The 55,948-nt window shown below is 72.0% G+C and carries 51 protein-coding genes, 1 pseudogene and 1 riboswitch (1 of these 53 cut by a window edge); of the genes and pseudogenes, 24 read left to right on the forward strand and 28 right to left on the reverse strand.

The window, feature by feature from the left end:
• Nucleotides 1-419 (forward strand): annotated as a pseudogene (locus tag ABZX22_RS37575) (TetR/AcrR family transcriptional regulator); the annotation flags it as partial.
• On the opposite strand, the gene ABZX22_RS37580 reads toward ABZX22_RS37575, so the two are convergent.
• On the reverse strand, nt 401-1,498 hold the full coding sequence (locus ABZX22_RS37580; protein WP_354919311.1) for an alkaline phosphatase PhoX: 1,098 nt from the start codon (nt 1,496-1,498) through the stop codon (nt 401-403). The pseudogene ABZX22_RS37575 and the gene ABZX22_RS37580 overlap by 19 nt on opposite strands.
• Nucleotides 1,499-1,640: 142 nt before the next feature.
• Here ABZX22_RS37580 and ABZX22_RS37585 point away from each other — a divergent pair, with 142 nt between their 5' ends.
• Nucleotides 1,641-4,340, forward strand: a complete 2,700-nt coding sequence (locus ABZX22_RS37585; RefSeq protein WP_354919313.1) for a P-loop NTPase fold protein — start codon at nt 1,641-1,643, stop codon at nt 4,338-4,340.
• A 102-nt stretch (nt 4,341-4,442) separates the two neighbouring features.
• Here ABZX22_RS37585 and ABZX22_RS37590 read toward each other — a convergent pair whose 3' ends face one another.
• On the reverse strand, nt 4,443-4,910 hold the full coding sequence (locus ABZX22_RS37590) for a DNA starvation/stationary phase protection protein (protein ID WP_354919314.1): 468 nt from the start codon (nt 4,908-4,910) through the stop codon (nt 4,443-4,445).
• Nucleotides 4,911-5,020: 110 nt separating this feature from the next.
• On the opposite strand from ABZX22_RS37590, the gene ABZX22_RS37595 reads away from it, so the two are divergent.
• Together ABZX22_RS37595 and ABZX22_RS37600 are read left to right on the forward strand one after the other, a co-directional pair.
• Nucleotides 5,021-6,073 carry a MerR family transcriptional regulator gene (locus ABZX22_RS37595; protein ID WP_354919317.1) on the forward strand — a complete coding sequence of 351 codons (1,053 nt, stop codon included), beginning with the start codon at nt 5,021-5,023 and terminating at the stop codon, nt 6,071-6,073.
• A complete protein-coding gene (locus ABZX22_RS37600; protein ID WP_354919320.1) occupies nt 6,070-8,817 on the forward strand; it encodes a VIT domain-containing protein in 2,748 nt (915 codons plus the stop codon). Before ABZX22_RS37595 ends, ABZX22_RS37600 begins: the two co-directional genes overlap by 4 nt.
• 158 nt (nt 8,818-8,975) lie before the next feature.
• Here ABZX22_RS37600 and ABZX22_RS37605 read toward each other — a convergent pair whose 3' ends face one another.
• Nucleotides 8,976-10,487: an SDR family oxidoreductase gene (locus ABZX22_RS37605; RefSeq protein ID WP_354919323.1), complete on the reverse strand. Its 1,512-nt coding sequence runs from the start codon at nt 10,485-10,487 to the stop codon at nt 8,976-8,978.
• Between the two features lie 213 nt (nt 10,488-10,700).
• On the opposite strand from ABZX22_RS37605, the gene ABZX22_RS37610 reads away from it, so the two are divergent.
• Together ABZX22_RS37610 and mmuM are read left to right on the forward strand one after the other, a co-directional pair.
• Nucleotides 10,701-11,213 carry a fasciclin domain-containing protein gene (locus tag ABZX22_RS37610; RefSeq protein ID WP_354919565.1) on the forward strand — a complete coding sequence of 171 codons (513 nt, stop codon included), beginning with the start codon at nt 10,701-10,703 and terminating at the stop codon, nt 11,211-11,213.
• A gap of 450 nt (nt 11,214-11,663) precedes the next feature.
• Nucleotides 11,664-12,530 (forward strand): homocysteine S-methyltransferase, encoded by an 867-nt coding sequence (gene mmuM / locus ABZX22_RS37615; protein ID WP_354919326.1) that lies wholly within the window; start codon nt 11,664-11,666, stop codon nt 12,528-12,530.
• Here mmuM and ABZX22_RS37620 read toward each other — a convergent pair.
• The gene (locus ABZX22_RS37620; RefSeq protein WP_354919329.1) at nt 12,463-13,782 is read right to left on the reverse strand and encodes an MFS transporter; all 1,320 of its coding nucleotides are present in this window, start codon (nt 13,780-13,782) and stop codon (nt 12,463-12,465) included. The two genes, mmuM and ABZX22_RS37620, sit on opposite strands and share 68 nt — an antisense overlap.
• 125 nt (nt 13,783-13,907) lie before the next feature.
• On the opposite strand from ABZX22_RS37620, the gene ABZX22_RS37625 reads away from it, so the two are divergent.
• The gene (locus ABZX22_RS37625; protein ID WP_354919568.1) at nt 13,908-14,837 is read left to right on the forward strand and encodes a LysR family transcriptional regulator; all 930 of its coding nucleotides are present in this window, start codon (nt 13,908-13,910) and stop codon (nt 14,835-14,837) included.
• Here ABZX22_RS37625 and ABZX22_RS37630 read toward each other — a convergent pair.
• On the reverse strand, nt 14,834-15,535 hold the full coding sequence (locus tag ABZX22_RS37630) for a lysophospholipid acyltransferase family protein (RefSeq protein ID WP_354919331.1): 702 nt from the start codon (nt 15,533-15,535) through the stop codon (nt 14,834-14,836). The genes ABZX22_RS37625 and ABZX22_RS37630 overlap by 4 nt on opposite strands.
• Before the next feature lie 166 nt (nt 15,536-15,701).
• Between ABZX22_RS37630 and ABZX22_RS37635 the strand changes: the two genes are divergently transcribed.
• The gene (locus tag ABZX22_RS37635; RefSeq protein WP_354919334.1) at nt 15,702-16,460 is read left to right on the forward strand and encodes an alpha/beta fold hydrolase; all 759 of its coding nucleotides are present in this window, start codon (nt 15,702-15,704) and stop codon (nt 16,458-16,460) included.
• Between the two features lie 42 nt (nt 16,461-16,502).
• Nucleotides 16,503-16,946, forward strand: coding sequence for a hypothetical protein (locus ABZX22_RS37640; protein ID WP_354919337.1), 444 nt, complete (start codon nt 16,503-16,505; stop codon nt 16,944-16,946).
• A 31-nt stretch (nt 16,947-16,977) separates the two neighbouring features.
• Here the strand turns inward: ABZX22_RS37640 and ABZX22_RS37645 are convergent, their stop codons facing one another.
• Genes ABZX22_RS37645 through ABZX22_RS37675 form a run of 7 tightly spaced genes read right to left on the reverse strand, consistent with a single transcriptional unit; the run spans nt 16,978 to nt 22,547 of the window.
• Nucleotides 16,978-18,078 (reverse strand): hypothetical protein, encoded by a 1,101-nt coding sequence (locus ABZX22_RS37645; RefSeq protein ID WP_354919340.1) that lies wholly within the window; start codon nt 18,076-18,078, stop codon nt 16,978-16,980.
• A gap of 36 nt (nt 18,079-18,114) precedes the next feature.
• Complete coding sequence (locus ABZX22_RS37650) at nt 18,115-18,807, reverse strand: endonuclease/exonuclease/phosphatase family protein (protein ID WP_354919343.1); 693 nt, start codon at nt 18,805-18,807, stop codon at nt 18,115-18,117.
• Between the two features lie 9 nt (nt 18,808-18,816).
• Nucleotides 18,817-19,749: an ROK family glucokinase gene (locus ABZX22_RS37655; RefSeq protein WP_354919346.1), complete on the reverse strand. Its 933-nt coding sequence runs from the start codon at nt 19,747-19,749 to the stop codon at nt 18,817-18,819.
• Nucleotides 19,750-19,778: 29 nt separating this feature from the next.
• The gene (locus tag ABZX22_RS37660; RefSeq protein ID WP_354919349.1) at nt 19,779-20,168 is read right to left on the reverse strand and encodes a DUF5304 family protein; all 390 of its coding nucleotides are present in this window, start codon (nt 20,166-20,168) and stop codon (nt 19,779-19,781) included.
• On the reverse strand, nt 20,161-21,324 hold the full coding sequence (locus ABZX22_RS37665) for an ArsA family ATPase (RefSeq protein ID WP_354919352.1): 1,164 nt from the start codon (nt 21,322-21,324) through the stop codon (nt 20,161-20,163). Before ABZX22_RS37665 ends, ABZX22_RS37660 begins: the two co-directional genes overlap by 8 nt.
• Nucleotides 21,321-21,758 (reverse strand): SRPBCC family protein, encoded by a 438-nt coding sequence (locus tag ABZX22_RS37670; protein ID WP_354919355.1) that lies wholly within the window; start codon nt 21,756-21,758, stop codon nt 21,321-21,323. The genes ABZX22_RS37665 and ABZX22_RS37670 overlap by 4 nt, the downstream gene beginning before the upstream one ends.
• A gap of 21 nt (nt 21,759-21,779) precedes the next feature.
• The gene (locus ABZX22_RS37675; RefSeq protein ID WP_354919357.1) at nt 21,780-22,547 is read right to left on the reverse strand and encodes a metallophosphoesterase; all 768 of its coding nucleotides are present in this window, start codon (nt 22,545-22,547) and stop codon (nt 21,780-21,782) included.
• 168 nt (nt 22,548-22,715) lie between these two features.
• Between ABZX22_RS37675 and ABZX22_RS37680 the strand changes: the two genes are divergently transcribed.
• Nucleotides 22,716-24,467: an AMP-dependent synthetase/ligase gene (locus ABZX22_RS37680; protein WP_354919360.1), complete on the forward strand. Its 1,752-nt coding sequence runs from the start codon at nt 22,716-22,718 to the stop codon at nt 24,465-24,467.
• Nucleotides 24,468-24,476: 9 nt separating this feature from the next.
• On the opposite strand, the gene ABZX22_RS37685 is transcribed toward ABZX22_RS37680, so the two are convergent.
• Together ABZX22_RS37685 and ABZX22_RS37690 are read right to left on the reverse strand one after the other, a co-directional pair.
• Entirely contained in the window at nt 24,477-25,694 is a 1,218-nt protein-coding gene (locus ABZX22_RS37685) for an FAD-dependent monooxygenase (protein ID WP_354919363.1), read from the reverse strand.
• A complete protein-coding gene (locus ABZX22_RS37690; RefSeq protein WP_354919366.1) occupies nt 25,681-26,286 on the reverse strand; it encodes a PadR family transcriptional regulator in 606 nt (201 codons plus the stop codon). Before ABZX22_RS37690 ends, ABZX22_RS37685 begins: the two co-directional genes overlap by 14 nt.
• A 167-nt stretch (nt 26,287-26,453) precedes the next feature.
• Between ABZX22_RS37690 and ABZX22_RS37695 the strand changes: the two genes are divergently transcribed.
• The 7 genes from ABZX22_RS37695 (at nt 26,454) to ABZX22_RS37725 (ending at nt 31,810) form a co-directional block, all read left to right on the forward strand.
• Nucleotides 26,454-27,743: an ABC transporter substrate-binding protein gene (locus ABZX22_RS37695; protein ID WP_354919369.1), complete on the forward strand. Its 1,290-nt coding sequence runs from the start codon at nt 26,454-26,456 to the stop codon at nt 27,741-27,743.
• Complete coding sequence (locus ABZX22_RS37700; RefSeq protein ID WP_354919371.1) at nt 27,743-28,609, forward strand: sugar ABC transporter permease; 867 nt, start codon at nt 27,743-27,745, stop codon at nt 28,607-28,609. Before ABZX22_RS37695 ends, ABZX22_RS37700 begins: the two co-directional genes overlap by 1 nt.
• Nucleotides 28,606-29,520: a carbohydrate ABC transporter permease gene (locus ABZX22_RS37705; RefSeq protein ID WP_354919374.1), complete on the forward strand. Its 915-nt coding sequence runs from the start codon at nt 28,606-28,608 to the stop codon at nt 29,518-29,520. Before ABZX22_RS37700 ends, ABZX22_RS37705 begins: the two co-directional genes overlap by 4 nt.
• A 72-nt stretch (nt 29,521-29,592) precedes the next feature.
• On the forward strand, nt 29,593-30,012 hold the full coding sequence (locus ABZX22_RS37710; protein ID WP_354919377.1) for an NAD-dependent epimerase/dehydratase family protein: 420 nt from the start codon (nt 29,593-29,595) through the stop codon (nt 30,010-30,012).
• Between the two features lie 47 nt (nt 30,013-30,059).
• Nucleotides 30,060-30,659 carry a toxin-antitoxin system HicB family antitoxin gene (locus tag ABZX22_RS37715; RefSeq protein WP_354919380.1) on the forward strand — a complete coding sequence of 200 codons (600 nt, stop codon included), beginning with the start codon at nt 30,060-30,062 and terminating at the stop codon, nt 30,657-30,659.
• A gap of 35 nt (nt 30,660-30,694) precedes the next feature.
• Entirely contained in the window at nt 30,695-31,489 is a 795-nt protein-coding gene (locus tag ABZX22_RS37720) for a DUF4097 family beta strand repeat-containing protein (protein ID WP_354919383.1), read from the forward strand.
• A 117-nt stretch (nt 31,490-31,606) separates the two neighbouring features.
• Nucleotides 31,607-31,810, forward strand: a complete 204-nt coding sequence (locus tag ABZX22_RS37725) for a hypothetical protein (RefSeq protein WP_354919385.1) — start codon at nt 31,607-31,609, stop codon at nt 31,808-31,810.
• A gap of 32 nt (nt 31,811-31,842) precedes the next feature.
• On the opposite strand, the gene ABZX22_RS37730 is transcribed toward ABZX22_RS37725, so the two are convergent.
• From ABZX22_RS37730 to ABZX22_RS37745, 4 genes are all read right to left on the reverse strand, one after another.
• The gene (locus ABZX22_RS37730; protein WP_354919388.1) at nt 31,843-32,931 is read right to left on the reverse strand and encodes a glycosyltransferase family 4 protein; all 1,089 of its coding nucleotides are present in this window, start codon (nt 32,929-32,931) and stop codon (nt 31,843-31,845) included.
• A 103-nt stretch (nt 32,932-33,034) separates the two neighbouring features.
• Nucleotides 33,035-34,258, reverse strand: a complete 1,224-nt coding sequence (locus ABZX22_RS37735; RefSeq protein WP_354919390.1) for a M48 family metallopeptidase — start codon at nt 34,256-34,258, stop codon at nt 33,035-33,037.
• Nucleotides 34,255-35,070, reverse strand: coding sequence for a hypothetical protein (locus ABZX22_RS37740; protein WP_354919392.1), 816 nt, complete (start codon nt 35,068-35,070; stop codon nt 34,255-34,257). The genes ABZX22_RS37735 and ABZX22_RS37740 overlap by 4 nt, the downstream gene beginning before the upstream one ends.
• Nucleotides 35,071-35,149: 79 nt before the next feature.
• Complete coding sequence (locus tag ABZX22_RS37745) at nt 35,150-35,725, reverse strand: C40 family peptidase (RefSeq protein ID WP_354919395.1); 576 nt, start codon at nt 35,723-35,725, stop codon at nt 35,150-35,152.
• 73 nt (nt 35,726-35,798) lie between these two features.
• A riboswitch (cyclic di-AMP (ydaO/yuaA leader) is annotated at nt 35,799-35,941 on the reverse strand.
• A 340-nt stretch (nt 35,942-36,281) separates the two neighbouring features.
• Between ABZX22_RS37745 and ABZX22_RS37750 the strand changes: the two genes are divergently transcribed.
• Nucleotides 36,282-37,211 carry a LysR family transcriptional regulator gene (locus ABZX22_RS37750; protein WP_354919398.1) on the forward strand — a complete coding sequence of 310 codons (930 nt, stop codon included), beginning with the start codon at nt 36,282-36,284 and terminating at the stop codon, nt 37,209-37,211.
• Here ABZX22_RS37750 and ABZX22_RS37755 read toward each other — a convergent pair.
• Nucleotides 37,175-38,131, reverse strand: coding sequence for an NlpC/P60 family protein (locus ABZX22_RS37755; RefSeq protein ID WP_354919401.1), 957 nt, complete (start codon nt 38,129-38,131; stop codon nt 37,175-37,177). The genes ABZX22_RS37750 and ABZX22_RS37755 overlap by 37 nt on opposite strands.
• A gap of 101 nt (nt 38,132-38,232) precedes the next feature.
• Entirely contained in the window at nt 38,233-39,510 is a 1,278-nt protein-coding gene (locus ABZX22_RS37760) for an NYN domain-containing protein (RefSeq protein WP_354919404.1), read from the reverse strand.
• Nucleotides 39,511-39,678: 168 nt separating this feature from the next.
• Here ABZX22_RS37760 and ABZX22_RS37765 point away from each other — a divergent pair, with 168 nt between their 5' ends.
• A complete protein-coding gene (locus tag ABZX22_RS37765) occupies nt 39,679-40,707 on the forward strand; it encodes a phosphotransferase family protein (protein WP_354919407.1) in 1,029 nt (342 codons plus the stop codon).
• Here the strand turns inward: ABZX22_RS37765 and ABZX22_RS37770 are convergent.
• Together ABZX22_RS37770 and ABZX22_RS37775 are read right to left on the reverse strand one after the other, a co-directional pair.
• Nucleotides 40,702-41,352: a response regulator transcription factor gene (locus ABZX22_RS37770; RefSeq protein ID WP_354919571.1), complete on the reverse strand. Its 651-nt coding sequence runs from the start codon at nt 41,350-41,352 to the stop codon at nt 40,702-40,704. The two genes, ABZX22_RS37765 and ABZX22_RS37770, sit on opposite strands and share 6 nt — an antisense overlap.
• Nucleotides 41,349-42,518, reverse strand: a complete 1,170-nt coding sequence (locus ABZX22_RS37775) for a histidine kinase (protein ID WP_354919410.1) — start codon at nt 42,516-42,518, stop codon at nt 41,349-41,351. Before ABZX22_RS37775 ends, ABZX22_RS37770 begins: the two co-directional genes overlap by 4 nt.
• A 128-nt stretch (nt 42,519-42,646) precedes the next feature.
• Between ABZX22_RS37775 and ABZX22_RS37780 the strand changes: the two genes are divergently transcribed.
• The 3 genes from ABZX22_RS37780 to ABZX22_RS37790 are packed head-to-tail and all read left to right on the forward strand — an operon-like array spanning nt 42,647 to nt 45,288.
• A complete protein-coding gene (locus ABZX22_RS37780; RefSeq protein WP_354919413.1) occupies nt 42,647-42,865 on the forward strand; it encodes a hypothetical protein in 219 nt (72 codons plus the stop codon).
• 3 nt (nt 42,866-42,868) lie between these two features.
• A complete protein-coding gene (locus ABZX22_RS37785) occupies nt 42,869-43,360 on the forward strand; it encodes a PH domain-containing protein (protein WP_354919416.1) in 492 nt (163 codons plus the stop codon).
• Nucleotides 43,357-45,288, forward strand: a complete 1,932-nt coding sequence (locus tag ABZX22_RS37790; RefSeq protein WP_354919419.1) for a PH domain-containing protein — start codon at nt 43,357-43,359, stop codon at nt 45,286-45,288. Before ABZX22_RS37785 ends, ABZX22_RS37790 begins: the two co-directional genes overlap by 4 nt.
• 194 nt (nt 45,289-45,482) lie before the next feature.
• On the opposite strand, the gene ABZX22_RS37795 is transcribed toward ABZX22_RS37790, so the two are convergent.
• The 3 genes from ABZX22_RS37795 to ABZX22_RS37805 are packed head-to-tail and all read right to left on the reverse strand — an operon-like array spanning nt 45,483 to nt 50,036.
• Complete coding sequence (locus ABZX22_RS37795; protein ID WP_354919422.1) at nt 45,483-47,036, reverse strand: hypothetical protein; 1,554 nt, start codon at nt 47,034-47,036, stop codon at nt 45,483-45,485.
• 44 nt (nt 47,037-47,080) lie between these two features.
• Nucleotides 47,081-48,511 (reverse strand): serine/threonine-protein kinase, encoded by a 1,431-nt coding sequence (locus tag ABZX22_RS37800; protein WP_354919425.1) that lies wholly within the window; start codon nt 48,509-48,511, stop codon nt 47,081-47,083.
• Nucleotides 48,512-48,515: 4 nt separating this feature from the next.
• The gene (locus tag ABZX22_RS37805; RefSeq protein ID WP_354919428.1) at nt 48,516-50,036 is read right to left on the reverse strand and encodes a serine/threonine-protein kinase; all 1,521 of its coding nucleotides are present in this window, start codon (nt 50,034-50,036) and stop codon (nt 48,516-48,518) included.
• A 140-nt stretch (nt 50,037-50,176) separates the two neighbouring features.
• Between ABZX22_RS37805 and ABZX22_RS37810 the strand changes: the two genes are divergently transcribed.
• Nucleotides 50,177-51,901, forward strand: a complete 1,725-nt coding sequence (locus ABZX22_RS37810) for a DEDD exonuclease domain-containing protein (protein WP_354919430.1) — start codon at nt 50,177-50,179, stop codon at nt 51,899-51,901.
• 17 nt (nt 51,902-51,918) lie between these two features.
• Nucleotides 51,919-52,206 carry an Lrp/AsnC ligand binding domain-containing protein gene (locus tag ABZX22_RS37815; protein WP_354919433.1) on the forward strand — a complete coding sequence of 96 codons (288 nt, stop codon included), beginning with the start codon at nt 51,919-51,921 and terminating at the stop codon, nt 52,204-52,206.
• Between the two features lie 574 nt (nt 52,207-52,780).
• Here ABZX22_RS37815 and ABZX22_RS37820 read toward each other — a convergent pair.
• The 3 genes in view from ABZX22_RS37820 to ABZX22_RS37830 are tightly spaced (each overlapping or abutting the next) and all read right to left on the reverse strand, a layout consistent with a single transcriptional unit that may run on beyond the window.
• Entirely contained in the window at nt 52,781-54,436 is a 1,656-nt protein-coding gene (locus ABZX22_RS37820; protein WP_354919435.1) for a ubiquinol-cytochrome c reductase cytochrome b subunit, read from the reverse strand.
• Nucleotides 54,433-55,542 carry a Rieske 2Fe-2S domain-containing protein gene (locus ABZX22_RS37825; protein WP_354919438.1) on the reverse strand — a complete coding sequence of 370 codons (1,110 nt, stop codon included), beginning with the start codon at nt 55,540-55,542 and terminating at the stop codon, nt 54,433-54,435. Before ABZX22_RS37825 ends, ABZX22_RS37820 begins: the two co-directional genes overlap by 4 nt.
• Nucleotides 55,539-55,948, reverse strand: the 3' portion of a protein-coding gene (locus ABZX22_RS37830) for a c-type cytochrome (RefSeq protein ID WP_354919441.1). 400 nt of this gene lie beyond the right edge of the window; the window shows 410 of its 810 coding nt (coding positions 401-810); the start codon falls outside the window, past its right edge; the stop codon is at nt 55,539-55,541. The genes ABZX22_RS37825 and ABZX22_RS37830 overlap by 4 nt, the downstream gene beginning before the upstream one ends.

Consider the following 55,948-nt stretch of genomic DNA (forward strand, 5'->3'; position numbering starts at 1 on the left):
TCTTCCGCAACAAGGACGAGATCCTCGACGGCCTGGTGGCCCGCTACACCGTCGAGCGCGGCGAGTACTGGGCCGAGCGGCTGGCCGCCGTCACCCCTGAAGTGCCGCTGAAGGCCCTGGTGGCGGCGTTCGTCGACGAGAGCGTGGCCTTCAAGAGCCGCTCGCCCGCCTACTGGGCCCTGCTGTACGGCTCGGCCACGGGCGACCGGCTGGCGGCCGCCTCGCAACGGTTGCACGCGGCGATCGCCGAGCAGGTCGCCGCGCTGCTCCTGCGCCGCTCCCCCGGCCTCGACCCCGACCGGGCCCTGCTGATGGGCACGATGGCGGTCTCCATGGTCAAGGCCGTGGTCCCGCACCACTCGCCCGCGCTGACCGAGGAGCTGAAGGCGGCGCTGACCGGCTACTTGAGCAACGCCTGAGCGAAGGGCCCCGTCACCTCGAAGGTGTGGCCGTCGAGGCCGCCCGCGTCGCCCTTCCTGCCCCGCTGCGAGGAGAAGTAGAGCCGCCTGCCGTCGGGGGAGAAGGCGGGCCCGGTCAGCTCCGACCGGTCGTGGCCCGACAGCCGCAGGAACGGGGAGACCTCTCCCGAGCGGCCGACCAGGCTGATCTCCATGTTGCCGCCGTCCTCGGCGACGAACAGCTCGCCCGCCTCCGTGCCGGTGACGTTGTCGGCGCCCCGCACCCTCGACAGCGGCTCCAGGCTGCCCTTGACGGCGTCGTAGGCCCACACCTTGCCGTCGCCCTTGGTGGTGAAGTAGCAGACGCCGCCCATGTAGTGGCAGCCCTCACCGCCGTCGAAGTGCCTGGCGTCGTCGACCTGGTGGCGGGTGGCCCTGGTGAGCGCGGCCGGCGAGGGGACACGCCGCCAGGCGCCCGACGTGGTCAGCACCTCCAGCGTGCCCTCCGTCAGATCGCCCCAGTCGCGCGGCCTGAACCGGTAGAAGCACCCGTCCGGCTCGTCCTCGGTCAGGTAGACGACATGCCGGTCGGGGTCGCAGGCGGCGGCCTCGTGCTTGAAGCGGCCCATGGCCAGGCGGGGGCGGGCGGCGCGGGAGCCGTACGGGTCGCACTCGAAGACGCGGCCCCTGGTGATCTCCTCGCACGACAGCCAGGTGTTCCACGGGGTGGCGCCGCCGGCGCAGTTGAGGTCGGTGCCCGACAGGATGCGGTAGGCGTCGCGGACGGCGCCGTCAGGCCCGAACCGCAGCGCCGACGCGCCGCCGAGCAGCGGGATCTCGGAGTTGGACACGTAGATCCAGCCGTCGCCGTCGGGGAAGCAGGCACCGCCGTCCGGGGCGGCGTGCCACCTCAGGCCCGCCACCTTGCGCCCCGAACGGGCCACCACCCGGCCCGTGAAGCCCTTGGGGAGCGCCAGCCCGTCGGCGTTGGGCTTGCCGAGCGGCCCGTAGGGGCCGGCGGCGGCGTGGGCCTCCGGCGAGCCGAGCCACAGGGAGCCGACGACGACGGCGCCCGTGCGGAGCAGAGTTCTGCGCAACATGTGGGGCCCTCCCTGTCGGTTGCCACGCTAGGCCCAAGCCCGTGCCCAGTCGATCGGAATGACATGAATGGAAAGGGATCGCGCGGTCAAACTCTGCGCAAACCCTGCGCCACCGCCGATCCTGGGTCCCAGCATCCTGGACATGACACCCATGCGGCCGGCACCCCGGATCAAGGCCCGCAGGGCCCTGGTCTTCCTGGACGGTGAGCCCTCCCGCAGGTTCGCGCACGCCCTCCGGCAGTGCGCGTTCGGCGTGCGCACCTGCGGCCCTGAAACCCCCTTCCCCGACCTGGCGGCCTTCCTCCAGTCGGCAGAGCCCGGCGAGCTGCTGCTGGTCCGCTGGCCCGCCGGATCGGCGTGGGTGCCGAGCGCGTTCACGGGACTGATCGCCGAGTTCTCGCGGCGGCTCGGCGACTCCTGCGCGGCGGCGCTCCTGCTGGTGGTCGACTTCGGCTGGGTGCTGCACACCGGCCCCGAGCAGCCCGGCCACGCGCGGCTCAACGTGCCGGGCGACCCGCCCGTGGCCGCCGCCGCCCTGACGGCCGCGCTCGGCCGCGGCACCGAGCGGCCCGGCCCCGCCCCCTCCCTCACTGGGCTGCTGGCCGACGGCCTGCTGTCCCGGCGCGACGCGGTCACGGTCGCCGACCTGTACGGCATGGCGCAGCAAGCCTACGAGGAACGCGGCTCCGACCTGCGCGCGATCATGTTCGGCCACGGCGACATCGAGGACGTGACCGTCAGCGCGGGCCGTACCCCGGGAGAAGTGGCGCTGGCGCACACGGCGGCCATGCTGAGAGCGGTGGGCGAGCGGGAGGTGCCCGAATCGGCGGCCGAGATCGTCGCCCGCGTCCACGACCTGCACCTGAGCGAGGCCGCACGGCGGCTGCTGCCCGTGGCTTCGCTGCTCGGGCCCGCCGAGCAGCTGACGGCCGACCACGCCGCCCTGCTGGACGCCCGCGAAGGCCTGGACGAGCTGGTCCGCTGGGGCCTGGCCCCGGTTCCGCACCAGGCGGTACGCGAGTTCGGCGGATCGCTGCTGACGCTCGAGGAGGCCGACCGGCTGGCGTGGAACCTGCGGCGGCTGCGCGCGGGCCGCACCGCCGTACGGCCGAGAGCCCGCCTGACCCCGGACCGGTGGACGCTCGACGACCGGCTCGGGCACCGCGTCTACGCCGAGGCGATGGCCGCCTTCATCCGCCACTCCGACACCCAGCCGCCGCTGACGATCGGCGTGAAAGGGCCGTGGGGCGTCGGCAAGACCTCACTCATGCGGATGGTGCAGGAACTTCTCGACCCGGGAGCCAGCGGCGAGAACCCGGTCGGGCTGCGCGTGCCGCGCCGCGAGCGCGGCCAGGTGACCAACGCCGAGATCCTCGATCGGGTACGGCGGGCGGTCGCCCCGCGCGCCGGCCGGGCCGTACCGGAGGCCGGGGGCGACTGGCGGCCGACGGTCTGGTTCAACCCGTGGATGTACCAGGACGGCGAGCAGGTGTGGGCCGGTCTCGCCCACGAGATCATCACGCAGGTCACCCGGCGCCTGCCGCCCGCCGAGCGGGAACGCTTCTGGCTGGAGCTGAACCTCACCCGGGTCGACAGGGAGTCCGTCCGCCGCCAGGCCTACCGGCTGGCCCTCACCAGGCTCGCGCCCGTCGGGATCGCGCTGGCCGGCACGCTGCTGCTGTCCGGCGCGGCGCTGGCGGCCGAACAGCTGCTGCCGTGGCTGAAGGGCGCGGCCGCCGCGATCGGCTCGTCGGGCGCCCTGGCCTCGATGATCACCGGGACGCTGCGGATGGCCAGGTTCTTCGGCGAGGCGGCGAGCGGCAGCTTCAGCGACCTGATGCGCCCGGCCGACCCGCTCGGTCTCGCCGGCGAGCACGGCTACCGCGGCAAGGCAGGCTTCCTGCACCTGGTGCAGACCGACATGCGCAACGTGCTGGACCTGGTGGCCACCCCCGAACGCCCGCTGGTGGTGTTCGTCGACGACCTCGACCGCTGCTCCGCCGGCACGGTCGCGCACGTCATCGAGGCGATCAACCTGTTCCTGGCGGGCGAGTTCCCCAACTGCGTCTTCGTACTGGCGATGGAGCCCGACGTGGTGGCCGCGCACGTCGAGAACGCCTACCGGGGGCTGCGGCTGCCCGAAGGCGTCGGCTGGCGGTTCCTGGAGAAGATCGTGCAGCTGCCGCTGAGCGTGCCGCAGCTCGACGAGGACCGCCTGCCCCACTACCTGCGCGGCCTGCTCGGCCTGCAGGCCGACGACGCGCCGCCGTCCGCCGAACCCGTACGGGAGGAGGAGATCGACAAGGTGGAGGCCGCCATCAGGCGTCTGTCGCCCACGTCGGCGACGCTGGAGCACAGCGTCCGCCACGCGCAGCACGCCCTCGGCGCCCGCCCCGAAGAGGTACGGCGGGCCGCCGATCGCGTCTTCGGCGACCTCTACAGCGACGAGAACGCCTTCCACGCCATCGGGGGCACCCTCCCGTGGCTCGACCTGCGCAACCCGCGCGAGGTGAAGCGGTACCTCAACGTGTTCCGCTTCTACTCGTTCGTCAGCTACCGGCGGCAGCTGGCCGGGGCGCCCCGCACGCCCGACGCGGCGGTGGCCAAGCTGGCCGCCCTCACGGTGGGGTGGCCGCACCTGCTGTCGGCGCTGACCAGGGAGGCGCACCCGGGCGCGACCGTGCTCGACCGGCTGGAAGGTGCGGCGCTGCGGGGCGACGGCGACGCGTGGCTGCGGGCGCTGGTGGAGGCCGAGGTGGCCACCCACGGGACGGAGGAGGGGCTGCGCCTGCTGCTGGCCACCCGCCCCCCGATCGCCACGCTGGCCGCCTTCTTCCTGTAGCCCTCCGCCCTTCCTGCGGCCTCCGCCCGGGGCCGTCGCCCGGCGCGGCGCAGGGCCGTGCGCGTGCCGTTCGGGTGCCGTGTCCGGCGTAGGGCCGTGACGTCAGCGCTGGGCCTGGAACATCCAGTGCTGCTTCTCGACGTCCTGCGTGACGGCGATCAGCAGGTCCTGCGTCACGGGGTCCGGCTCGTCGGTGGCGGCGACCCGCTCCCGCATCCGCCGGATGACGCCTTCGAGGATGTCGGTGAAGGTCGCGACGACCTTGCCGTCCTCGATCCAGCCGTGTTCCGGCTGCGGCAGCTTCGTCGACGCCGCGATCGTGGCCGAGCGCCCGTCGGGGTTGATCCCCAGCGCGACGGCTCGCTCCGCGACGGTGTCGGCGTGCTCACGCGCGACCGTCACCAGCTCGTCCAGCTGCAGGTGCAGCGGACGGAAGTGGGGACCGATCACGTTCCAGTGGGCCTGCTTGCCCACCAGAGACAGATCGATCAGGTCGACCAGCGCCCCCTGCAGTGCCTCCGCGACAACCTTGCGCGCGTCGCCCGACAGCGGTCCGGTGATCGTAGCCATGAGGTTTCCTCTCGTCGCTCGACAATCTGGTCTCCCCCGTAACAACCCCGGCCACCAGCCGAATCTTCCCCATCTTGACACTGCAACGATGACAGTGTCATTGTTGCATCATGAGCGAGACCTGGACGATCAGCGAGCTGGCGGAGCGCGCCGCCGAGCACCTGCGCGCCTCGGGCCAGCAGGTCAACGGCCGGGTGCGCGAGGTGCCGAGCGAGCGGCTGATCCGGTGGTATGCCACGATCGGGCTCCTCGACCCGCCGCTCACCAGGCGCGGCAGGGTGGCCCTCTACGGGCGGCGGCACCTGCTGCAACTGGTGGCGATCAAGCGGATGCAGGCCGACGGATCGTCCATCGCCGAGATCCAGGTCGCTCTCGCGGGCGCCACCGACACGATGCTCGCCCGGGCCGCCCACCTCACCCCGCCCACCGAGAGCTCTCCCCCGCACCCCCCGCCCGTCCCCGCCGAGCCGTCTACCCAGGAGCGCACAGTCGTTCCCCCGCCGGTCCCGGCCGCGCCTGCCCAGGCCGCCCCCGCCGCACCGGGGCCGACTCCCCCGCAGCCTCATGCCCCTCCTTCGGCGTCCGCTCCACCGAACGCCCCCCGACCGCCCGCGACCGCTGCGCTCCGTCCCGAAGCCACCCCCGGCCCTGCGCCACACCAGGCGCCACCCCGCGACCCTTCACGGGTCCCCGCACCGACCCACGACCTCGCTCCACGCCGGGACCAGGTCCCTGCCGCCGGCGCCGGGCCCGACGCGTCTCTCACCGCCGACCCAGCGCCGCCGTCATGGCCCCCGGCGGTTCCCGGCGGGTCGTCCCCCAGCCCGCCGTCGCCGTCCGCCCCCGCCGCGGGACCCGGATCCGCCTGGCCGCCCGACGGAGGGTCCTGGATGGCTCCGGCCCCGCTCCTCGGCGCTCCGGGCGGCCCCGACACCGTGTGGCCGGGTGAAGGCGCACGGCCGAGGTTCTGGGCGCGCCGGCCCCAGCACGGCCCGCGGTCATGGCCCGTCCACGGCGTACGGCTGGCCGAGGGCGTGACGCTGCTCATCGACGGCGCCGGCCGTACCCCCTCAGAAGCCGACATCGAGGCAGTCCTCGCCGCCGCCGGACCGCTTCTCGCGGTGCTCGAAGAGCGCCGCCTCCACGAAGGGAGCGCGACATGAAGATCATCTCGCTGGACCCGACAGAGTGCCTGCCGCTCCCCGAGGCCGGCATGGGCGCGCTGCGGACCGAGCGCGGCAACCTCCCGCTGGAGAGCGTCGACGTCGTCGCGCGCATCAGCGGGCTGATCGCGGGCGTGGAGGTGGCCCAGGGCTTCCGCAACCCGTTCGACGTGACGTTGGAGGCCACATACGTCTTCCCGCTGCCGGACAGGGCGGCCGTGACCGCGTTCACGATGGAGGCCGACGGCCGGGTGATCGAGGGGGTGCTCAAGGAGCGCGGCCAGGCAAGAGCCGACTACGACAGGGCGCTCAGCGAGGGCAGGCGGGCCGCACTCGCCGAGGAGGACAGGCCCGACGTCTTCACGATCACGGTGGGCAACATCCTGCCGGGCGAGCGCGTCACCGTGCGCCTCACGCTGAGCCAGCCGCTGCCGTACGAGGACGGTGCAGCCACCTTCCGCTTCCCCCTCGTGGTCGCGCCCCGTTACATCCCCGGCGCGCCCGTCGACGGCGCCCCCGCGGGCGGCGGCGTGGCCCCCGACACCGACGCCGTTCCCGACGCCTCCCGCGTCACCCCGCCCGTGCTGCTGCCGGGCTTCCCCCATCCGGTACGGCTGTCGCTGCGCGCCGACGTCGATCCGGCGGGCCTCGAACTGCGCGAGCTGGCCTCGAGCCTGCACGTCGTCCAGCGCGAGGGCACGACCGTCGAGGTACGCCCCGGCGAGCGCCTCGACCGCGACTTCATCCTGCGCCTGGGTTTCGACGCCTCGACGGCGCTGCTGCTCGACGGCGAGGGCACCTTCGACCTGACCGTGCTGCCGCCCGCGCTCCAGGAGCGGCGTACCCCCCGCGACGTGGTGTTGCTGCTCGACCGCTCGGGCAGCATGACCGGCTGGAAGATGGTGGCGGCCCGGCGCGCCGCCGCCCGCATCGTCGACACGCTGACCGGCGACGACAGGTTCGCGGTGCTGACGTTCGACTCGGTGGTGGAGCCGGCGTTCGAGGGGCTGCGGGCGGCCTCCGACCGCAACCGCTACCGCGCGGTCGAACACCTGTCGAGGGTCGACGCACGCGGCGGCACCGAACTGCTCGCCCCGCTCCGGCAGGCCATCACCCTGCTCGCCCAGCCCTGGACGGCCGGCACGCATTTCGCCCAGGACGGCGTCGCTGCCCCGCCTGGCGGGCCCGTCGGCGAGCCCGCCACCGTGCCGGGCGAGCCGGTCGAGGACGGGCCTCGCGACCGGATCGTCGTGCTGGTCACCGACGGCCAGGTCGGCAACGAGGACCAGATCCTGGAGCAGACGGGAGGCGCCCTGTCGGCCATGCGCGTGCACGTCGTCGGCATCGACAGGGCCGTCAACGCGGGCTTCCTCGGCAGGCTCGCCAGCCTCGGCGCCGGCCGCTGTGAGCTGGTCGAGTCGGAGGACCGCCTCGACGCCGCCATGGACCACATCCACCGCAGGATCGGCGCCCCGCTGGTCACCGACCTGTCGTTGAAGGGCCTCGACGTCGAGACCGGCACCGTCACCCACCTGGGCGCGATCTTCCCCGGCGTCCCGCTGACCGTGTCGGGACGCTACCGCGACGGCTCCTCCGTCACCGTCCACGGTCTCGCGGGCGGCGCGCCGTGGGAGCAGACCGTTCCCGGCGCCGTGGTAGACAATCCCGCCATCCGCGCCGTCTGGGCCCGCGCGCACCTGCGCGACCTGGAGGACCGCTACGCCATGGGCGAGCACGACCTGGAGTCCAGGATCGTGGAGACCTCCCTCACCTACGGCGTGCTGTGCCGCTTCACCGCATACGTCGCCGTCGACACCCGCCAGGTCACCGACGGCGCCCCCGAACACCACGTGATCCAGCCCGTCGAACCGCCCAGCGGGTGGGAGTCACCCATGGCGCCACCCGCCGCGTCCGGCATGATGTTCATCGCGATGGCGGCCGCCGCTCCCGTCACCCCGCCCAGGCCGGCCGCCCCCAGGCCGGCCGCCCCCAGGCGTACCGGCTCGCCGGTCACCCGGGGCCTGCCCCAGCCCGGCGCTGCGGCCTCCGGCGGCTTCTCGGGCGATTTCGGCGCGGCCCACGTCGCGGAGTCCGCGCCTGGACCGGCAGCACCAGCAGGACCGTCAGACACCGGACAGCACGGCAGCTTTGGTGGATCCGGAGGACCCGGAGGGCCCGGCGGAGCTGGAGGGCCCGGCGGAGCTGGAGAGCCCGGGGCTGGAGAGCCTGCTGGATCTGGAGGGTCCGGTGTCTCCGGTTTGCCCGGCGGAAGCGGCGACCGCGGTGGACCCGGCGGGTCCGGCGGGGTGCGCTGGTTGCCTGAGGGACCCTCGCGCGAAGCGAGCGAGGACGCGGCACGCGTCACGCGTGGCAGGCCGTCCCGCGGGCTCAGCGCCAGGCTCGGCCGCGGGAAGGCCACCCCGCCGCGTCCGGCGGCCGGGCAGTCACTCGACCTGGTCACACCGCAACTGGTGGCCGAACTCGACCGGCTGAAGACGGTCCTCGTCGACCGCCGGCTCTACCTGGCCGACCTGGGCAGCAGGCTGGCCGCCCTCGCCGCCCATCTCGGCGGTCATGCCGAGCTGTCGGCACTGGCCACCGAACTCGAAGCGGCCGAACACCCCGGCGCCGACACGGACGCGCTGTGGGCACGCGCGGTGGAGGTCCTCACCCTGCTGGTGGGCGAGTCCTCCACCGACTCCGCCACCCGCCGGTCCCGCCCGTTCTGGAAACGAGGAGGCTGAGGACAGGTCCGGCGTTCGGAGACAGGATGGAGGGTCCGACAGCCCATGGCCGCGTGGATTCACCGCCGCGCGGCCTCCATCCAGCAGTCCAGTGACCCGGCGGCGGAGGGCAATGCCCTGTCGTCAGCGTGTCCGCCCCTGGGTCCCGCCGTCATCTCTCACCCTCCGGGGCTCACCCGTGGCCCGTCACCCCGTCCTCGGCGCGCGGTGTCACGGGCCGCGGCCGCCACGTTCCTCGGCATCCGGCCGAAGATCAGCCCGTGGAAGGGGAGGATCGTCCACCAGTAGAGGTGCCCGAGCAGACCGTGGGGATGGAAGACGGCTCGCTGGTAGTAGACGGTGCGCCCGTTCTCGAGGCGCTGGCTCAGCTCGAGCCAGGCCAGTCCGGGCAACCGCATCTCGGCGCGCAGCCGTAGCAGGTGTCCGTGTTCGATCTCCTCGACCCGCCAGAAGTCGATGGAGTCGCCGACCCGGAGCCGCAGCGGGTCGCGGCGGCCTCGGCGCAGGCCCACCCCGCCGACCAGCCGGTCGAGGACGCCGCGGATCTTCCATGCGACGGGGAGGGAGTACCAGCCGTTCTCGCCACCGATGCCCTCGATGACCCCCCACAGCTCTTCGGGGGCGGCGCTGACGACCGCGCTGCGCTGGTCGATGTAGAGGCTGCCGCCCGCCCAGTCCGGGTCGGTGGGCAGGGGGTCGCTCGGCGCGCCCGGTACGGCCGCCGAGGACCATCGGGTCGCCACGTCGACTTCCTTGATCTTCTGGAGCGCGAGTGAGACGGCCAGGTCGAAGCGGATCAGGCCGTCCGGCGGGTCGCCGACGTACCGGGCGATGTCGTGCTCGCGGCACACGGCCTGGGTGCGCAGCGACTCCACCAGGGGGCGGGCGATCGAGGCGGGGACCGGCGTGACGAGCCCAACCCACAGGCTCGACAGCCTGGGTGTCAGCAGCGGCACGGGGATGATCAGTCGCGGTGGCAGGCCGGCCACGGCCGCGTAGCGGTTCATCATCTCGGCGTAGGTCAGCACGTCGGGCCCGCCGATGTCGAAGTCCCCGTTGACCTCCTCGTCGATCGCCGCCCACGCCACGAGGTAGCGCAGCACGTCCCGGACGGCGATGGGCTGGGTACTGCTGCGCACCCAGCGCGGCGTCGTCATCACCGGCAGCCGCTCGGTCAGGTACCGCAGCATCTCGAAGGAGGCCGACCCGGACCCGATGATCACCGCGGCGCGGAGGACCACGGTCGGCACCCCGGACGACAGGAAGATCTCGCCGACCTCGGCGCGGGAGCTCATGTGCGTCGAGACGGCCCGGCCCTCGCCCGGCTCCGGTGTGAGGCCGCCGAGGTAGACGATCCGCCGGACCCCGGCACGCCGCGCCGCGGCGGCGAACGTGCGCGCCGCCTGCCGGTCGGCGGCGGCGAAGTCCCGGCCGCCGCTCATGGAGTGGATGAGGTAGTAGGCGACGTCGATGCCGCGCAGGGCGTCGGCGGTCCGGCCGAGGTCGCGCGCGTCGGCCTCGACGATCTCGGTTCGTCCTGCCCAGGGCAGGTCGCGCAGCCGTCCCGCCGAGCGCACCATGCAGCGCACGTCGTGCCCGGCGGCGAGCAGTTCGGGTACGAGCCGTCCGCCGATGTACCCGCTCGCCCCGGTCACCAGACATCGAGCCATACAGCACGCTTGCCCCGCAGAACGGCGGGCTCGTCACGCTTTGACCTTTCTTGACAGCTCAATGGAATTGTCATGCTTTGCCGTTTCTTGGGCCGCCTGTCGCCTCCGGGCCACCGGAACGCCCGAATACCGGGCTGACGACACAATCCCAGACAAGGAAGCACCATGACACGCATCTTCCTTTTTCCGGCGGCCCTGACCCTGGCCGCCACCATGGCGGTCAGCACGATGGCCACCGCCATGTCCGGGGCGGCCGAGGAGCCGTTCGGTCCCGCGTGCTCGGCCGTACCCGACTCGGGCACCGGCAGCTTCAGCGCGATGGCCGAGCAGCCCGTGGCGACGGCGGCGTCCACCACCCCCGCGCTGTCCACGCTGACCGCCGCCGTGGCGAAGGCCGGGCTCGTGGACACGCTCAACTCCGCCAAGGACATCACCCTGTTCGCGCCGACGAACGCCGCCTTCGCCGCGATCCCGAAACAGACGCGGGATCGCGTACTGGCCGACAAGGAGATGCTCACCAAGGTCCTCGCCTATCACGTGGTCAAGGGTGAGCAGACGCCCACCGACCTGGCCGACGCCACACTCACCACTCTCGAGGGCGGCCGGCTGACCACCTCGGGCTCGGGAGAGAGCTATCGGGTGAATGACGCCAAGGTGGTCTGCGGCGACGTTCGCACGACCAACGCGACCGTGTACGTCATCGACAGGGTCCTCATGCCCGAGTAACCGGCACGGCGGCTCGGGCCTCCACCGTCCGCCAGACCGGGCGAGGGCCCACCGTGCGCCAGAGCGGGCGGGGGTTCTCACCGTCGCGAGTTCGGGAGGCCCGGCATCTCCACGGGGTCGGGGTGCATCACCCACTCTTGCGTCGAGTACCGCAGGCAAGCGAGGCGCCATCCGATGACGGTCACGGAAGGGAGGGAAGGCACACGGGAAGCGGGCGGAGGCGCACGTGAGGAGCGAGTGGAGACGCACGCGGTAGTGGGGGGCGGCCGACCCCCATGGCGAGCGGGCAGGGCGGGAGTCTTCCTGCCGCCGGGGCAGGAATTTCTCGGGGCCGCATGCGGGCGCGAGCCTCCACGGGTGGGCTCGCACCGACCACATCCGGACGAACGAGCGCGGGAGGCGCCCGTCCTACGGGAAGAACGCCCAGGCAGCAGCGCATAAGGTGATGGTGTGAGCACACTTGTCCTGGATGGCGGTCTTGCCACCCACCTCGAAGCCCTGGGTGCCGACCTGAGCGACGACCTGTGGTCGGCCCGGCTGTTGGTGGAGGATCCCGCCCTGATCCGCCGCGTCCACGCCGACTACTTCGCCGCCGGCGCGCAGGTGGCCACGACCGCCAGCTACCAGGCCTCCGTCCCCGGCTTCGTCAAGCGGGGGATGTCCGAGCGCGAGGCCGCCGACCTGATCGCCCTGTCCGTCGAGCTCGCCGTCCAGGCCAGAGACGAGGCGGGCGGCGGTCTGGTCGCGGCGAGCGTCGGCCCCTACGGCGCGTACCTGGCCAACGGCGCGGAGTACACCGGTGACTACGACCTCGACGAGGACGGCCTGGTCGCCTGGCACCGTCCGAGGTGGGAGATCCTGGCGGGTTCGGGCGCTGACCTGCTGGCCTGTGAGACCATCCCGTCGTTCGCGGAGGCCAAGGCGATCGGCCGCCTCCTCAAGGAGACGCCCGAGGCGAAGGCCTGGCTCGCCTTCTCCTGCCGCGACGACAAGCATCTCAACGACGGCACCCCGATCAGGCTCGCCGCGGCCCTGTTCGCCGACAGCCCGCAGGTGGTGGCGGTCGGCGTGAACTGCACCTCGCCGGCCCACATCCCGGGCCTGATCCGCCAGCTGGCCGGGTTCACGATCGTCGTCTACCCGAACTCGGGCGAGACGTGGGACGCGGACAACCGGCGCTGGCTGGGGACCGCCGACCCGGCCGAGTTCGGCGAGGCCGCCAGGGAGTGGAAGGAGCTGGGCGCCGCTCTCATCGGGGGCTGCTGCCGTACGACGCCTGAGCACGTGCGGCGGGTGCGCGAAGCCACCGCAGAGTGAGCAGCGCCCCGGCGAGGACGACGGCCGCGATCACGAGGTAGCCCGCCGACATGCCGTGGGTGGCCAGGGCGGTGCCCATGACGGCGACGCCGACGGCGCTGCCGAGTTCCCTGGCGGCGCTGGTCAGGCCGGAGCCGAGGCCGGCGCGTTCGGGCGGCAGCGCGGCCACGGCGGCGTGCGAGAGCGGCGGCAGGCTGAGCCCCATGCCGGCGCCCATGAGCGTGGGCCCGACGGCGTAGACCAGGTACGGCGTGCCGGCGCCCGCGAACGACAGCGTCACCAGCCCGGCCACGACCAGCGCGAGCCCGGACGGCACCGCGACGCGCGGGTCGAAGCGCGCCGACAGCCGGGACAGCACGATCATCGGGATGGTGAGGGGCAGGATCGCCAGGCCGGTGAGCAGCGGCGACAGGCCCATGACGTCCTGTAGGTAGCGGGCGTTGACGAAGAACAGCGCGAACAGCCCGAAGAACAGCACGGCGACGCCGAGCGTGCCCGCGCGCAGTGCCGGCCTGGCGAACAGGCGGGGGTCGAGCAGCGGCCCCGCCGTACGGAACTGGTGGGCGACGAATCCCGCGAGGAGCGCGGCGGCGACGGCGAAGGCGCCGAGCACGGGGGCGCTGAGCCAGCCGTGCGAGGGTCCTTCGATGACGCCGAACAGCAGCGCGACGGATCCGGCGATCAGCAGCGCGGCGCCGGGCAGGTCGAGGTCGGCGTGGTGGCGGGGCAGCCGGGGCGCGAGCCTGGCGGTGAGCAGGGCGAGCAGCCCGGCGATCGGGACGGGGATGAGGAACAGCGCCTGCCACGGCAGGTACTGCATGACCAGCCCGCCGCCCAGGTTGCCGAGCACGCCGGCGATGCCGGTGGCGGCGGTCCAGGTGGCGATGGCCTTGCCGCGTTCCTCGGGCGGGTGGACGCCCACGGTCAGCGAGAGCGAGGCGGGCATGACGAGGGCCGCGCCGGCGCCGCTGAGCGCGCGGGCGGCGATGAGCACGCCCGTGGTGGGGGCGAGCGCGGCGGCCAGGCTGCCGAGCGCGAACACGCCGAGGCCGGTGAGCAGCACGCCCTTGCGGCCGTAGCGGTCGCCCGCGGCGCCCGCGGGGATGAGCAGGCAGGCGAAGACGATGACGTAGGCGTCGACGATCCAGACCAGCTGTGACGGGCTGGGGTGGAGCGGGCCGGCGGCCAGCGTGGGGATCGCCAGGTTGACCGCGGCGACCAGCGAGACCGCCAGGGTGACGGAGGCCGCCATGACGGCAAGGATCCGTGATCTTTCGGGCATGCCGAAAAGCCCTCGATTCAGGTGGGGAAGGGGAGACAGACCTCACCGTAGGATCGAGGTGACTTGACTTCAAATGCATCTTTGGCAAGGTGTCCATGCGTCAGACGCAACCATCGCTCGACCTGCTCATCGCCCTCGACGCGCTCCTCGAGGAGGGCAGCGTCTCGGGCGCCGCGCTGCGCCTGCACCTGTCCGAGCCCGCGATGAGCCGCACGCTGGGCCGCATCCGCCGGGCGATGGGCGATCCCGTCCTGGTGCGGTCGGGACGGGGCATGGTGCCGACGCCGCGCGCGCTGGCCGTACAGGCGGAGGTGCGCTCGCTGGTGGAGGCCGCCCGCCGGGTGTTCGCCTCCCCCGCCGCGCCCGACCTGGCCACGCTGACTCGTGACTTCGCGATCCTGGCCTCCGACGCGGTCATCGCCGCGATCGCCGCCCCGCTGCTCGCCGTCACGGTACGGCAGGCGCCCGGCGTCACCCTGCGGTTCGTCCCGGAGGGCCATACCGACACCAGGGCGCTGCGGGACGGCCTGGCCGACCTGGAGGTGACGGTCATCCACGACCCCGCCCCCGAGACGCGGGTCGAACCGCTGGCCACCGACCGCCCGGTCGGCCTGGTGCGCGCCGGGCACCCGCTGCTCGACGGGCCGGTCACGGCCGAGCGCTACGCCGCGGCCGACCACCTTCTCGTCTCGCGCAGGGGACGCACGTCGGGGCCGATCGACCGGGCGCTGGCCGAGCTGGGCCTGCGGCGCAGGGTGGTGGCCACGGTGCCCGCCTTCACCCAGTCGCTGATCGTGCTGCGCGACTCGGACCTGGTGGGCATGGTGGGCAGCTGGCAGGCCCCCGCGGCGGTGGCCGCGCTGGGCCTGGTGACGTTCGAGATCCCGCTGGAGCTGCCCGCGATGGAGATCTCGCAGGCCTGGCATCCGCGCCACGACGCCGACGCGGCGCACGCGTGGCTGCGCGCCACGGTCAGGCGGGTGTTCGAGGACAGCGGGCGGCGCCTGGTGGCCGAGGAGGGTTAGGCGCGTGCCGCCCTGGCGGCGCGCTCCATCTCGACCTTGGCGCTGGCGGCGTACTTGTCGACGTACTCCTGGCCCGACAGCTCCATCAGCGCGTACATGATCTCGTCGGTGACCGCGCGAAGCACCAGGCGGTCGTCCTCCATGCCGTAGTAGCGGGAGAAGTCGAGCGGCTTGCCGAAGCGCACGCCCGGCCTGATGCCGAGCTTGGGCAGCGGCCGTCCCGGCGGCATCATCTCGAAGGTGTTGACCATGGCCCAGGGGATGACCGGGGCCCGCGACTCCAGCGCCAGCCTGGCCACGCCGGTCTTGCCCTTGTAGAGGCGGCCGTCGGGCGAGCGGGTGCCCTCGGGGTAGATGCCGAGCACGCTGCCCTCGGCGAGGATCCGCTTGCCGGTGCGCAGCGCCGCCTCGCTGGCCTTGCCGCCCGAACGGTCGATCGGCACGGTGCCAACGCCGCTGAAGAACAGCCGGGTGAAGAAGCCCTTGACGCCGCGGCCGGTGAAGTAGTCGGATTTGCCGAGCGAGATCACCTTGCGCGGCAGGTGGAGGGCGCCGAAGAAATGGTCGGCGAAGGACAGGTGGTTGCCCGCGAGGATGACGGGCCCCTGACGCGGCACGTTGTCGAGGCCCTCGGCCCACGGCCGGAAGATCAGATGCAGGAACGGCGCCAAGATGGCCTTGACCACCCAATAGAACACCTGGCCACCTCTCCCTCGGAACAGTCGGTAATCATCTTCGCATCTCGGTGGCCAAGCTCCTACACCACCACTCGCGCAACTCCCCCATATCATGCGACGATCGGGCAAATCGGGGATCAATTACCGACGAAATTGTGCAGGGATGATTTCCCGGCGAGGAGCGGTTATGCCGGTCATGCCAGGCGCGGAGCCGTACCACCACGAGGCCGGACAGGTGGGTGTCCTGCTGTGTCACGGCTTCACCGGCACACCACAGTCGTTGCGGCCCTGGGGCGAGTACCTGGCGGCGCACGGCCTCACCGTGGCCCTGCCGCGGCTGCCCGGGCACGGGACCACCTGGCAGGAGATGAGCCACACCCGCTGGGAGGACTGGTTCGCCGAGCTGGAGAAGGCCTTCGAGGACCTGCAGGGCAGGTGCGCGGAGGTGTTCGTGGCCGGGCTCTCGCTGGGCGGCTGCATGGCGTTAAGGCTGGCGGAGGTGCACGGTCCTGGCGTCAAGGGCGTGATCGTGGTCAACCCGTCGATCGCCAACGACGTGCCGCTGCTGCGTCTCGCGCCGCTGCTGAAGTGGTTCATCGCGTCGGTTCCCGGAGTGGCGGGCGACATCAAGAAGCCGGGAGCGGCCGAGCTGGCCTACACGCGCACACCGGTCAAGGCGGCGGCGTCGCTGCCGTGGCTGTGGTCGCTCGTGCAGGCCGACCTGGCGACGCTCGAGGCGCCGGTGCTGGTCTTCCACAGCCCCGAGGACCACGTGGTCAAACCGACGAGCGTGGCGATCCTGCGCGAGCGGGTCGCCGGAGTGACGGTGGAGGAGCTCCCCGATAGCTACCATGTTGCGACCCTCGACAACGATGCCGACAAGATCTTTGCCGGGAGCCTGGACTTCATCAGGACACATGCCTCGGTACCCTTGCAGAGAGACTGATCGCCACCGGGGGACAAGTGCGATCTTCGTGAAGGATGTGACGTGACGCCGCAGAGTGACGAGGACGAGGTCTGGCGTCAGATCGTCGCGTCCTACAACGAGCCGGACTCGGCCGAGCAGCCGTGGCCCGACAGCGAGAACCTGTCCCCCGCCGATCACGAGCCCGAGCCCACCCGCAGGGTGATCAAGGCCTCCGAGCCGGACGACGACCAGACGCCCCTGGAGGAGGCCGACGACGAGGGCCACTTCGTGCCCGAGCCGCCCCCTCCGCTGCCCAAGATCGACCTGGCCACCAAGCTCGCGTGGGTGGCCCTGTTCGGCGGCCCCGCCTACCTGCTGGTGGCGGCCATGAGCGGCTGGGACATGCAGGGGTGGGCGCTGTTCACCGCGGTGGCCGCCTTCATCGGCGGCTTCGTGGCGCTCGTGGTGCGCATGGGCGACGGCCCGCCCAACGACTCCGGCTGGGACGACGGCGCGGTCGTCTGACCGCCGGGAGCACGCGCCGCGGCGGTCGCGGTCAGCGGTCCGCCGAGCGCGCGAAGGACTCCACGATGTCGGTGTAGCGTTCGGCCGCGTCGACGACGTGGCCGACGGCCCAGACGGCGCCCTTGCCCGGCAGGTAGGTCACCGCCTGCAGCCTGACGCTGCCCCTGATCTTCTCGGGGCCGCCGCGGATGACCTCCCACCGCTTCTTCTCCCTGCGCAGCAGGTACGCCTCGTCGTCGTGGTCGGGGTCGTAGCCGGAGACCCAGAAGCGGCCCTTGCCGTCCCCGGTGACGCCGTACAGCCTGGCGCGTGACTCCGGCAGGTCGGCGCGGCTCCAGCGCTTGCCGTTCCAGACCAGCGCGAGCGGCTCGGACACGCCCAGCTCGCCGTAGACGCCGCCCACCGCCACCGCCCGCTTGGCGCTGTCGACGTAGACGTCGCGCAGATAGCCGCCGGGGACGGAGGGCAGCGGCATCCGGGTCCACTTGCCCTCGGCGTAGCGCATGATCAGCGGCGCCTTGCCGGTGTCGCCGACGGCGAAGGTGCCGGCGACCGCGTAGAGGGTGCCGTCCTCCTCGCTCTGGTGCAGCGTCCACCTGCCGTCCTGCCCGGTCAGCAGCAGCGCCTTGCCGTCGCGGCTGCCTGCGGCGACGACCCGGCCCGCGCGGGCGTCGATGCCGCCGAACCAGTCGCCCGCCCGCACGCCGGGCACCCTGACCCTGTCGAAGCCGCCGGCGTCACCCCTGCCCAGGTACGGCAGGCCGTCGTGGCCGTCGCCCACCGTCCAGACCTGGCCGGCGGAGACGGCCGACACGCTGCGCAGTTGCCCCGTGCCCGTCGTGTCGCGGATGGGCACCTCGCTCCACGTCTTGCCGTTCCACCGGCTGATGGAGCCGCGGTTCTCCCACACGTCCCAGATCTGCTGCTGGCCGACCGCCCACACCTCGGTCGCGGAGACCGCGTCCACGTCGGTCAGCGTGCTGTCGGCCCGCAGGTGCACGCTCGTCGAGCGCTGCCACGCCTCGATCGGCGTGCTGGCGGGCTCGGCGTGCGCGGCGCCCACGACGGGCAGTCCGGAGACGATGGTTGCCACGCACAGGAACAGCGCACGCCGCCGAAGGCGACGGGTCATGAGCAAATGGTACGGCCAGCGGCGCCGCGTCGCGGCCTAGGTCCGCACAAGCCTGGCGGCCACCGGCAGATGGTCGGTGGCCGCCATGAGGTCGGCGGGATCGGCGTCGACGCCACCGCACCAGGCGACCTCCAGGCCCTGAGCGGCGAAGATCGCGTCGATGCGCTTGCCGGGGCGCCTGGCCGTGAAGGTGAAACCATTACCTCGCGGCGCCCTCGGATAGCAGTCGCTCAGCCTGGCCGCGATGTAGCGCCAGGTGGCCTTGTCGTCCTGCTCGTTGATGTCGCCCGCGAGGACGATCGCGGCGCCGAACCTGGCCGCGACCTGCTCGATCATGGTGACGGCCTCCGTGGCGTGGTGGAGCCTGGCCGCCTCGTCGAGGTCGAGGTGGATCGAGCCGACGGCGAAACGCGCGCCCTCCACCTCGACGACGGCGATGGCGACGGCTCTGATCTCCAAGCCTAAGAAGATCTTTAACACGTGGCTCTCGGTGTGCAGCAGCCGTACCCCGGGAGCGATGAGGATGGCCACCCCGCCGAGCCTGCCGCCCGCGGCGACGCGCAACCCCGCCGACTCGGCCAGTTCCGCGCGCCGGCGCCGCCAGCACAACAGCCGCGGCGCCTCCTGCACGCACAGCACGTCAGGACTCATCGCCTTGATGACCCTGGCAAGCGCGGCGACGTCATCCTTCATGCCGCGCACGTTGTAGGTGCCGACCGTGATGGTCACCCCGTGAATTTACCTCCTGCGGGCCAGATCCGCAGCGCCCACGAGCCCGGCCGACGCGCCGAGCCGGGCGAGCTTGATCTCGGCGACGGGCCGGTGGCCCTTGCCGGTCAGCGCGCGGGCGAACGTCTCGCGTGTCCTGTCGATGAACAGGTCGGCCGCCCGCGACACGCCGCCGCCGACGATGAAGAGCCCGGGGTCGAGCACGGCCGCGAGGTCGGCCATGCCCTGCGCCAGCCAGTCGGCCATGCTGGCGAAGGCGGCCAGCGAGGCCTCGTCACCCTGCCGGGCGGCCTCGGTGATCTCCTCGCCCTCGATCGTGTCGCCTACCATGCCGAGCAGGATCGAGGCCCGCTCCGGCTGGTTGGCGACGATCTCGCGGGTCTCGCGGACGAGCGCGTTGCCGCTGGCGTACTGCTCCCAGCAGCCGAGGTTGCCGCACCCGCAGAGCCTGCCCTCGGGCACCACCTGCATGTGGCCGAGCTCGGCGCCCATGCCCCACCGGCCGCGGTAGAGCTGGCCGTCGATGACGATGCCGCCGCCGATGCCGGTGCCGACGGTGACGCACACGATGTGGCTCTCGCCCCTGCCCGCGCCGAAGCGGGCCTCGCCCCACGCCATGGCGTTGGCGTCGTTCTCCACGACGACGGGCAGGCCGACGAGCTCGGTGATCTTCTTCTGGAGCGGCTCCTCGCGCCAGGCCAGGTTCGGCGCGAAGCGGACGATGGAGCGGGTCTCGTCGACGAAGCCCGCCGCGCCCACGCCGACCGCCTCGATCTCCTTGCCCTTCGACAGCTCCTTGACCACGTCGGCGACCGTCACGGCGAGCAGGTCGGGCCGGTCTGCCGCGGTGGGCCGCAAGGCGTTGTCGATGATGGTGCCGTTCTCGTCCACCACGCCCGCGGCGACCTTCGTCCCGCCGATGTCCACGCCGATCGTCAGCATGTCCGTCCCAACCTTTCCTCCGGAGCTCCTCAGCCCAGGTCGATGTGCTCCACGTCGTCGCGTCGCTCCTCATGGGGCCTGCGGGCGGTGCTCGGACGGCTCAGCGCGTCGACGGCCTGGCGGAAGGCGGCGAACAGCTCGCCACCGGCGGCCATCAGATGCCCTGTCACGTCCGACCCCGACTCCCGCTGCGCGGCGATGGCCCGGCAGAACGGGCACGCGCGGCAGATGTACTCGCCCTCGGGGTGTTCGGCGACCGCCTCACCCCACACGTCCCTGTCCCGGCTGCCGCCGCCGGTGAACGAGTTGATCACCGTCTTGCCGACCTGGCGGGTGGCTCGCCCCTGCAGCGCGTCGAACAGCTTGCGCGCTTCCTCGGCGACCGTGCCGATGGGATCTCTGTCGTTGCTCTCAGTCATCTCGCCCTCCTGCCAGGAACCGTACCCGCAGGCGGCCGTCGCGGAGCACGGCGCCGCCGATCTTCCTGCGCGCCAGCGCGGCGGGCAGCGCCAGGATCCTCCGGTACGGCCCGGCCGTGACGATCAGCTCGTCGCCCTTGCGGGCCAGGTCGATCTCGCTCCTGTCGGCTCCCGGCAGGGCGAGGGACAGCTCGTCGCCGTCGAAGGCGAGCGGCGGTTCGACGCCGGGATCGGCGAACGGATCGCTGCCGGCGTAAACGGCCGCGCCCACCTCGGCCAGCGCGTCGGCGCCGACGGGCTCGCCCGGCAGGTAAGGGACGACGTGGACGGGCAGCGGGGCGAACGACTCCTCGGCCTCCGCCAGGAGCTTCGACTGGGCGATCACCCACTGGGTGCGCCACTCGTCGGCGTCCTCGGCGGGGAAGACGCGGTTGGCGATCACCGCGTCGACGCGGTAGCCGTACAGGTTGAGCGAGGTGAGGGTGCGCCTGGCCTCGGCCAGCACCACCGACTCGGGCGTCAGCACGAGGCGGACGGAGGCGGAGGGGCCGGTGAGCAGCCCGCGCACGTCCATGAGGCTGCGGTGCAGGCGCTCGGCCGCGCCGACGACCTCGTCGCCGGGGGTGCTGACGTGGGCGAGGCCGCGCACGAACGGCGCGACGACCTTCATCAGCCTGCGTCCGACGGGCAGCAGCCGCGAGACGTGCCAGTCGAGCGCCTCGGGCAGGGACAGCAGGCGCAGCGTCTCGGCGGTCGGCGCGCAGTCGACGACGATGACGTCCCAGCGTCCCGACCGGGCCTGCTCGCGCAGCTCGAGCAGCGCGATGACCTCCTCGGCGCCCGGCAGGACGGTGATCTCCTCGGCGGTGATCTCGTCGAGGCCGAGCTCGGTGAACAGGCCCCTGGCGTAGTCCTGCAGCTCTCCCCAGTGGCGTTCGAGCGACTTCTGGGTGTCGACCTGGTGGAGGTGCAGGCCGGGCTCGATCTCCACCGGCTGGTCGGCCACGGTGACGGCGAGCGCGTCGGCCAGCGAGTGGGCGGTGTCGGTGGAGACGACCAGGGTCTTCAGCCCGCGCCGCGCGGCGAGCGCCGCGGTGGCCGCGGCCACCGTCGTCTTGCCGACGCCGCCCTTACCGGTGAAGAGCAGGACTCTCATCGGCCCTCGACACGCCTCTTCAGACCCTTGAGCGCCGTGTCGACGATGACCTTCTCCGCCTTGCGCTTGATCATGCCGATCATCGGGACCTTCAGGTCGACCGCGAGATCGTAGGTCACCTCGGTGCCACTGCCCCGATCGGCGAGGGTGTAACTCCCCCTCAGCTCGCGCACCATCGTGCCGGACTCGACGACCCGCCAGCTGACGCTGTCGTCGTCGTTCCACTCGTAGCCGAGGGTGTAGGTGTCGCTGATCACCCCCGCGTCGAGCACGAAGCGCACGGTCTGCGGACGTCCGTCGCCGTCCGTGGTCAGGACCTCGGCAGACTTCACCTGACCCGCCCATTCGGGGTAGGCGGGGAAGTCGGCGACGACGGTCATCACGCTGGAGCGGTCGGCGTCGATGGTGATGCTCGACGTGGTGCGGTCAGCCATGCGACCAAGGTACCGGTCAGGTCACCATTCGAGGACGTAAGGGACGCCGTTTCCACGGAAGTGGCCGACGTTCACGCATTCGGTCCTGCCGATCCTGGTGCGCGCGTAGAGCGGCTGGTGCACGTGCCCGAACAGCGCGTAGCGCGGCTGGGTGCGCCTGATCGCCTCCAGCGTCGCCTCGCTGCCCCTCTCGTAGCGCCTGGCCACCACGTCGTAGAGCAGCTCGGGCACTGCGGGCGGGATGTGGCAGCACAGGACGTCCACCTCGCCGACCGCGGCCACCTTGGCGGCGAACTCCTCGTCGCTGATCTCGTACGGCGTGCGGTAGGGCGTGCGCAGCCCTCCCCCGACGAAGCCGAACGTGAGCCCGCCGATCTCCACGGTCTGCCCGTCGAGCACGGTCAGCCCAGGCCTGAGGTAGTCGCCCCACAGCCGGGGCAGGTCGACGTTGCCGTAGGTCAGGTAGGCAGGCGTCGGCATGGCCGCGAACAGCCGCGCGTACTGGTCCCTGACGATCCGCTCGATGTGATCGCGCGGATCGCCGTCGAGGCTCGCCCACAGCCGTCCTGACAGCTGCCTGGCCTCGTCGAACCGCTTGGCGGTGCGCAGCGCGATGAACTCGGCGGCCATCTCCGCGCCGAACAGCTCGGGGAAGATGCCCTGGGCGTGGTCGGCGTAGTCGATGAAGAGGATCAGGTCGCCCAGGCAGATCAGGGCGTCGGCGCCGTCGCCCGCGCGGGCCAGCGCGTCGACGCTTCCGTGGACATCGCTCACGACATGCACCCGCATACGGGACACCCTAGTGGCGCCCCTTCGCGGCTGGTGCGGCACTGCGCCCAACGGCTGCTAGCGTGATGAACGCCCTTGATAACGCCTGTGTGACGAGGCTACCCACGCGTAACTTAACGCGGTAGCGTCCTCGGTCGTCCCAGAAGCGTGCACCCGGAGGAGTGATCCGTGCGCGAGTACAGCGTCCCCGTCCTGGTGGATGTTCCGCTAACCGCCAACTGCACCGACACGGTCTTCAGGCGCGGCGAGCAGGAGCCTGGGGCGGTCGTGATGCGCAGGAAGGCCGGCGAGAGCTGGCCGGCCGTCACCGCAGGCGAGTTCCGTGACGAGGTCGCCGCGCTGGCCAAGGGCCTCATCGCCGCGGGCGTCGAGCCCGGCGACCGCATCGCGCTGATGTCGCGCACCCGGTACGAGTGGACCGTCATCGACTACGCCATCTGGGCGGCCGGCGCGGTCAGCGTGCCCGTGTACGAGACCTCCGCCACCGACCAGGTCGCGTGGATCCTGTCCGACAGCGGCGCCAAGGCCGCCTTCGTCGAGCTCGACGCCCACGAGGAGACGGTCAAGGCGGCCCAGCCGGCGCTGGAGAACGTCTGGCGGGTGACGGAGATCGGCGACCTGGCCGGTCCCGGCGTCTCCGACGAGGAGCTGGAGGCGCGCCGTACCTCCCGGCAGGGCGGCGACCTGGCGACGATCATCTACACCTCCGGCACCACGGGCAGGCCGAAGGGCTGCCGGCTCACCCACGACAACCTGCTGTTCACCTCGATCAACGTGGCCAGGGGGCCGCTGGAGCCGCTCTTCGACGTGCCGGGCCGGGCGGCGCTGCTGTTCCTGCCGCTGGCGCACGTCTTCGCCAGGGTGATCCAGATCGTGCTCGTCGAGACCGGCACCGTGCTGGCCCACACGCCGAACATGAAGAACGTCGCGCCCGACCTGGCGGCCTTCCAGCCGACGTTCCTGCTCGGCGTGCCCAGGGTGTTCGAGAAGGTCTACAACGGCGCCGAGCAGAAGGCCATCGCGAGCGGCAAGGGCAGGATCTTCGCCCGCGCCGCCGACGTCGCCATCGCCTACAGCAAGGCCCGGTCCGCCGGCGGCGCGCCGCTCGGCCTGCGCCTGCGGCACCTGCTGTTCGACAAGCTGGTGTACGGCAAGCTCCGCCAGGCCACGGGCGGCCGGCTGTCGGCGGCCGTCTCCGGCGGCGGCGCGCTCGGCGAGCGGCTCGGTCACTTCTTCACCGGCGTCGGCATCGAGGTCTTCGAGGGGTACGGCCTGACCGAGACGACCGCGCCCGTCTCGGTCAACATGCCCGGCGCCAACAAGATCGGCACTGTGGGCAAGCCGATCCCGGGCGCCAGTGTCAGGATCGACGAGGACGGCGAGATCCTCACCAAGGGCCGCCACGTCTTCCACGGCTACTGGAACAACGACGAGGCCACCGCGGCGGCGGTCGACGCCGACGGCTGGTACCACACCGGCGACGTCGGGGAGCTCGACGGCGACGGGTACCTGCGCATCACCGGGCGCAAGAAGGAGATCCTGGTCACGGCCGCGGGCAAGAACATCGCGCCCGCGCCGCTCGAGGACGCCATCAGGTCGCACCCGCTGATCTCCCAGGCGATGGTCGTCGGCGACGGCAGGCCGTTCGCCGCCGCCCTCGTCACGCTCGACCCCGAGGCGCTGGCGCGGCGCGGGCTGCCGGCCGGGCAGGCCGGGCAGGACGCCGCGGTGCTGGCGGAGGTGCAGTCGGCGGTCGACGCGGCCAACAGGAGCGTGTCGCGGGCGGAGCAGATCAAGAAGTTCGTCATCCTGGACGCGGACCTGACCGAGGAGAGCGGGCACCTGACGCCGACGCTCAAGGTCAAGCGGAACCTGGTGATGAAGGACTTCGCCGCCGAGATCGACGGCCTGTACGCCTAGCGACGGGGCTCATCGCGCCGGGGCGGCCGAGGGGGCGCCGACGGGGGCGTCCCACTCGACGTGGTGGCGTTGCTCGACGCCGAGCGTCCGCTCCGGCTTCAGGAACGTCCGCGTCGCCAGCGGCATCATCAGCCTCATCATCGTGATGGCGAACGGCCCGAGTGCCTTGCTGTTGTTGGTCCTGGCGGCCCGCCTGGCGACCTTCTCGACGCGCTCGCGGCGCAGCCGTTCGTAGGCCGCGAAGGCGCGGGCGGGCTCGGGCAGGTCGCGCAGGCAGCGGGCGAGCTCGACCGCGCTCTCCGCCGCCAGTGACGCGCCCTGTCCCGAGCTGGGCGACGGCGCGTGGACGGAGTCGCCGACCAGCACCATCCTGTCGCTGTGCCAGCGCGGCACGCTCGGCATGATCTCGACCGTGCCCAGCGTGACCAGGTCCTCGGGCCTGGTGTGCCGCAGCAGCTCCGGGCCGGGCACGTCGCCCGCGTAGATCTCGCGCAGCCGGCGCAGCCACTCGTCCGCGGGCACGGCCCGCGCCTGGGCGGTGGTCATCGGCCTGTCGTGGGGGACGTTGGCGAACCAGGCGGTCCTGCCGTCGGGCTGGACCCAGTAGCCGAGGAAGCCGCGCCCGCCGAAGACGAAGTACGCGGCGTCGGGCCGGGCCGGTGGCGCGACGTCGGCCAGGCCGCCGAAGTTCAGCAGGGGGACGTGGCGCGGCTCGGGCGCGGCGGGGTCGATGAGCGTGCGGACGACGGAGCGGATGCCGTCCGCGCCGACGAGGATGTCGGCGCTCGCGCTCGTGCCGTCGGCGAAGTACGCGGTGACGCCCGTGGCGCTCTCGTCGGCGCCGACCAGGCGCCTGCCGTAGGCGAAGGGGACGCCGGAGGCGACGGCGTGGGCGTGCACCGCCCGGTACAGGTCGCCGCGCCACATCGCCTGGCCGGGCTCGAGGTCGGCCAGGCCGCGGAACTCGCCGATGAGCCTGCCCGCGCCGTCGGTGATCACCGTGTCCTTCACGGGCTGCCCGGTGGCCTTGACCGGCGCGTCCGCGCCGACGGCCCGTAAGGCGTCCAGCCCGTTCGGCGCGATGGTGAGCGTGCCGCCGATGCCGTCCGCGGTGCCCGCGTAGGCCTCGTGGACTGTCGCCTCGATGCCCGCGCGGCGCAGTGCCATCGCGGTCACGGGGCCCGCGATGCCGCCGCCGATCACCAGTGCCGTGCTAACCGCTGCCATGATGACTCCCGAAGATCGTGTGCCAGGTGGTGACGTAGTCGGGTTGCTGGAGCGCCTCGACGAGCCGGTCGACGAAGCGGAGCTCGGCCTCGATCACGGCGAGCCGGTAGTCCTCCTCGACGAGGAACACCCACGCGACGCCGCTGTCGGTGGCGGCGCGCACGCTCTCGCGGATCTCGCCGGCCTGCGCCTCGATCGCGGTGGCGCGCCGGCGCAGCAGGCCGGCCGCCTCGGCCGGATCGAGGACGCTCAGCAGGGAGAGCGCGACCCCGAAGTGCGGGTACTCCTCCGCCGGCTGGGCGACCAGCTCACGCAGCCAGTCGTAGAGCTCGCGCCGGCCGGGGTCGGTGAGCGCGTAGAGCGTGCGCTCGGGGCGTTCGGTGTCGCGCACGGTCTCCCGCTCGACGATGAGACCCGCCTTCGCCAGCTGCTTGACCACCATGTAGAGCGAGCCCCTGTTGTACTTGAAGCTGCGGTCCTTGTGGGTCTCCTGCAGCCGCCGCCCGAGTTCGTACGGATGCATCGGCTCCATCAGCAGGAACGCCAGCACCGCCAGGGCGAGCGGGTTGGACACCTTGCGCCGGTTCTCCACGCACATCTCCATAGTTGACATCAACTAGTTGACATCAACTATAGGCGCGGAAGTCGCCTCTGGGAAGCCTCCGATCGTTAGGAAACCTACGTTGACATTCGTGCTGATTCTGTGGGAATTTGCGGAATATCGGGGGAATCTGAGGGTCGGCCAAGGAGGAACTCACCATGACCCAACGTCTGCCGATCACCCGCCGGAACCTGCTGCTCGGCGCAGCGGCCTTCGGAGTCCCCGCGATCCTCGCGGGATGCGGCGGGAACCCCAGCGATCAGCGCGCCCCCGGCGCGAGCGGTTCGGCGGCGCGCGGCACCGTCACCATCGGCTCCAACGCCTCCGACGAAATCCCCAAGAAGTCACTGGAAACCGTGATCAAGGCCTTCACGCAGGCCGACGTCAGAATCAACACGGTCGACCACAACACCTTCCAGGAGAACATCAACCGTTACCTCAAGGGCACGCCCGACGACGTGTTCACCTGGTTCGCGGGCTACCGCATGCAGTTCTTCGCCGAGCAGGGGCTGGCCACCGACATCTCCGACGTGTGGCAGGAGATCGGCGCCGACTACACCCCCGCCTTCAAGGCGGCCTCGACGGGCTCGGACGGCAAGCAGTACTTCGTCCCGTTCACCTACTACCCATGGGCGGTCTTCTACCGCAAGAGCCTGTGGGAGGAGAAGGGCTACCAGCCGCCCAAGACGCTGGACGAGTTAACCGCGCTGGCCAGGAAGATGAAGGCCGACGGGCTCATCCCCATCGCCTTCGCCGACAAGGACGGCTGGCCCGCGATGGGCACCTTCGACATCCTCAACATGCGGACCAACGGCTACGACTTCCACATCTCCCTGATGGCCGGCAAGGAGACGTGGACCGACCCGAAGGTCAGGCAGGTCTTCGACACCTGGCGGGGCCTGATGGAGTTCCACCAGCCCGCGGCGCTGGGCCGTACCTGGCAGGAGGCCGGGCAGTCGCTCGCCCAGAAGAAGACCGGCATGTATCTGCTGGGCATGTTCGTCGCCCAGCAGTTCCCCGAGGCCGACCGCGACGACATCGACTTCTTCACCTTCCCCGAGATCAACCCGCAGTTCGGCACCGACTCCATCGACGCGCCGATCGACGGCTACATGATCTCGGCCAAGGCCAAGAACGTGGACGGCGCCAAGACGCTGCTCAAGCACTTCGCGCAGGCCACCTCGCAGAACGCGGCCACCAAGCTCGACCCCGGCACACTGGCGGCCAGCTCCAAGGCCGACACCGGCGGCTACAGCGCGCTGCAGAAACGGGGTGCCGAGCTGGTCTCGCAGGCCAAGCACATCGCCCAGTTCCTCGACCGCGACACCCGGCCCGACTTCGCCTCGACCGTGATGATCCCGGCGCTGCAGCGGTTCGTCGGCAAACCCGACGACATCGACTCCTTGCTGAAGGACATCGAGGCGCAGAAGCTCAACATCTTCCGTTGATGACCCGCCGATACTCCCCCAGGGACCTCGCTGTCCTGAGCCTGGGGCTCGGGACGGCCGTCCTGGTCAACGTGGCTCTCATCTGGGGACCCACGCTGGCCTCGATCGCGCTGTCGGGCACCGACTGGAACGGCATCTCCGAGCTGCGCTGGATCGGGACGCGCAACTACGGAGACCTGGCGGGCGAGTACCCGCCGTTCTGGTCCGCGGTCCGCAACAACGTGCTGTGGCTGGCCTTCCTCGGCCTGGTCGCCACCCCCTTCGGGCTGTTCTGCGCGGTGCTGCTCGACCGGCGGCTGCGGCTGTCACGGGCCTACCAGAGCGCGCTCTACCTGCCCGTCGTCCTGTCCCTCGCCGTCGTCGGCTTCATCGCCCAGCTCGTCTACTCCTCCGACTACGGCGTGCTGAACGCGGTGACCGGGCTCACCACCGACTGGCTCGGCGACAGCGACATCAACATCTGGGTCGTCATGGTGGCCGCCGCCTGGCGGCACGTCGGCTACGTGATGATCATCTACCTGGCCGGGCTGAAGGCGGTCGACCCCGCGCTGAAGGAGGCCGCGGCGATCGACGGGGCCAACGAGGCGCAGTCGTTCTTCCGCGTGGTCTTCCCCACCCTGCGGCCGATCAACATCATCGTGCTGGTGATCACGGTCATCGAGGCGCTGCGCGCCTTCGACATCGTCTACGCCATCAACAAGGGCAGGAACGGGCTCGAACTGCTGTCGGTGCTGGTCACCGAGAACATCGTGGGCGAGGCGAGCAGGATCGGGTTCGGCTCGGCGATCGCGGTGATCCTGCTGGTGATCTCGATGGGGTTCATCGTCACCTACCTGACGCAGATGTTCAAGGAGGACCGCAGGTGACACTGACCGCCTCCCGCCCCACCGCCGTCCAGCCGGCCCGGCCGCCGGCCAAACGCCCCTTCCGGCCGTCGCGCGTGGTGCTGCACGCCTTCCTCGTGGTCGTGTCGCTGGGCTGGCTGCTGCCGCTGCTGCTGGCCGTCTACGCCTCGCTGCGGCCGTACGAGGAGACGGCCGAGCTGGGTTACTTCTCGCTGCCCCGCACGCTCACCCTCGACTACTACACCCAGGCCTGGGCCCAGGCCGAGCTGCCCAAGTACTACCTCAACACGCTGATCGTCGTCGTGCCCGGCGTGATCCTCACCCTGCTGCTGGCCTCCTTCGCGGCCTTCGTGATCGCCCGGCTGCGCATCCCGGGGCGCAAGGTGCTGCTGGTGGTGTTCACGGCGGGCAACCTGCTGCCGCCGCAGGTACTGATCACACCGCTGTACACGCTGTACACGCTGGTCCCGCTGCCGTGGTGGCTGTCGGACTCGCTGTCGCTGTACGACTCCTACCTCGGGCTGATCCTCGTCCACGTGGCCTTCCAGTTCGGTTTCTGCGTGTTCGTGCTGGCCAACTTCATGCGGACGATCCCCGAGGAGATCTCCGAGGCGGCGCTGGTGGACGGGGCGAGCGTGTGGCGGCGCTACTGGCAGCTGACGTTGCCGTTGTGCCGTCCCGCGCTGGCGGCGCTGGCCACGCTGGAGTTCACGTGGATGTACAACGACTTCCTGTGGGCGCTGGTGCTGATGTCGTCGGGCGACAAGCTGCCGGTGACGTCGGCGCTGAACAACCTGCGCGGGCAGTTCTTCACCGACTACAACCTGCTGGCGGCCGGGTCGCTGCTGGTGGCGCTGCCGACGCTGATCGTCTTCCAGCTGGCGCACAAGCAGTTCATCTCCGGTCTCACGCTCGGCTCCACGAAGGGCTGACGCGCCTCCTCCCCGGTCTTTCCCAGGGGGAGGCGCGCCGCCCGCCCGGCCGGGCCGTACGAAAGGAACCACGTGCGCGTCGCAGTCACAGGAGCCCACGGCAAGGTGGGGCGCGCCACCGTGCGCGCCCTGCAGGCGGCCGGACACGAGGTGACGGCGATCGACCTCACCCGCCCCGTCCACGAGCGCGCCGCCGTGCCGGGCTTCTTCTTCCCCGACCGGCCCTTCCTGCCCGACTACGTCCCCGTCGACGAGGAGCATCCCGCCCGGCCGCAGGACCCCTACGCGCTGGCCAAGCACTTCGGCGAGCAGCTCATGGACGCCGCGGTGCGCCGCTGCGCCGCCCGGCTGTACGGCGACGCGGTCGAGGTGCGCCCGCACGACCGGGTGGACGCCTCGGCGATCTCGTGCGAGAAGGCGGTCAGGCTGCTCGGCTGGAGGCCGAAGCGGTCGTGGCGCGACTACCTCGACGAGGAGGGCCACACCCACTGACGTCACCCCCTCTTGTGTTGACGTCATGATGATGCCATGATGACGTCATGGATCTTACGCACTACATCGAGAACCTGCGCCGCGAGTTCGGCGACGCGGCCGACGCCGCGGGGCCAGAGGCGCGGGCGATGGCCGACCGGCTCACCGGGCTGCTCGACTCTTCTCTGCGGCTCACGCTCATCGAGGTGCTCTCCGAGGCCGCCGACGAGCTGACGCGGGAGATCGAGCCCGGCGTCGTCGACGTGCGCATCCGCGGCAGGCAGCCGGAGTTCGTGGTCACCGTGCCGCCCGCCTGGCACGCGGGCACGCCCGCCGCTCCGCAGCCGCCCTTCCCGCCCGCCCCGGGGGCTGCCCCGCTGCCGCCCTTCCTGGGAGCTCCTCCGCAGCCGCCCTTCCCGGCCGCCGCAGGGTTCCCGCCGGAGGCGCCCGAGCCGCCGACGCCGCCCGGCGAGGCCGACCAGGGCACCGCCCGGATGACGCTCCGGCTGCCGGAGGCGCTGAAGGCCCGCATCGAACGGGCCGCCGCCGCCTCGGGCGTCTCGGTCAACGCCTGGCTGGTCAGGGCGCTGTCCGGCGCCGTCACGGAGCCCGCGCCCGGCACGCCGCCCCCCACGATCGGCCGCCGCATCAGCGGCTGGGTGAGCTGACCGCCGTCCTTCTCTCACACGTTTGGAGTTCCGTCATGCCCGTCTTCTCCACACCCGAGCCCGTCACCGCCCACGTCGACATCCCGGCCGGCCAGATCAGGATCAGCGCGAGCGACCGCGACGACACCCACGTCGAGGTACGGCCGGCCGACCCCGGCAGCCCCACCGACATCGAGTACGCGCAGGACGTCGTCGTCGAGCACGCCGACGGGGTGATCACCGTCAAGGCCCCCGACCGGCAGCGGTTCAGGAGGGCGCCCGCACTCCACGTCTCCATCGCGCTGCCCTCACGCTCCGACCTGCGCGCCACGACCGCCTCCGCCGACGTCATCGCCACGGGCGAACTGCGAGAAGTGGCTGTCGACTGCGCCTCGGGTGACGTCACGGTGGCACACGCGGTCGAACTCGGCGTCAAAAGCGCCTCCGGCGACGTCAGATGTGACGTCATCGAAAGCGACGCGATCGTCGATGCCACCTCAGGCAACGTGCGGCTCGGCACGGTCGGCGGCGGGATCTCCGTCGTCACCGCCTCCGGTGACACCGTCATCGGCCACGCGGGCGGCGGCGTCGGCAGCCGCTCGGCCTCCGGCGACCTGGTCGTGGAAAGCGTCGCGCGCGGCAGGGTCGGCGCCGAGAGCGCCTCGGGTGACATCAGGATCGCGATCGCCGAGGGGTCGGCCGCCTGGCTCGAGGTGTCGTCGCTGTCCGGGCGCGTCCGGTCCGAGCTGCGGCAGTCGGAGCAGCCCGCCGAGAGTGTCGACAAGGTCGAGGTGCGGGCACGCACGCTGAGCGGCGACATCGCGATCGTCAGGGCCACGGGGTCGCGATGAACGACCGGATCGACCGGCCGGCGCCCCCGGACCGCGGCACCGAAACGGAGGACGCACGATGAACAGCCGGATCGACCGGCCAGGCCCGGACGGCGGCACCGAAACGGAGGACGCGCGATGAACGACCAGCTGAGCTACCTGTACACCCGGTCGGCGCACCGGGACCGCGTCGCCGCGGCGGAGCGCCTGGCCGCCTTACGACCGTGGCGGGCCGGCCGGGACGGCGGGCTGCGTCACGCGCTGGCGCTCGGCCTGCACCACCTGGCCGACGCCATCGACCCGTCCCGCCCGACCGGCGCCCATCCCGCCCCCTCGGCCTGACCTCCGCCCGGGGCACACGCCACAGACCCGTGTCACAGGAGGGTGTGGAAACGGGCGGCGACGTGCTCCCAGTCCCACTCGCCCGACACCCACTCCCTGCCCCGCTCCCCCATCTTGCGCGCCCTTCCGGGATCGCCCAGCAGGTCGATCAGCGCGCCCGCCACCTCCTCCACCGACCTGCCGTCCACCACCAACCCCGTCTCGCCGTGCCGTACGGCGTCGGGGGCTCCGCCGGAGGCGCCCGCCACCACCGGCAGGCCGGTCGCCGACGCCTCGAGGAACACGATCCCCAGCCCCTCGACGTCGATCCCGCCCAGCCGGGTCCTGCACGGCATGGCGAACACGTCGCCCACCGCGTAGTACGAGGGCAGCTCGGCGGGGGGCACGACGCCGGTGAACCGTACCGACCCGCCGAGGGGTGCCGCCATGCGGGCCAGCCGCCGGTGGTACGGCCCGCCGCCCACGACGAGCAGCACCGCCGACGGGACCGCCCGCAGCACCAGCGGCCATGCCGTGATCAGCGTGTCCTGTCCCTTGCGCGGCACGAGCCTGGACACGCAGACCGCGACGGGCCTGCCGTCGAGCCCGAGTGACCGGCGCAGCGCCGCCGCCTCCACCGACGGGTGGAAGAGTGCCGGGTCGACGCCCGGCGTGAGCCGGACGAGCTTGGCGGCGGGCACCACCCCGACGAGCCGGGCGTGGGTGTAGGACCCGAGGTAGGTGACCACGTCCGCGTGGGCGCCGATCCGCCGCATGAGGGGGCGGAACAGCGGCGAGGACTCGTGCCCGTGGGTGAGCATGACGATCCTGCGCGCTCCCGCGGCGCGCAGGCGGGGGGCGAGGAGGCCGAGCGGGGCGGCCGCGCCGAAGACGACGGTGTCGACGCCGTGCGCGGTCACCAGCCTGGCCGCCGCGCGCGCCACCGCGGCCGTGGGCAGCATGAGGGAGGTGGGATGCCGGACGACCGGGTACGGCTGGCGCCCGTCGAACTCCTCCCAGCCGCGCCACCGCGAGGCGTGGACGATCACGGAGGGGGTGCGCAGGGCCAGCCCGTGGACGAACGACTGGATACCGCCCGGCCTGGGCGGGAAGTCGTTGGTGACGATGAGCACCCTGGTCACGCCGCCACCCCGCCCACGTCCGGCCGGCCGGCACGGCGCGTCCGCCGGGAGGCGGGTCGGGGCCGGGGCGCGGCAGGGGCGGGGGTCATGGGAAGCGCCCTGCTCACGGGGCGTTCATGAGCTCCCATGAGCGGGCCATGGAGATGCGCTGCGGCGCGGTCGGATGCGAGGCATAGAGCACATATTCCACAGCATCAGGCGACAAGTCCGAAATATTGGTAACAGCAAGCCGTTTTTGCATCGCGATGAACGTCCGCGGGTCCCGGGTCAGGTCCAGCGCGTGCAGGTCGGCCCTCGCCTCGACGTGGCGGCTGACGAGGTTCTGCGCGGGCCCCGACAACACCGTCGCCAGCGACAGGAACCCCATGACGGCCCCCACCGCCAGCGGGTCCGACAACGGCCGGCGCCACAGCGGGGCCACGCAGAACAGCAGCACCGCCCCGAAGGCCGCGCCGAGCCCGCCCACGAGCGTGCCGTGGAGCACGTCGTCGTACGTGGCGTGTCCGAGCTCGTGCGCGATGATCAGCTCCACCTCCTTGTCCGGCGCCTCCAGCAGCGTGTCGTAGACGACGATCCTGCGCGTGGCGCCGAACCCGGACACGTAGGCGTTGAGCGCGGTGGTCCGGCGGGAGGCGTCGGCGACGAGCACGTCCTCGACCGGCACGTCGGCGCGCCTGGCCAGGTCGAGCAGCTCGGTGCGCAGCTCTCCCGCGGGCATCGGGGCGAAGTCGTTGAAGATCGGCTCGAACACGACGGGGTAGACGAAGGAGGCGCCCACCGTCAGCACGAACGCGCCGGCCGCCACGGGCACCCACCACCGCCTGAAGCGCCTGGCCAGGCCGACGATCGCGAGCACCATGACCGACAGCAGCGCGACGCGCACACCGATGGACTTGAGCCGGTCGCCCGTCCAGCTCCACCAGTTCTGGGTGGACAGCCCGAAGGCGCGCAGCTCGGTCTCGAACCACATGCCCAGCGGCCAGCGCAGCACCTCGACGACGGCGGTCAGCACGACGACGCCGAGGACGACCCGCAGCCACCACGGTCCCTTCAGCCCGCGCAGCAGCCGCGCGCCGAGGGGCGTGGCCACGAGCAGGCCGGCGAACACGACGGTCAGGCCGAGCGACAGGTAGGAGGGCACGCTCGTGGCCGCGTCGAAGGCGCGGGAGCGGGCGATCTGGGCGGAGGTGAAGTCCTGTGCGGGGTCGGGCGGCACCGTGGGCGCCCCCGCCATGACGTCCCACGGCGTGGTGAGCACCACGACCACCAGGATGGCCACCCCGAGCACCGTCAACGCGATGCCCGCCTGCCGGTCCAGCCGCCTCATCCGTCTCCCTCCGCGCCTGTCAGCTCGTTGCGGACATACTCCCGCCAGTGCGCGACGAGCGCGCGGACCGACAGGCCCAGCGGCTCGAGCGCCTGGCCGAGCCGCATTCCGGCGGCCCGCTGGTAGAGGTCGGCCAGCGCCCGCTCGCCGTACCTGGCGGCGATCAGGCGGCAGGCCAGCCATGACTCCTGGTAGACCTGCGCGAGCCGGGGCGAGCCCGGCGCGAAGGCGGCGTCGGCCGGCAGCGCGCCGGGCAGCCGTCCCGCGCGCGCCTCGGCCGCCAGTTCCGCGGCCGCCACCCGCGTCGCGAGTCCCGAGCGCAGGTAGCCGACGTAGTCGGCGAACCCTTCCCGCAGCCACACGGGCCGCCCTTCCGTTCCGGCGGCCACGTGGGTCAGCTCGTGGGTGAGGACGACGTCGCGGCCCACGGGTGTGAGGCGCGCGAAGGCGCCGGGCAGGACGATCACCTGTCCCGCCGAGGCCAGCGCGGCCAGCCCGTCGACGGGGCCCGCGCCCGCGAGGGCGGCCGCCTCCGCGGTGGTCCTGGGCACCACGACCCGTGGCCGTACGGCGCGCCGCAGGACCGCCGAGACGGTGAGGGCCGCCGCGTCGGCCCGCGCGGCCAGGTCGCGCAGGAGGGCGGCGGCGGTGTGGTGCCCGACGACGAGCGAGCGCGCGCCGTAGGCGACGACGACGCCTGACTCGCCGAGCGCGCGGGCCTCGGGCGGCAGGCGGCGTCCCGCGGACCCGGCCACCGTGCAGATCGCCGGTCCGGCCAGCGCGGCCGCCAGCAGGGTTCTGCGGGTCACCACGGCTGTGATGCTAGCCCGGACAGGCCGAAGCCCCGTCCGAGGGGGATGGACGGGGCTTCGGGCCTCCGGCGGCCGGGGGCTACGCGCCGGGGCGGACCGCGCCGGCGAAGGACGCCTTGCGCCAGCCGCCGAGCTTCTCGATCCGCACGGTCTTGCCCGTGCTCGGCGAGTGGACCATCCGGCCCTTGCCGACGTACATGCCGACGTGGCCCTTCCCGCGGAAGAACATCAGGTCACCGGGCTTGAGATCGTTCCACCTGACCTTCTTCTTGATGCGCGCGTACTGGCTGTACGTGACGCGGGGGATCTTGATGCCGGCCTTGGCCCAGGAGTACTGGACCAGTCCCGAGCAGTCGAAGGCGCCGGGTCCTGTGCCTCCGAAGCGGTAGGGGTCGCCGATCTGCTTCTTGGCGGTGGCGACGGCCCTGGCCGCCTTCAGCCGCTGTCGAGCCGCCTTGGCCTGCCGCGTCGCCGCAGCCGTCGACGCCGCGCCCGCCTGTACGGCCGGCGCCGTCTTCACGGTCGTCGTCGTCGCCAGGGTGGTGGTCACCGGGGTCACCAGGGTGGTGGTCGCGGGGAGCGCTGTCGCGGGGGCCGCTGTCACCGGGGTCACCGTCGCCTGCGCCGCGGGTGCGTGGAGGACGATCCCTCCCATCGCCACCACGACGCCGCTGAGGGCAAGGCAGGACAGACGGGTTGTGCTAGAGGGGGTAGACAGAATGTCTCCTTGGGACTTCCACCAATGCCTACCGGGTTAGCTGACGGGTTCGGGCGGGGAAGTCGCCCTTCCGGCCCGCAGGCCGGATTCACCCCAGGAACGTGGGTCCCCGGCTCCGTGCTCCATGCCGCACGGACTCGGCGGGTCGACCGCGCACGCCTGTCTGGGGTTACGGCGCGGCGACCAGCGGATCTTTATGCGTGCACCGGCCGCTGGGAGGCCGGTGGGCGGTTCCGGCGCCATGGCTTGGTCGCCGCGATGCGAGAACGTACCTGGCGCCCCAAGGCCAGGCAAAGGCCGGGCAAAGCTGTCAAGATCACCGACTGGTTCTTGTCAGAAGAGGAGTCGCTGCTCTGTGGCGGGTTTCGTTATGCGAATGTGACCCTGCTCACACTTGCTTCTGTGGCGACCTGTCAGATCACATCCGTTACTTTCCTCACACTCCCGGTATAAGGAGAATTAAGCCTTAATACCTGCGACATACACTCGGCGCATGCTTGATGGGTGGTCGCTACGCGTCCTGGTGGAGGTCGGACGGCGCGGCTCGTTCTCCGGAGCGGCCGAGGTGCTCTCCATGACCCAGCCCGCCGTCTCGCGGCAGATCGCCATGCTCGAACGCCACACCGGCGTCACGCTCTTCCACCGCCGCCCGAGGGGCGTCCAGCCGACGGAGGCGGGCCGGGCGGCGATCGAGCAGGCCATGGCCGTGCTCGACGGCATGAGCCTGTTCGAGACCAGGCTGCGCGCCTTCGCCTCGGCGGACATCGGCCGGGTCAGGGTCACCGCCTTCCCGAGCGCGGCCACCAGGTTCGTGCCCGAGAGCTTCCGCCGCTTCGCCGCCGACCACCCGGGTGTCGAGCTCTCCCTCAAGGTCGGCGGCCCTGACGTCGCGTTCCCCGTCACCGCCGACCTGGCGGAGGGCGCCGCCGACGTCGCCCTGCTGACCTCGTGGGGCCCCGTCCCCGACCCGGGGCTGGAGGTGCTCGACCTGTTCGACGACGAGCTGCTGGTCGCCCTGCCGGCCGGGCATCCGCTGGCGGCCGGAGAGCGGGTACGGCTGGCCGACCTAGCCGCCGAGCCCTGGATCGACGGCACGCACCCCGACGGCCTGGCCCCCGTCGCGCAGCTGCGGGCCGCGATGGGACGCGCGCCGAGGATCGCCCACCTGTGCGACGACTGGAACGGCCGCCAGGGCCTGGTGGCGGCGGGCGTGGGCGTGATGCTCCACCCGTCGATCGCGGGCATGGCCGTTCACTCCGGCATCCGGCTGGTCGAGCCCGCGCCGCGACTGCCCGCCAGGCGGATCAGCGCCGCCGTCCTGCCGGCGCCGGGCCGCCCGTCCGCGGTGAGCGCCTACCTGCGGGTGCTGCGCGAGATGAGCGAGACCTACGGCCGGATGGCGCCGACCAGCCGCCCGCCGTAGGAGGACAGGCTGGCGACCTTCACCACGTCACCCGTCTGGGGGGCGTGCACGATCTTGCCGCCGCCGGCGTAGATGCTCACGTGCCCGAGCCCTGAGCTGAAGACGAGGTCGCCGGGCTGCAGCTTGTCGAGGGAGACCCTGCGCTTGGCACCCCAGGCCCACTGCTCCCAGGTGGTGCGCGGCAGCGACACGCCGGCGGCCCGCCACGAGGCCTGGGTCAGTCCCGAGCAGTCCCAGCCGCCCGGGCCCGTCCCGCCGTACTGGTACGGCTTGCCGATCTGCGCGTAGGCGAAGCTCAGCACGGCGGCGGCGTTGCCGGAGGCCGAGCCGGTGTACTTGAGGCCGGTGCTGTTGGGGTTGCCCACCCGGTAGGCGCCGAGCCTGCGCAGCAGCTTCTCCTGCTGCTCGACCAGCTCGAGGATCTTGTCCCGCTCCGACTTGACGTCGTCGCGCAGCTTGTCGGCCTCGGTGAGCGCGCCCTGCGCCTCCTCCTTGTCGGCCTTGAGCTGCCGGTTCTCCTCGTCGAAGGCGGCGAGGGTCTGCGCCCGCTCGGCCGTCATCTGGCCCATCAGCGCCATGCTGCCGAGGGTCGCCGTGGGGTCGGCGTCACCCATCAGCGAGGACCAGGTGGTGGCGTCGACGCCCTGGTAGGCGTTGACCGCCATGCCGACGACCTCGGCACGCAGGCCCGCCACCCTGGCCAGCTTGCTCTTGTACCTGGTGTTGAGCCCGTCGTAGGTCTTCTTGGCCTTCTTGTACTTCTCGGTGGCCGTGTTGTACCTGTCGACGACCTTGTCGGCCTTGTCGTTGAGCTTCTCGAGCTTGGCCTTGGCCTGCGAGATCGAGGGGCGGGGATCGGCGAGCGCGCCGTCCAAAGGCAGGAAAAGCGCTCCGAGCGCGAGACCCACAGCCACCGGCACCCGGCCAAACCTCACGACGACACGCCTCCCAGTGATCACGCCTGGGGCGAAATAGTACAGAAGCGGTGCCTAGCAGCTCAAAAAGTCAGTCAATTTGTGACCTAGGCTCGGCCAAGACGGCGCAGGAGCAGCGCCGACTGCACGGGGCGCGCCCCCATCCTGCGCACCGACTCGGCCACCTCGCGGTCGGAGGAGACCACCGCGATCGCCCTGCCCTGCGGTTCGGCCCGCACCAGCTGGCGGATCAGATCGTCGGCGATCTCGCCGGGCGCGCTGAACATCACCCGGACCCCGCGCGGCGCGACGACCTGCACGGGCGCGTTGAGCTCCGCGCCGTCGAAGACGACCGTGACCTCGACCCTGGTCTGCGCGACCAGGCCGCCGAGGCCCGTCATCAGCCGGTTGCGCTGGTCGGCGAGGGTGAGCGTGCCGTACCCGGTCTTGGTGACGTTGTAGCCGTCGATGATCAGGTGCACCTGGGGCAGTGCGAGCAACTGGTCGAGCAGCTGCGGGTCGTCGTCGGCCAGCGCCCTGGCGGGCACTCCCCGCACAGTGGGCGCGCCGGGGGCGACGGCCGCGACCGAGTCGGCGGGCCTGCTGATCGTCGTGGGCAGGGCGAGCTCCCTGCGCAGCCCGGCGGAGGCGTCCTGGAGCGCGTCCAGCAGCACCCTGATCCTGGTGTCCTCGATGCTGCGGCCCTCACGGGCCGCCCTGCGCGAGGCCTCGAGCTGCCGCTCGACGTCGACCAGGCGCTCGCGCGTCCGCCGGAGCTCGGCCTCCCCCGCGCTGCCGGCCGTGGACGCCGCCACCCTGGCATCCTCGGCGGTCTGGGCCAGCTCGGCGGCCCGCTGCTCGGCGGTCTTGAGCCGCTCCCTGGCGTCGTGGAGCTTGCGGCGCAGGTCGGAGTTCTCGGCCCTGGCCGCCTTGAGCTGCTCGCGCAGCCGTTCGGACTCCTCCTTGGCGGCGGTCTTCTGGGTGGCCAGCTGCTCGCGCAGCCGGGTGACGGTCGCCTCCTGCGCCGATCCCTCGGCGGCGACGGCCGACTGCTCCAGGTCGGCCCTGGCCATCTCCACCATGTCCGCCCAGCCAGGCGGCCTGGTCAGGTACGCGGCGGCCGCGACCAGCACGGGGTCGGCGGCGGGCGGCACGTGACCCTCGGCCAGCGAGGCGACCAGCTCGGGCCAGCCCTTCTCGATCGACTCGGCGACGGCCTCGCGGAAGGTCTTGTCGTTCTCCAGCTGGGCGGCGATGGGCGCGCCGCCCAGCTTGGCGCGTTTACGGGGGTCGAACTTCGCGATGCCGCGCAGCGGCGCCGGCACGGACGTGGGCGGCATGGCGCCGAGCAGCTGGGCCGCCAGGTCCACCACGTTGAGCCTCACCTGCTCGGGAAGCGGACGAGACAGGCCATCACCGGCTGAGCTCATCCCACTGCCTCTCGACTGACCCTTCGCGATTGTCCTACTCACCAAGGGTAAGGGTGTCACACACATGTCCGTGTCGTGACTCGTATATGGACAAGCGCTTGGTTGGAGAGGTACGACAGGGTCGTGACCGAGCAGATGCGCACCTCCACCAGGGACCTCGACGAGCTGCGCGAGCGGCTGAGCGCCTGGCTCGGGCAGGAGGTCTCGCAGCTCTCGCGACCCTCGGCCAACGGGATGTCCAGCGAGACGCTGTTCTTCACCGCGGGCACGACCAGGTGCGTGGCCCGGCTGGCGCCCGCGCGGGAGGCGGTGCCGGTCTTCCCTACCTACGACCTCGGCACACAGTTCGAGGTGATGCGGCTGGCCAGGGAACGGGCCGGGGTGCTCGCGCCGAGGGCGCTGCGGTTCGAGCCGTCGGCCGAACCGCTCGGCACGCCGTTCTTCGTGATGGAGCGGGAGGAGGGCGAGGTGCCGCCCGACGTCCCGCCGTACACCTTCGAGGGCTGGCTGCTGGAGGCGGCGCCCGACGACCGGCGGCGGCTGCAGGACGCCACGGTCGCCGTGGCCGCCCGGCTGCACGGCACCCGCTTCAGCGACGCCGAACTGGCTCCGCTCGGCCGGCGCGGGCTGCGGGCACACGTCGACGCGCAGCGCGCCTACTACGAGTGGATGCGCGGGCCCTCGCGCATCCCGCTGCTGGAACGGGCCTTCGACTGGCTGGAGGACCACTGGCCCGCCGAGCCCGGCCCCGACGTGCTGACCTGGGGAGACGCCAGGATCGGCAACGTGATGTACCGCGACTTCACGCCCGTGGCGGTGCTCGACTGGGAGATGGCGGCGGTGGGGCCGCGCGAGCTCGACCTGGCCTGGATGATCTTCCTGCACCGGTTCTTCCAGGACCTGGCCGAGGTCTTCGAGCTACCCGGCCTGCCCGGCTTCATGCGCCGCACCGACGTCTGCGCCACCTACCGCGACCTGTCCGGCCACACGCCCAGGGACATGGACTTCTACGAGGTGTACGCGGCGCTGCGGCACGGCATCGTCATGGCCCGCGTCTGGCAGCGCCGGATCCACTTCGGCGAGCAGCCCGCTCCCGACGACCCCGACGACATGGTGCTGCACCGCGCCCGGCTGGAGCGGATGCTGTCATGACTCCGCGTCGTGGACCAGCAGCGCGATCTGCACCCTGTTGTTGAGCGCCAGCTTGGTGAGGATGCGCGAGACATGGGCCTTGACGGTCGCGACGCTCATGTAGAGCTCGCCGCCGATCTCGGCGTTGGACCGCCCCCGCCCCACCAAGACCGCCACCTCGCGCTCGCGCTCGCTCAGCCGGTCGAGCATCGCCCGCGCCCGGTCCCTGCGGGTGCCCGCGCCGCCGTCGGCCACGTGGGAGATGAGCTGCCTGGTGACGGCGGGCGACAGGATCGGCTCCCCCGCGGCCACCCGGCGGATGGCGGCGACCAGGTCGGCCGGCGGGATGTCCTTCAGCAGGAACCCGGCCGCCCCCGCCCGCAGCGCCCTGAGCACCTGGGCGTCGGCGTGGAAGGTGGTGAGCACGACCACCTCCGGCGGGCTCGCCGTGCCGCGCAGCGCCTCGGTCGCGGACAGCCCGTCGACGCGCGGCATGCGGATGTCCATGAGCACCACGTCGGGCCGGTGCTCGGCGACCAGCCTCGGCACCTGGTCGCCGTCGGCGGCCTCGCCCACCACCTCGATGTCGCCGGTGCCGCCGAGGATCATCGACAGCCCCGCTCGGACCAGCGCGTCGTCGTCGACGATCAGCACCCGGATCTTCATTTCTCCCACGGCAGCCATGCTTCCAGAACGAAATCCCCCTCGGCGGCGCGCCGGTGGGCCAGCCGGCCACCGGCCAGCTCCGCCCGCTCGGCCAGCCCGATCAGCCCCGTGCCGGTGCCGGGGATGCTGGACGGCCAGCTGGTCTTGTTGCGGACCGCGATGGTCAGCCCCTCGCCAGGGCCGCCCGTCACCACCACCCGGACGGGCGCGCCGGGGGCGTGCTTGCGCGCGTTGGTGAGCGCCTCCTGAACGATCCGGTAGGCGTTGCGGCCGAGACTCTCCGGCGCCTGGCCGACCGCCTCCAGCCGGAGCGCCACCTCCATGCCCGCCGCGCGCGACTCATCGACCAGCCCGCACAGGTCGTCCAGCGTGGGCTGCGGGCGCTCGGGACGGCCGTCGGCCTCGTCGCCCGGCTGGCGGAGCACGCCGATGACCTCACGCAGGTCCTGCAGCGCCTGGTGGGCGCTCTCCCTGATCGCCCCTGCCGCCTTGGAGATCTGCTCGGGCGGCGCGTCCGGCCGGAACTCCAAAGCACCCGCGTGCAGGCTGAGGATGGAGATGCGGTGGGCGAGCACGTCGTGCATCTCCCGGGCGATGCGCTCGCGTTCGAGCCGCCTGGCCTCCCGGCCGGCCACCTGCGCCTGCTCCCTGAGGGTGTGGACCAGCTGGCGTCTGGACCTGACGACCATGCCCCAGCCGAACACCGCGAACACGAGCAGCACCCCGACGCCCATCATCCACGCGGGACCGAGCTCGTCGGGGCGCCACAGCGCCAGCGGGAAGACGCTGACCAGGTTGAGCGCGAGCACGATGCCGGAGATCTTGAAGGGGCGGTGCACGGCCACCGTGAACAGCGCCACGGCCGAGGCGCCGCCTACCATGACGAAGGTGGCCGACAGCAGCGTCGTCACGACCGCCAGGGTGACCGGCCAGCGACGGCGCAGCCACACCGACGCGCACGCCAGCGCGCCCAGCACCTGCTCGCTGACCCGCAACGGCCTGGCCAGGCCGTCCAGGTCGGGCAGCGACAGCACTGCCAGCCCGCAGGCGACCAGGAAGACCAGGATGTCCACGATCCAGTCGCGGGTCGAGCGGCGCACCGGCCGCCCCTCCTCCGGATCGCCGAGCAGGACCGAGGGCAGCAGCCACCGGTACTCCACCTTCATGGTCCCCCACCCTTCATGGGCCCCCACCGTAGGGCCACCCTTCGGCGGGGCGACAGCGACCAAAGTCGATACCGGTCTCAACCTGTGGCCGACGCAGCGGCCGCCGCCCGAACCCGAGGCTTGGCGGCATGAAGGCAATCCTCGACGTGGCCGGCGCCGTGCTCCTCATCCAGGGCGTCGGCGGCGTGGTCAACACCGTCCTCGGCTGGTGGGGCTGGGCGCACGACTTCCTGATCGTCAACCGCCTCCCGTTCCTCGACGGCTACGAGGTCTTCGCCGGCATCGGGCTCGGCATCCTCGGCTTCGCGCTGCTGGCCACCGCCGACTCGATGAAGAGGACCGGCTGACCCGTGACCGAGCTCACCCTGCGTCCTCCTCGCAACCTGGCCGACCCGCGCACGGTCGCCTGGTGGACCGTCCAGGCCTTCCTGCTGGCCGTCCCCCTGGCGGCGGCCGTCCTGGCGGCCTACTGGTTCCTCACGCCGCGGCCGGCCGTTCTCGGCGGGGTGGCCGTGGCCGTCGCGCTGGCCTGCCTGCTGTCGGCCGCGACCGTGCCGCGCGCCTACTATCGGGTCCAGCGGTGGGAGATCACCGACGAGGCGGTCTACGTCCGCTCCGGCTGGATCACCCACACCTGGAGGGTGGCGCCGATGTCGCGCGTCCAGACCGTCGACACCGCGCGCGGCCCGGTGCAGCGGATGTTCGGGCTGGCCGACGTCACGGTGACCACCGCGTCGGCGGCGGGGGCGATCACGATCGAGGGGCTCGACCACGAGCTGGCCGCCGAGCTTGCCGCCAGGCTCACCGCCGTGACGCAGGCGACGAAGGGGGACGCCACGTGACCGCGCGGCAGCAGCACCAGGACGACATGGCGTGGAGCGCGCTGCACCGCAGGATCCCGCTGGCCACGGCGGCCTTGTCGCTGACCGTCGCCGCGCCCGCCGCCTTCGGCGTGACGCGCCTCCTGACCGGCGCGGACCTGCCGCGCGAGCTGGTCATCGCGGGCGCCGCCGGCGTGGTGGCGCTGGTGGTGGCCGCCGCCTACGCCTACGGCGTCGCCCGGCTGCGCACTACCCGGTTCAGGCTCACCCACGACCGGCTCGAACTGCGGGCGGGCGTGCTGGTCCGCCAGCACCGGTCGATCCCGCGCGACCGGGTGCGCAGCGTCGACGTCAAGGCCGACGTCGTACGGCGGGCGCTCGGCCTGGCCGTCGTCAAGATCGGCACGGGCGAGCACACCACCGGCGAGCACACCGAGCTCACCCTCAACGCGATCGCCGCCGCCGAGGCCGAGGCGCTGCGCCGTACCCTCCTGACGGGGGCGGGTGCGGCCGCACCGGCCTCACCGAGCGCCGGTCACCCCGGGCACCCAGAGCGCTTCGGGCACGCCGGGCCCGGCCATCGTGAGCACACCGAGCCCGGACACCCCGGTCACGCTGGGCACATCGGTCACGCTGGGCACTCCGGTCACTCCAGGCACGCCGGGCATGCTGGACACGAGGAGAGCGTGCGGGTCGTCGCCGCGCTGCGGTGGGGCTGGATCCGCTACGCGCCGCTGTCGATCTGGGTGTTCGTCGGCGGCGCGGTCGCGGCCGGAGCGCTGAAGAAGGTGCTCGACGTGGTCGGCATCGACCTGTTCAGCACCGCGGCGGCCACGGCGGCGTGGGAGTGGCTGGTCGGCAACCCGTGGGTCGCGGTGCCGATCGTGGCGGCAGGCAGCCTGCTGGTCGGGCTGGCCGGCGCGCTGGGGCTGTTCGCCGAGTCGTGGGGCAACTACCGGCTCGAGCAGGAGGCCCGGACGCTGCGGGTGCGCAGGGGGCTGCTCACCACACGGTCGCTCACCATGGAGACGCGCAGGCTGCGCGGGGTGGCGGTGGCCGAACCGCTGCTGCTGAGGCTGGGCGGGGGTGCCAAGGTCAGGGTGGTGGCGGTGGGGCTGCGCAAGGCGGAAGGACAGGAGAGCGAGGAGGTCTCCGCGCTGACCCCGCCGGTCCCGCGGGCCGAGGCCTTCCGCGTCGCCTCCCACGTCCTGCACGCCTCACCGGCCCCCACCCCGCCCGGCCCCGCCGTCCAGGACGCGCCCGCCACCCGCGGATTCCCCGGCACACCGGACCACCACACTGTCGCGGGCCGACCCACCGTTTCCAGAACTCCGAACACCCATGGGCCCGACGGCGGACACACCCTTGCCGGCGCGCCGGACGCCCACGGGCCCGCCGGAGCCGCTGGTGGACATACCGGGTCCATTGTTACGGATCCGGTGGACGCACGGGCGGCCGTGGCATGGGGCGAGCTGGAGCCGCATCCGAAGGCGGCCAGAGGCCGTCGCACGCGCCAGGCCATCGGCGCGGTCGCCGTGCTTGCCGCCGCCATGGGCGTCACCGAGTGGCTGACCGGGTGGATCCCGCCGGTCGCCTGGGCGCTGCCCGTCCTCGCCCTTCCCGCCGGACTGGCCCTGGCCGCCGACGCCTACCGAGGGCTCGGGCACCGGCTGGCCGGCGGCCACCTGCTGACCCGGGCCGGCTCGGCGGGCCGTACCACGGTGGCGCTCGACACCGGCGGCATCGTGGGCTGGCGCATCCGCCAGTCGGTCTTCCAGCGCCGGCTGGGCCTCATCACCGTGTCGGCCACGACCGCGGCGGGCGACGGCCACTACGACGTGCTGGACGTGGGCGTCGCCAAGGGGCTCGACCTGGCGTCGCGTGCCGTACCGGGACTGCTGGAGCCGTTCCTGGCCCGGGTCCCGCGCCCCGCCCGGCCCAGGACCTGACCGCCGCGCCGCACAGACGGGCCGCCCGGCCCAGGACCTGACCGCCCGCCCGCCCGGCCCAGGACCTGGACCGCCGCGCCGCACAGACGGGCCGCCGCCCTACGCCGACAAGCCGCCGCCCCGCGCAGACGGGACGGCGCGCCGCGCAGACGCCCGGCGCCGCGCAGACGGTCCCGTCGCGTGGGGCGGGCGCGTCAGTCCTCCTGCGGGGTCGCCTGGGCCAGGGCGGCCAGCATCTCCTTCGCCACCGTCATGGCCGCCGCCCGGGCCTCCTTCTCGCCCAGCACCTCGACCTTCGGCGAGTTGGTCGGCTCGTCGGCACCCATCTCGGCCCCCGAGAAGGAGGCCTGGATGACGGTGAAGCCCTTCCTGACCACGACGTCGGCGGCGCCGTTGAAGACGGCGTTCTTCCTGTCGACCCGGTACTGGACGAAGGCGGCGTCACCGAGCCCCTGCAGCTTGTCGACCTTGCCCCAGGTGAAGCCGCCCAGCGAGCTCTCCGCCATGCCCACGGCGCCGGACAGCTCGGTGGAGTAGGCGCTCAGCGCGGCGGTCGGATCTCCGGCGCCCGCCCGGTTGCTGAACACCTGGACCGTGACGAGCGCGCTGCGGATCCCGCGCCGGCCCTGGCCGGCGGGGGCCTTCAGGTTGAGCCAGCGGCACTCGGTCTCCTTCACGCCGACGGCGTCGTTGCCCCTGGCCCGCTCGGTAGCGCCGGGCACCAGCTTGATCATCGCGGGCGCCATCCGCTTGCACGCCTCGGGCATCTGGGCCAGCACGGTGGGCGTGGACGACGGGGTCGGGACGGGCGAAGGGGACGGCGAGGCGCTGGGCGCGACCGAGGCCAGGACGGCCGGATGGGCCTTCTTCCACTCGGCCGCCGCCTTGGCCAAGTGGGTCAGCAGGACGCCGACCTCGCGCAGGGCGTTCTCCTCGCTGACCGACTGGACGCTCTCGTTGGTCAGCAGCTTGGCCTCCTTGCGCTGCTGGCTGGCCTGGTAGTGCACCTCGATGACGAGGTCGTCGACCCGGACGCGACCCTCGCCGAACGAGTACCACAGCAGCTTGTCGCGCCGCCAGGTGTACTGGCCGAAGGCGCCGTCACCCACCCCCGCGTACTCCTTGAGGGGCGAGTAGTAGTTCTTCTCCCCCGGCTTCGCGTCCTTGTCCTTGCTGGTCGCCTTGTAGGAGAAGAAGCCGCGCTCGGCCTCGTGCGCCTGCTGCGCCTCCGCCCTGCCCGTCTTGGGCCCGTCGGGCCGGTACTGGGAGACGTTGATCCTGATCTCGCGGCTGCGCCAGAACTCGCCGTAGGAGATGCGGCGGTTGGTCCAGTCGCAGGAGGAGACGACAGCGTAGTCGGAGTCCCTGGAGCGCTTGTCCACCGTCGCGCCGGGCACCAGGCGCTCGGCCTCGGCGGGGGGAAGCATGGCGCAGGCGTCGAGCGTCGGCGCGGCGGCGGGCGCGGTGGCCGTCCCCGTGGCCGATGCCGTGACGCCGGCCGAAGGGGAGACCGGTGTGGGCTTGGCGGGCTCGTCGGCGGCGGTGGGCCTGCCGTACAGGAGGAAGGCGCCCGCGCCGCCGGCGATCAGCACGACCGCGGCCCCTCCCGCCACCACCGGCAGCACCCATCCCCGTCGCTTCGGCGGCGGGGACGGTGGCTGCGCCGGCATCGTCGGCACCTGCTGGAACTGCCAGTCCGGTGCGCGGTACGGGTTGGTAGGCGGGGGATCGTCCTGATTCCAAGACATGGGCATGGATGCTAGCCGTCCTGATGGCGGTTGACTCGCACCGGTCAACCTCGAAGCGAGGATGTGACCTGCCGCGCGGCCGTCTCAGCCACCCGCTGCCCAGCCGCGTCGACCTGCCTCGCGTCCTGGATGTGGTAGACGACCTCCGCGGTGAGGTTGCTGTCGCGCAGGGCCACGCGGTACCACACCTGGCCGGTACGGCCCCGCCCCACCTGGTGGGTCTCGAAGCTGTCCTGGGCGAAGGCCGCCTCGCCCACGCCCTGGACGTCCCTGATCTTGTAGGTGGTCTTCCGGAACGACGTGCCGTCGGACGCGGCGGCGGCCCCACGGTCGGCGTCGAACACCAGCGCCGCCACCCCCGGCCCGTCGTGGCCGTCCTGCGGCCGGTGCGCGGTCAGCCGCAGGCTGATCGAGCGCTCCTCGCCGGATCCTCGCCACACCTTCCACCTGCAGCCGCCGGGCATCGGCGCGTCCCTGCGCATCTCGCCGCCCAGCAGGGCGCGGGCCTGGGCGTCGCTGAGCAGCGCGCAGGCGTCGGGCACGCCGGCGAACCTGCCCTGCTCGGCCTGCCCGGGCCCGGCGACGGCGAGGGCGTAGACCAGCCCGCCCACGGCGGCGGCCCCGGCGACCGCCAGCGCCGCGGGCAGCTTCCACCGGCGGCGCGGCCGGTAGGCGACCGGGGCGGTGTGCGCCGAGCTCGTCAGCCGCTCGCGGACCTCACGCGCGTGCGGGCGCCGTTCGGGCTGCTTGGCCAGCAGGTCGAGGATCAGCCTGCCCAGGTCGCGGCCCGCCCGCTCGGGCGGCGGCGGCTCGTGCAGCAGGACTGCGGCGGCCACCGCGGCCTGCATCTCCCGGTAGAAGGGCGGCTTCCCCTCGACCGCGGTGTAGAGGCTCGCGCCCAGCGAGAACAGGTCGGAGGCCGGGCCCGCGGGCAGGCCGTTGAGCCGTTCGGGCGCCATGTATCCGGGCGACCCGCCACCGCCGACGCCGCCCACGGGCGCGGCCACGCCGAAGTCGGTGAGCATCGCGGTGCCGTCGGCGTCCAGCAGGATGTTGGCAGGCTTGACGTCCTGGTGGAGGATGCCGTGCGCGTGGGCCACCTCCAGCGCCGACAGCATCTGCAGGCCGATGCGCGACACGATGTGCGGAGGCAGCGGCCCGGTCTCCTTGATGATCTTGTCGAGGGAGCGCCCCGTCGCCAGGTCCATGACGATCCACGGCAGGTCCTGGTCGAGCACCACGTCGTGGACCATGACGATCGAGGGGTCACGCAGCCGGCCCGCCGACCTGGCCTCGTGGATGGCCTGCTCGACGAAGGCCGCCCGGCCCGCCGCGTCGAGCTGCTGCGGGATGCGGACCTGCTTGACGGCCACCTCGCGGCCGAGCCGTTCGTCGAGGGCGCGCCACACCGTGCCCGCGCCGCCCTCGCCGAGCCGTTCGGTCAGCCGGTACCGGCCGGAGAGCAGGTAGTGCACGACGCTAGCCCCCGCTCCGCAGCGCCTGCTCGGTGTGCCGGGCGATGGTCAGCGCGCTCTCCCTGACCTGCTCGTCGGTGGGCCTGCTGGCCAGCGTGGTGTACTCCACCTGCATGACCAGGTTGGCCACGCGGTACATGACGACGGCCGTGTGGACCCTGCCCTGGGCGCTCAGCTCGTAGGTGTAGGCCTCCTCGCCCACGCCCTGCAGCGGCTGCGCCTTGCCGATCTGCGCGGTGAACGGCCCCTTGGCGCCGATCTCCTTCCACGACCACTGCAGTTCCTTGTACTTGCCGATCCACACCCGCTGGCTCTCCATCAGCCGGTGGGCGGACTCGGCGGTCATCGCCCAGGGCTGCGGGGTGTCGGAGTCGCGCTGCGCGGTCAGCGACACACCCCTGCCGTTGACGGTCCAGTCGCAGGCGACGCCAAGGCTGTCGTCGCCCTCCGCCACGTTCTGCGTGCCCTTGGGCGGCTGGCCGGTGCCCAGCGCCTCGCCGACCTGGGACGGGGTGAGCAGCCCGCACAGGTCCACGGGCAGCGTGAACGCGGTGGGCGTGGCCGTGGCGCCGCCCCTCCACAGGAACAGGACGGCGGCCACCGCGCCCGCGACCACCACGGCGCCCGCGGGCAGGAGCCACCACAGGCGTCCGCGGCGCGGCCGGCCGAGCCTTCCGGGGACGGTCAGGTCCTGGCGCGTCAGCGACGGAGCCTCCTGCCCCGAGGCGATCTGGCGCAGCGCGTGGACGGTGCTCCACGGATCGGGCCGCGCCGCCGGGTGCCTGGCCATCATCGCGGTCAGCACGGGCGCCAGCGGCCCGGCCAGGTACGGCGGGCGCGGCGGCGCGGTCAGCGTCGCCCTGATCCGCTCCATCGCCGTGCCCTCGTAGGCGGAGACACCCTCGGCCGCGGCGAACAGCGTGGCGCCCAGGGACCACAGGTCGCTCGCCGGTCCGCCCGGCTCGCCTTCCAGGCGTTCGGGCGCGATGAACCCGGGCGAGCCGATCATCAGGCCGGCCTGGGTCAGCGTCGCCTGGCCCTCCTGCCTGGCGATGCCGAAGTCGGTCAGCACGACCCGGCCGCTGTCGGTGAGGAAGACGTTGCCCGGCTTGACGTCGCGGTGCTGCAGGCCGCGCGAATGGGCGGCGGTCAGCGCCTCCAGCACGTCCGCGCCGATCCTGGCGACCGTCGCGGGCGGCATCGGGCCCTCCTGGGCGATCGCGTCGCCGAGCGTGCGGCCGCGCAACAACTCCATGATCAGCCACGGCCTGCCGTACTCGACCAGGACGTCGTGGAGCGCGACCACGCCGGGGTGCCGCAGCTGGGCGGTGGCCTGCGCCTCGCGTGCGGCCCTGGCCACGGCCTCGGCCCTGCCCTGCTCGTCGAGCCCTTCGGGCAGGGTGAGCTCCTTGACCGCCACCTCGCGGTCGAGCATCTCGTCTCTGGCCAGCCAGACCTTGCCCATCCCGCCGCTGCCCAGCGGCCTGATCAGGGTGTAGCGGCCGGCGAGTCGTCCCCCGGACATACAGGGGAGAGTAACGAATAATCTCCCATGATGAGGTCTGCCCGGATCGTCGCCTACCGCGAACCCGGGCGCGCAGATCAGTCCGTCGATCGCCGGGTCGCCCCGATAACTGTCGGTCCGCCTCTCTATGGTCTTGGAACGTGGACGCGGTTCAAGGCACTCTCGACGAGCTCGGCACCCCGCTGAGCGAGGTCACCTTCGTGGTCTTCGACCTGGAGACGACCGGCGGCTCGGCGCAGGAGCACGCGATCACCGAGATCGGCGCGGTCAAGGTGCGCGCGGGCGAGGTGCTCGGCGAGTTCGCCACGCTCGTCGACCCCGGCGGTCCCATCCCGCCGTTCATCTCCGTGCTGACCGGCATCACCGACGCGATGGTGATGGCCGCCCCGCGCATCGAGTCGGTGCTGCCCAGCTTCCTGGAGTTCATCTCCGGCGCCACGCTGGTCGCCCACAACGCCGCCTTCGACACCGGCTTCATCAAGGCCGCCTGCGCCGCGCAGGGCTACCCGCCGCCCGCCAATCCGGTCGTCGACACCGTCGACCTGGCGCGCAGGGTGCTGACCCGCGACGAGATCCCCAACGCGAAGCTCTCCACGCTCGCCAGGTTCTTCCACAGCCCCGTCGAGCCCTGCCACCGCGCCCTGCAGGACGCCAGAGCGACCGTCGACGTGCTCCACGGCCTGATCGCCCGGGCCGGGTCCTTCCAGGTCCACACTCTCGAAGAGCTCAAATCGTTCGTCCGCGCCCCCACGCCCGAGCAGCAGCGCAAGCGCCACCTGGCCGAGACCGTGCCCCACGCCCCCGGCGTCTACCTGTTCGAGGACGCCCGCGGTGAGGTCCTCTACATCGGCAAGTCCACCAACCTGCGCAACCGCGTCCGCTCCTACTTCACCGCGAGCGAGACCAGGCCCCGCATCCGCGAGATGATCGGCATCGCCGAGCAGGTCCGCCACATCGTCTGCGCCACCCCGCTGGAGGCCGAGGTCAGGGAGCTGCGCCTGATCGGCGGCGCCAAACCCCGCTACAACCGCAGGTCGCGCTTTCCCGAGAAGGTGGTCTGGCTCAAGCTGACCGACGAGCCCTTCCCCCGCCTGTCGATCGTGCGCGAACTCAAGGACGACGGCGCCGCCTACCTCGGCCCCTTCACCAGCGCCAAGGCCGCCGACGACGCCCGCACCGCGCTCCACGACGCCGTGCCGCTGCGCCAGTGCACCGAGCGCCTCACCCTCAGGACCCGGCGACCCGCCTGCGTGCTGCACGAGATGGGCCGGTGCGGCGCCCCGTGCGAGGGGCTGGAGACGCCCGCCGACTACGCCGTCCACGTCGCCAGCGCCCGCAGGGCCATGGCCACCGACGTCTCCCTCGTCTTCACCGCGCTCGAGGCCCGCATGGAGCGCCTGTCGGTCGAGCAACGCTACGAGGAGGCCTCCGTCGACCGCGACCGGCTCGCCTCCTACGTCCGCACCGCGGCCAGGATGCAGCGCCTCACCGCCCTGACCCGGATCCCGCAGATGGTCGCGGCCAGCCCCGCCTTCGACGGCGGCTGGGACATCCACGTCATCCGGTACGGCAGGCTCACCGCCGCCGCCCACATGCCGCGCGGCGCCCACCCCACGCCCTTCGTCGAGAAGCTCGTCGCCACCGCGGAGATCGTCATCCCCGGCCCCGGCCCCATCCACGCCGCCAGCGCCGAGGAGACCGAGTGCATCCTGCGCTGGCTGGAGTCGCCGGGAGTGCGCCTGGTCGAGGTCGACGGCGAGTGGGCGCTGCCCGCCCACGGCGCCGCCCGCCACAAGGCCCGCATCGACCTGGCCTACCAGCGCCTCGACCACCGCAGTCGCCGCGAGGGACGACCGTTGCGGTGACCCGATACAGTTGGTGCATGGTCACGGCAATCGTTCACATCAACGCCGAGGTCGACCGGATCCCGGAGATCGCGCAGACGATCGCCGAGATCGACGGCGTCAGCGAGGTCTACTCGATCACCGGCGAATACGACCTGCTGGCCATCGTGCGCGTCGCCGCCTACGAGGAGATCGCCGAGGTCATCCCCGGGCGGCTGAACAAGGTGCCCGGCGTGCTCGACACCTCGACGCACATCGCGTTCCGCACCTACTCCAAGCACGACCTCGACGCCGCCTTCTCCATCGGCCTCACCGAATCCGACTGACCCGCACGCCCCCTTCTTCCACCGGTCGACCGACCCGCGCGCCCCCTTCCACCGGCCGCCCCCATCCGACCGACCGCACCGCGCTCCCCTTCCTCCTCGTGAGCGCCGACCTGTTGATCGCGGGCGCGCGTGCGTGAGTGCCGAGCGGGTGCCCGGCGCGCTTCGCTTCCAGACATCCACCCGGCCCGTACGGCAAGCCGGGCCAGGCGCCACCCTCCGCACGTGGCCGGCCTCTTTCCAGGGATACGCGTCACCGAGCGCACGTGGCCGGCCTGGGAGACGGACAGCGGGCATCGCGGGCGACGTGACGGCGGCCTGCCGGAGTCCCGCTGGAGTGGCGTGATGGACGGGCCCCGGCCACCCGCCTGCGGTGGCCTTGACCCGGCTTGCCGTACGGGAGGGCGGACAACACGCCCGCGGCAAGGACGCGGCGGGGGAAGGAAGCCACCCGCGGTGAGGAGACGCCAGGCGAAGGAAGTCCCCCGCGCTGAAGAAGACGCCAGGCGACGGCGGAAAGGGAAACGCCCCGGCTCGGACGGATGGTGTCCGGGCCGGGGCGTTTCGTGTGGCGAGACTAGTGCGTCAGGCTGCGGTCGTCGCCGGAGGTGATCTCGGCGTGCTCGTCGCCGTGACCGTGTCCGTGACCGTCGTCCAGCGGGATCTTCTCCCCGCCGTACGCCTTCGACATGCTCCCGCGCAGCTTGCCGAGCGGACCGCGCATCCCCTTGGGCGGGATGCCGTCGGTGTCGGCGTCGACGTCCACCTGCGGGATGGCTTCCTTGCCGCGCATGTGGGCCTCGATGTCGTCCGCCGCGGGCGTGTGGATCTCGATGAACTCACCGTGCGGCAGCCGCTTGATCACACCCGACTCCACACCGTGCCCGATGATCGCGGCGTCGGAACGCTGCAGGCCGAGGCACATCCGGTAGGTCACGATGTAGGCGATCACCGGAGCCACGAACACCATCACCCGGCCGATGTAGGTCGTCCAGTTCAGGCTGATGTGGAAGTTGGCCGACAGCTCGTCGTTGGCGCCGAGCAGCCACAGCACGCCGTAGAAGGCGATGGCGGCCATGCCGATCGAGGTGCGGTGCGGGTTGTTGCGGGGACGGTCCGCGATGTGGTGCTCGCGGTTGTCGCCGGTGACCCACCGCTCGAGGAACGGGTAGAGAGCCAGCCCGGTCATGATGATGCCCATCGGCACCAACGCCGGGATGATCACGCTCAGCGGCAGCGTGCCGGCCTCGCTGCTCCCGAACAGGTTGATCTCCCACGGCGGCATCAACCGCAGGGAGCCCTCCAGGAAGCCCATGTAGAAGTCGGGCTGCGAACCGGCCGAGATGTCGGCAGGCGTGTAGGGACCGAACGCCCAGATCGGGTTGATCTGCGCGAAGGTCGCCAGTCCAGCGATCACCGCGAAGGTGAACAGGAAGTACGCGCCGGCCTTGAGCATGAAGGCGGGGTAGAACGGCGCGCCGACCACGTTGTGGTTGTTGCGCGCCTTGCCCGGCATCTGCGTGTGCTTCTGCACCCACATGAGCACCATGTGGGCCGAGATGAGAGCCAGCAGGATGCCCGGGATGAGCAGGATGTGCAGCGAGTAGAACCGGGAGATGACGTCCTCGCCCGGGTACTCCCCGCCGAACAGGAAGAAGGTGATGTAGGTGCCGACGAGCGGCAGCGAGATCGCCACACCCTCGGTGATGCGCAGACCCGCGCCCGACAGCAGGTCGTCCGGCAGCGAGTAGCCGGTCAGACCCTCGGCCAGCGCGAGCGTCAGCAGCAGGACACCGATCACCCAGTTCAGCTCGCGCGGCTTGCGGTATGCACCCGTGAAGAACACGCGGAGCATGTGCACCATCATGCCGGCCACGAACAGCAGGGCGGCCCAGTGGTGGATCTGCCGCATGAGCAGACCGCCGCGGACCTCGAAGCTGATTTCCAGTGCGGAGGCGTACGCCTCCGACATCATCACGCCCTTGAGCGGCTCGTAGGGGCCGTCGTAGATGACGTGCATCATGCTGGGCTTGAAGAAGAACGTCAGGAACGTACCGCTCAGCAGCAGGATGACGAACGAGTAGAGCGCGATCTCACCGAGCAGGAACGACCAGTGATCGGGGAAGATCTTGCGCAGGTTGCGCTGGAGGAAGGTGCCCGCGCCGATCCGGTCGTCGATGTAGCTCGACGTGCCGCCGATGGCCTTGGGAACCGTCTTCAGGTCGTCGCTCACGCGTGGCCTCCCTCGGACCTGACCTTCGCCTCGGCGTCGCCGCGCTCCCAGAAGCTGGGACCGACGGGCACCGCGAAGTCGCCCTTGGCGATGAGGTAGCCCTGCTCGTCGACGGCGATGGGCAGCTGGGGCAGCGGCCTGGCGGCCGGGCCGAAGATGACCTTGGCGCCGTCGGCGGCGTCGAACGTCGACTGGTGGCAGGGGCACAGGATGTGGTGGGTGGTCTGCTCGTACAGGGCCGCGGGGCAGCCGACGTGCGTGCAGATCTTGGAGTAGGCCACGATCCCGTCGTGGGTCCAGTTCAGGTTCGTGCCCGACTTGATCTCCTCGGGACGGAACTTGATCAGGATGAGCGTGGCCTTCGCCAGGGCGTTGAGGTCGTGCTCGTAGCCCTCGGGAACCACCGACAGGATGCCGCCGGGCGAGTTGAAGTCGGCGGCGCGGATCGGCTGACCCGTGCCCTCGACGACGAGCTTGAGCGGCTTGCCCTCCTTGTTCTTGGTGCCCCACACGGTGTGGCGGAGCTCCTTCTGGAAGGCGGAGGCGGGCATCTTGGAGTTGTCGAGGTCGCGCATCAGCACCAGCGGGATCAGCCCGAGCGGGGCCGAGGCCAGCAGCAGCGTACGGCGCAGCAGCGGCCGCTTGGCCAGGCCGCTCTCCTTGGCGCCCTGCAGGAACGTCTCGGCGACGTAACGCCTGGTGGGGTCGTCGGAGGCCATCGGGTGGCGCTCCTGGACCAGCGTGTACTTCGGCATGACCTGACGGACCCACACCACGATGCCGACCGCGAGGCCGAGCAGGGCCACGGTCAGCGGCGCGCCGAGCGCGAAGTTGGAGACCGCCGTGCTGTCGACGTCGCCTACCTGGAAGACCACGTAGTTGACGATGAACACGAGGGCGGCGATGAAGGTGACCGTGAAGCAGAGCGCCACGATCCTCTCGCCCTTGCGGGCCTTGCCCTCGTCGGGGAAGTAGACGCCGGGAACCTCCACGTCCACCGGCTTCTGCTCCGCGGGGATCAGGGTCTTGCCGTGCGGAGGAGTGCCGATGACGCGCTTGGGGACGCGCTCGTCCGGCTGCTCGATCTCATGTCCGTTGTCTGTCATGACGCCTGTCGCTTCTTAGCGGTGATCCAGATGGCGGCCAGCACGAGGGCGCTGATGCCCACGAGCCACGCCACGAGGCCCTCGGTGACCGGGCCGATGCGGCCGAGTCCGAAGCCTCCGGGGTCCTTCTGCTCGCGCACATCCACGATGTACGCGATCATGTCGCGCTTCTCCTTGGGAGTGATCGTGGAGTCGTTGAAGACCGGCATCGCCTGCGGTCCCGTGGCCATCGCCTCGTAGATCTGGGTGGGCGTCGCCTGGTTCAGATTCGGCGCGTACTTGCCCTGGGTGAGCGCACCGCCGGCCCCGGTCCAGTTGTGGCACTGGATGCAGTTGGCGCGGAAGAGCTCACCACCCCTGGCCACGTCACCCTGCGCGGGGTCGACGGCGTTCTTGTCGGGCACGA

Origin of the sequence: Nonomuraea sp. NPDC003804 (assembly GCF_040610675.1) — a bacterium.
GTDB lineage: Bacteria > Actinomycetota > Actinomycetes > Streptosporangiales > Streptosporangiaceae > Nonomuraea.

What these genes read in the sequence shown, in the direction of transcription:
- ABZX22_RS37780 (WP_354919413.1), top strand. Translation starts at nt 42,647, where the DNA reads ATGAAGGCAATCCTCGACGTGGCCGGCGCCGTGCTCCTCATCCAGGGC.
- ABZX22_RS37585 (WP_354919313.1), top strand. Translation starts at nt 1,641, where the DNA reads ATGACACCCATGCGGCCGGCACCCCGGATCAAGGCCCGCAGGGCCCTG.
- ABZX22_RS37580 (WP_354919311.1), bottom strand. Translation starts at nt 1,498, where the DNA reads ATGTTGCGCAGAACTCTGCTCCGCACGGGCGCCGTCGTCGTCGGCTCC.
- ABZX22_RS37620 (WP_354919329.1), bottom strand. Translation starts at nt 13,782, where the DNA reads ATGGCGGCCTCCGTCACCCTGGCGGTCTCGCTGGTCGCCGCGGTCAAC.
- ABZX22_RS37745 (WP_354919395.1), bottom strand. Translation starts at nt 35,725, where the DNA reads ATGGGAGGGATCGTCCTCCACGCACCCGCGGCGCAGGCGACGGTGACC.
- ABZX22_RS37675 (WP_354919357.1), bottom strand. Translation starts at nt 22,547, where the DNA reads ATGCGGGTGCATGTCGTGAGCGATGTCCACGGAAGCGTCGACGCGCTG.
- ABZX22_RS37805 (WP_354919428.1), bottom strand. Translation starts at nt 50,036, where the DNA reads ATGTCCGGGGGACGACTCGCCGGCCGCTACACCCTGATCAGGCCGCTG.
- ABZX22_RS37685 (WP_354919363.1), bottom strand. Translation starts at nt 25,694, where the DNA reads ATGGCAGCGGTTAGCACGGCACTGGTGATCGGCGGCGGCATCGCGGGC.
- ABZX22_RS37825 (WP_354919438.1), bottom strand. Translation starts at nt 55,542, where the DNA reads ATGACAGACAACGGACATGAGATCGAGCAGCCGGACGAGCGCGTCCCC.
- ABZX22_RS37715 (WP_354919380.1), top strand. Translation starts at nt 30,060, where the DNA reads ATGGATCTTACGCACTACATCGAGAACCTGCGCCGCGAGTTCGGCGAC.
- ABZX22_RS37635 (WP_354919334.1), top strand. Translation starts at nt 15,702, where the DNA reads ATGCCGGTCATGCCAGGCGCGGAGCCGTACCACCACGAGGCCGGACAG.
- ABZX22_RS37660 (WP_354919349.1), bottom strand. Translation starts at nt 20,168, where the DNA reads ATGACTGAGAGCAACGACAGAGATCCCATCGGCACGGTCGCCGAGGAA.
- ABZX22_RS37665 (WP_354919352.1), bottom strand. Translation starts at nt 21,324, where the DNA reads ATGAGAGTCCTGCTCTTCACCGGTAAGGGCGGCGTCGGCAAGACGACG.
- ABZX22_RS37725 (WP_354919385.1), top strand. Translation starts at nt 31,607, where the DNA reads ATGAACGACCAGCTGAGCTACCTGTACACCCGGTCGGCGCACCGGGAC.
- ABZX22_RS37655 (WP_354919346.1), bottom strand. Translation starts at nt 19,749, where the DNA reads ATGCTGACGATCGGCGTGGACATCGGCGGGACGAAGGTCGCCGCGGGC.
- ABZX22_RS37775 (WP_354919410.1), bottom strand. Translation starts at nt 42,518, where the DNA reads ATGAAGGTGGAGTACCGGTGGCTGCTGCCCTCGGTCCTGCTCGGCGAT.
- ABZX22_RS37610 (WP_354919565.1), top strand. Translation starts at nt 10,701, where the DNA reads ATGGCGGTCAGCACGATGGCCACCGCCATGTCCGGGGCGGCCGAGGAG.
- ABZX22_RS37700 (WP_354919371.1), top strand. Translation starts at nt 27,743, where the DNA reads ATGACCCGCCGATACTCCCCCAGGGACCTCGCTGTCCTGAGCCTGGGG.
- ABZX22_RS37600 (WP_354919320.1), top strand. Translation starts at nt 6,070, where the DNA reads ATGAAGATCATCTCGCTGGACCCGACAGAGTGCCTGCCGCTCCCCGAG.
- ABZX22_RS37795 (WP_354919422.1), bottom strand. Translation starts at nt 47,036, where the DNA reads ATGTCTTGGAATCAGGACGATCCCCCGCCTACCAACCCGTACCGCGCA.
- ABZX22_RS37735 (WP_354919390.1), bottom strand. Translation starts at nt 34,258, where the DNA reads ATGAGGCGGCTGGACCGGCAGGCGGGCATCGCGTTGACGGTGCTCGGG.
- ABZX22_RS37590 (WP_354919314.1), bottom strand. Translation starts at nt 4,910, where the DNA reads ATGGCTACGATCACCGGACCGCTGTCGGGCGACGCGCGCAAGGTTGTC.
- ABZX22_RS37720 (WP_354919383.1), top strand. Translation starts at nt 30,695, where the DNA reads ATGCCCGTCTTCTCCACACCCGAGCCCGTCACCGCCCACGTCGACATC.
- ABZX22_RS37645 (WP_354919340.1), bottom strand. Translation starts at nt 18,078, where the DNA reads ATGACCCGTCGCCTTCGGCGGCGTGCGCTGTTCCTGTGCGTGGCAACC.
- ABZX22_RS37695 (WP_354919369.1), top strand. Translation starts at nt 26,454, where the DNA reads ATGACCCAACGTCTGCCGATCACCCGCCGGAACCTGCTGCTCGGCGCA.
- ABZX22_RS37625 (WP_354919568.1), top strand. Translation starts at nt 13,908, where the DNA reads ATGCGTCAGACGCAACCATCGCTCGACCTGCTCATCGCCCTCGACGCG.
- ABZX22_RS37605 (WP_354919323.1), bottom strand. Translation starts at nt 10,487, where the DNA reads ATGGCTCGATGTCTGGTGACCGGGGCGAGCGGGTACATCGGCGGACGG.
- ABZX22_RS37815 (WP_354919433.1), top strand. Translation starts at nt 51,919, where the DNA reads ATGGTCACGGCAATCGTTCACATCAACGCCGAGGTCGACCGGATCCCG.
- ABZX22_RS37750 (WP_354919398.1), top strand. Translation starts at nt 36,282, where the DNA reads ATGCTTGATGGGTGGTCGCTACGCGTCCTGGTGGAGGTCGGACGGCGC.
- ABZX22_RS37595 (WP_354919317.1), top strand. Translation starts at nt 5,021, where the DNA reads ATGAGCGAGACCTGGACGATCAGCGAGCTGGCGGAGCGCGCCGCCGAG.
- ABZX22_RS37670 (WP_354919355.1), bottom strand. Translation starts at nt 21,758, where the DNA reads ATGGCTGACCGCACCACGTCGAGCATCACCATCGACGCCGACCGCTCC.
- ABZX22_RS37770 (WP_354919571.1), bottom strand. Translation starts at nt 41,352, where the DNA reads ATGAAGATCCGGGTGCTGATCGTCGACGACGACGCGCTGGTCCGAGCG.